Source organism: Citricoccus zhacaiensis (assembly GCF_014645315.1).
Taxonomy (GTDB): Bacteria; Actinomycetota; Actinomycetes; order Actinomycetales; family Micrococcaceae; genus Citricoccus; species Citricoccus zhacaiensis.
This window is the reverse complement of record NZ_BMLQ01000005.1, coordinates 283,652-336,589: the sequence shown is the minus strand read 5'-3', so window position 1 is coordinate 336,589 and position 52,938 is coordinate 283,652. Positions and strand designations below refer to the sequence as shown.

Annotated in this window: 43 protein-coding genes and 1 pseudogene (1 of these 44 running past the window's edge); 14 read left to right on the top strand and 30 right to left on the bottom strand. The window is 64.3% G+C overall.

Annotation, left to right across the window (positions count from 1 at the left end; translation table 11 throughout):
- The first annotated feature begins 54 nt into the window (after positions 1-54).
- Positions 55-753: a right-handed parallel beta-helix repeat-containing protein gene (locus IEX49_RS10665; protein ID WP_188806121.1), complete on the top strand. Its 699-nt coding sequence runs from the start codon at positions 55-57 to the stop codon at positions 751-753.
- 349 nt (positions 754-1,102) lie between these two features.
- Here IEX49_RS10665 and IEX49_RS10660 read toward each other — a convergent pair whose 3' ends face one another.
- From IEX49_RS10660 to glmS, 20 genes and pseudogenes are all read right to left on the bottom strand, one after another.
- A complete protein-coding gene (locus IEX49_RS10660) occupies positions 1,103-2,401 on the bottom strand; it encodes an O-antigen ligase family protein (protein ID WP_188806120.1) in 1,299 nt (432 codons plus the stop codon).
- A gap of 160 nt (positions 2,402-2,561) precedes the next feature.
- Positions 2,562-2,912 carry a holo-ACP synthase gene (locus tag IEX49_RS10655; RefSeq protein ID WP_188806119.1) on the bottom strand — a complete coding sequence of 117 codons (351 nt, stop codon included), beginning with the start codon at positions 2,910-2,912 and terminating at the stop codon, positions 2,562-2,564.
- A gap of 61 nt (positions 2,913-2,973) precedes the next feature.
- Positions 2,974-3,654, bottom strand: coding sequence for an ElyC/SanA/YdcF family protein (locus IEX49_RS10650; protein ID WP_188806118.1), 681 nt, complete (start codon positions 3,652-3,654; stop codon positions 2,974-2,976).
- Positions 3,651-5,780, bottom strand: coding sequence for a glycogen debranching protein GlgX (gene glgX, locus IEX49_RS10645; RefSeq protein WP_188806117.1), 2,130 nt, complete (start codon positions 5,778-5,780; stop codon positions 3,651-3,653). The genes IEX49_RS10650 and glgX overlap by 4 nt, the downstream gene beginning before the upstream one ends.
- A gap of 75 nt (positions 5,781-5,855) precedes the next feature.
- Positions 5,856-7,316 carry a sugar nucleotide-binding protein gene (locus tag IEX49_RS10640; protein ID WP_188806116.1) on the bottom strand — a complete coding sequence of 487 codons (1,461 nt, stop codon included), beginning with the start codon at positions 7,314-7,316 and terminating at the stop codon, positions 5,856-5,858.
- Positions 7,316-8,314: a dTDP-glucose 4,6-dehydratase gene (gene rfbB, locus IEX49_RS10635; RefSeq protein WP_188806115.1), complete on the bottom strand. Its 999-nt coding sequence runs from the start codon at positions 8,312-8,314 to the stop codon at positions 7,316-7,318. The genes IEX49_RS10640 and rfbB overlap by 1 nt, the downstream gene beginning before the upstream one ends.
- A 134-nt stretch (positions 8,315-8,448) precedes the next feature.
- Positions 8,449-9,432, bottom strand: coding sequence for a Gfo/Idh/MocA family protein (locus tag IEX49_RS10630; protein WP_188806114.1), 984 nt, complete (start codon positions 9,430-9,432; stop codon positions 8,449-8,451).
- Positions 9,429-10,553: a DegT/DnrJ/EryC1/StrS family aminotransferase gene (locus tag IEX49_RS10625; RefSeq protein WP_188806113.1), complete on the bottom strand. Its 1,125-nt coding sequence runs from the start codon at positions 10,551-10,553 to the stop codon at positions 9,429-9,431. The genes IEX49_RS10630 and IEX49_RS10625 overlap by 4 nt, the downstream gene beginning before the upstream one ends.
- Positions 10,554-10,656: 103 nt before the next feature.
- Positions 10,657-12,028: pseudogene (locus IEX49_RS10620) on the bottom strand (nucleotide sugar dehydrogenase).
- Positions 12,029-12,116: 88 nt separating this feature from the next.
- A complete protein-coding gene (locus tag IEX49_RS10615; RefSeq protein WP_188806112.1) occupies positions 12,117-13,352 on the bottom strand; it encodes a lipopolysaccharide biosynthesis protein in 1,236 nt (411 codons plus the stop codon).
- Between the two features lie 325 nt (positions 13,353-13,677).
- Entirely contained in the window at positions 13,678-14,115 is a 438-nt protein-coding gene (locus tag IEX49_RS10610; protein WP_188806111.1) for a glycosyltransferase, read from the bottom strand.
- 832 nt (positions 14,116-14,947) lie between these two features.
- A complete protein-coding gene (gene wecB, locus IEX49_RS10605) occupies positions 14,948-16,030 on the bottom strand; it encodes a non-hydrolyzing UDP-N-acetylglucosamine 2-epimerase (protein ID WP_188806110.1) in 1,083 nt (360 codons plus the stop codon).
- A gap of 254 nt (positions 16,031-16,284) precedes the next feature.
- Positions 16,285-17,394 carry a non-hydrolyzing UDP-N-acetylglucosamine 2-epimerase gene (gene wecB, locus IEX49_RS10600; protein WP_229672553.1) on the bottom strand — a complete coding sequence of 370 codons (1,110 nt, stop codon included), beginning with the start codon at positions 17,392-17,394 and terminating at the stop codon, positions 16,285-16,287.
- A gap of 28 nt (positions 17,395-17,422) precedes the next feature.
- Positions 17,423-18,526, bottom strand: coding sequence for a polysaccharide biosynthesis C-terminal domain-containing protein (locus tag IEX49_RS10595; protein ID WP_188806108.1), 1,104 nt, complete (start codon positions 18,524-18,526; stop codon positions 17,423-17,425).
- Complete coding sequence (locus IEX49_RS10590) at positions 18,523-19,569, bottom strand: SDR family NAD(P)-dependent oxidoreductase (RefSeq protein WP_268237713.1); 1,047 nt, start codon at positions 19,567-19,569, stop codon at positions 18,523-18,525. The genes IEX49_RS10595 and IEX49_RS10590 overlap by 4 nt, the downstream gene beginning before the upstream one ends.
- Before the next feature lie 46 nt (positions 19,570-19,615).
- Positions 19,616-20,206 (bottom strand): sugar transferase, encoded by a 591-nt coding sequence (locus IEX49_RS10585; RefSeq protein ID WP_188806107.1) that lies wholly within the window; start codon positions 20,204-20,206, stop codon positions 19,616-19,618.
- Complete coding sequence (locus IEX49_RS10580) at positions 20,203-21,381, bottom strand: DegT/DnrJ/EryC1/StrS family aminotransferase (RefSeq protein WP_188806106.1); 1,179 nt, start codon at positions 21,379-21,381, stop codon at positions 20,203-20,205. Before IEX49_RS10580 ends, IEX49_RS10585 begins: the two co-directional genes overlap by 4 nt.
- Complete coding sequence (locus tag IEX49_RS10575) at positions 21,374-23,263, bottom strand: GNAT family N-acetyltransferase (RefSeq protein ID WP_188806105.1); 1,890 nt, start codon at positions 23,261-23,263, stop codon at positions 21,374-21,376. Before IEX49_RS10575 ends, IEX49_RS10580 begins: the two co-directional genes overlap by 8 nt.
- Before the next feature lie 61 nt (positions 23,264-23,324).
- Positions 23,325-25,115: a polysaccharide biosynthesis protein gene (locus tag IEX49_RS10570; protein ID WP_188806104.1), complete on the bottom strand. Its 1,791-nt coding sequence runs from the start codon at positions 25,113-25,115 to the stop codon at positions 23,325-23,327.
- Between the two features lie 245 nt (positions 25,116-25,360).
- A complete protein-coding gene (gene glmS, locus IEX49_RS10565) occupies positions 25,361-27,232 on the bottom strand; it encodes a glutamine--fructose-6-phosphate transaminase (isomerizing) (protein WP_188806103.1) in 1,872 nt (623 codons plus the stop codon).
- Positions 27,233-27,325: 93 nt separating this feature from the next.
- On the opposite strand from glmS, the gene IEX49_RS10560 reads away from it, so the two are divergent.
- Together IEX49_RS10560 and IEX49_RS10555 are read left to right on the top strand one after the other, a co-directional pair.
- Positions 27,326-28,591 (top strand): zinc-dependent alcohol dehydrogenase, encoded by a 1,266-nt coding sequence (locus tag IEX49_RS10560; protein WP_188806102.1) that lies wholly within the window; start codon positions 27,326-27,328, stop codon positions 28,589-28,591.
- Complete coding sequence (locus tag IEX49_RS10555; RefSeq protein ID WP_188806101.1) at positions 28,591-29,643, top strand: NAD-dependent epimerase/dehydratase family protein; 1,053 nt, start codon at positions 28,591-28,593, stop codon at positions 29,641-29,643. Before IEX49_RS10560 ends, IEX49_RS10555 begins: the two co-directional genes overlap by 1 nt.
- Positions 29,644-29,663: 20 nt before the next feature.
- Here IEX49_RS10555 and IEX49_RS10550 read toward each other — a convergent pair whose 3' ends face one another.
- A complete protein-coding gene (locus IEX49_RS10550; protein ID WP_188806100.1) occupies positions 29,664-30,146 on the bottom strand; it encodes a hypothetical protein in 483 nt (160 codons plus the stop codon).
- Entirely contained in the window at positions 30,143-32,602 is a 2,460-nt protein-coding gene (locus IEX49_RS10545) for a molybdopterin oxidoreductase family protein (RefSeq protein ID WP_188806154.1), read from the bottom strand. The genes IEX49_RS10550 and IEX49_RS10545 overlap by 4 nt, the downstream gene beginning before the upstream one ends.
- Before the next feature lie 287 nt (positions 32,603-32,889).
- Here IEX49_RS10545 and IEX49_RS10540 point away from each other — a divergent pair, with 287 nt between their 5' ends.
- Positions 32,890-33,183 carry a cupin domain-containing protein gene (locus tag IEX49_RS10540; protein WP_188806099.1) on the top strand — a complete coding sequence of 98 codons (294 nt, stop codon included), beginning with the start codon at positions 32,890-32,892 and terminating at the stop codon, positions 33,181-33,183.
- A 174-nt stretch (positions 33,184-33,357) separates the two neighbouring features.
- On the opposite strand, the gene IEX49_RS10535 is transcribed toward IEX49_RS10540, so the two are convergent.
- The 5 genes from IEX49_RS10535 to IEX49_RS10515 all read right to left on the bottom strand — a co-directional run bounded on the left by IEX49_RS10535 (position 33,358) and on the right by IEX49_RS10515 (position 40,917).
- Positions 33,358-33,870 (bottom strand): hypothetical protein, encoded by a 513-nt coding sequence (locus IEX49_RS10535; RefSeq protein WP_188806098.1) that lies wholly within the window; start codon positions 33,868-33,870, stop codon positions 33,358-33,360.
- 79 nt (positions 33,871-33,949) lie between these two features.
- Positions 33,950-35,080, bottom strand: a complete 1,131-nt coding sequence (locus IEX49_RS10530; RefSeq protein WP_188806097.1) for an HTTM domain-containing protein — start codon at positions 35,078-35,080, stop codon at positions 33,950-33,952.
- Positions 35,071-35,826, bottom strand: a complete 756-nt coding sequence (locus IEX49_RS10525; protein WP_188806096.1) for a DUF5819 family protein — start codon at positions 35,824-35,826, stop codon at positions 35,071-35,073. The genes IEX49_RS10530 and IEX49_RS10525 overlap by 10 nt, the downstream gene beginning before the upstream one ends.
- A gap of 87 nt (positions 35,827-35,913) precedes the next feature.
- Entirely contained in the window at positions 35,914-39,711 is a 3,798-nt protein-coding gene (locus IEX49_RS10520; protein ID WP_188806095.1) for a choice-of-anchor G family protein, read from the bottom strand.
- A 324-nt stretch (positions 39,712-40,035) separates the two neighbouring features.
- Complete coding sequence (locus tag IEX49_RS10515) at positions 40,036-40,917, bottom strand: SGNH/GDSL hydrolase family protein (protein WP_188806094.1); 882 nt, start codon at positions 40,915-40,917, stop codon at positions 40,036-40,038.
- 253 nt (positions 40,918-41,170) lie between these two features.
- Between IEX49_RS10515 and coaA the strand changes: the two genes are divergently transcribed.
- The 8 genes from coaA to IEX49_RS10475 all read left to right on the top strand — a co-directional run bounded on the left by coaA (position 41,171) and on the right by IEX49_RS10475 (position 48,431).
- Complete coding sequence (gene coaA, locus IEX49_RS10510) at positions 41,171-42,088, top strand: type I pantothenate kinase (RefSeq protein WP_229672551.1); 918 nt, start codon at positions 41,171-41,173, stop codon at positions 42,086-42,088.
- Positions 42,089-42,090: 2 nt separating this feature from the next.
- The gene (locus IEX49_RS10505) at positions 42,091-42,936 is read left to right on the top strand and encodes a D-alanyl-D-alanine carboxypeptidase family protein (RefSeq protein WP_188806092.1); all 846 of its coding nucleotides are present in this window, start codon (positions 42,091-42,093) and stop codon (positions 42,934-42,936) included.
- A 172-nt stretch (positions 42,937-43,108) separates the two neighbouring features.
- Positions 43,109-43,675: an AMIN-like domain-containing (lipo)protein gene (locus IEX49_RS10500; protein ID WP_188806091.1), complete on the top strand. Its 567-nt coding sequence runs from the start codon at positions 43,109-43,111 to the stop codon at positions 43,673-43,675.
- Positions 43,676-43,776: 101 nt separating this feature from the next.
- Positions 43,777-44,202 (top strand): large conductance mechanosensitive channel protein MscL, encoded by a 426-nt coding sequence (mscL, locus tag IEX49_RS10495; RefSeq protein ID WP_188806090.1) that lies wholly within the window; start codon positions 43,777-43,779, stop codon positions 44,200-44,202.
- A gap of 292 nt (positions 44,203-44,494) precedes the next feature.
- Positions 44,495-45,463: an ABC transporter substrate-binding protein gene (locus tag IEX49_RS10490; protein WP_229672531.1), complete on the top strand. Its 969-nt coding sequence runs from the start codon at positions 44,495-44,497 to the stop codon at positions 45,461-45,463.
- A gap of 7 nt (positions 45,464-45,470) precedes the next feature.
- Complete coding sequence (locus IEX49_RS10485; RefSeq protein WP_188806089.1) at positions 45,471-46,520, top strand: FecCD family ABC transporter permease; 1,050 nt, start codon at positions 45,471-45,473, stop codon at positions 46,518-46,520.
- 34 nt (positions 46,521-46,554) lie between these two features.
- On the top strand, positions 46,555-47,652 hold the full coding sequence (locus IEX49_RS10480) for a FecCD family ABC transporter permease (RefSeq protein ID WP_188806088.1): 1,098 nt from the start codon (positions 46,555-46,557) through the stop codon (positions 47,650-47,652).
- Positions 47,649-48,431, top strand: coding sequence for an ABC transporter ATP-binding protein (locus tag IEX49_RS10475; protein ID WP_188806087.1), 783 nt, complete (start codon positions 47,649-47,651; stop codon positions 48,429-48,431). Before IEX49_RS10480 ends, IEX49_RS10475 begins: the two co-directional genes overlap by 4 nt.
- A 105-nt stretch (positions 48,432-48,536) precedes the next feature.
- Here the strand turns inward: IEX49_RS10475 and IEX49_RS10470 are convergent, their stop codons facing one another.
- Together IEX49_RS10470 and IEX49_RS10465 are read right to left on the bottom strand one after the other, a co-directional pair.
- Complete coding sequence (locus tag IEX49_RS10470; RefSeq protein WP_229672530.1) at positions 48,537-49,262, bottom strand: MerR family transcriptional regulator; 726 nt, start codon at positions 49,260-49,262, stop codon at positions 48,537-48,539.
- Positions 49,263-49,297: 35 nt separating this feature from the next.
- Positions 49,298-50,926, bottom strand: coding sequence for an alpha/beta hydrolase (locus IEX49_RS10465; protein ID WP_229672529.1), 1,629 nt, complete (start codon positions 50,924-50,926; stop codon positions 49,298-49,300).
- Between the two features lie 211 nt (positions 50,927-51,137).
- On the opposite strand from IEX49_RS10465, the gene IEX49_RS10460 reads away from it, so the two are divergent.
- Positions 51,138-51,419, top strand: coding sequence for a helix-turn-helix domain-containing protein (locus IEX49_RS10460; protein ID WP_188806086.1), 282 nt, complete (start codon positions 51,138-51,140; stop codon positions 51,417-51,419).
- Positions 51,416-52,687, top strand: a complete 1,272-nt coding sequence (locus tag IEX49_RS10455) for a HipA domain-containing protein (protein ID WP_188806085.1) — start codon at positions 51,416-51,418, stop codon at positions 52,685-52,687. The genes IEX49_RS10460 and IEX49_RS10455 overlap by 4 nt, the downstream gene beginning before the upstream one ends.
- Before the next feature lie 26 nt (positions 52,688-52,713).
- On the opposite strand, the gene IEX49_RS10450 is transcribed toward IEX49_RS10455, so the two are convergent.
- Positions 52,714-52,938: the 3' portion of a hypothetical protein gene (locus IEX49_RS10450; protein ID WP_188806084.1), read on the bottom strand. The gene runs 48 nt beyond the window's last position; only the last 225 of its 273 coding nucleotides appear in the window; its start codon lies beyond the right edge, outside the window; it ends in the stop codon at positions 52,714-52,716.

Sequence of the window (52,938 nt, the reverse complement as noted above, 5' to 3'; positions counted from 1 at the left end):
CCCTTTACACCCAGCGGAAGGAGCCTAAGCAGGTGGCTCTGAACCAGAATAACGATGGCTCCCAAGGCGCCCAACGCATCCAGCGGTCACTGGCTCTCAAACCCAATACGGATGGCGCTCAGAACGCCGAATATTCACCTAAGAACCGCGAACGCCGGGATTAGGTTCGCGCCAGGCTCCAAGATCAAGACAACCGTGACCATCGGCGACACCCTCACCATCACAGGAGCCGGGGCGTCCGTGGAGGGTGGCACCATCGAATCAGCGGCCGCATGGGATGTTATCAATGCCATCCCCACATTCGCGGTCGTCCACGTGAAGGCCGAGGACGTGCGGATCGCCGGACTCCTTCTGGTCAACGTGCCCAAGGTCGGGATCTGCTTCGCCGACGTGAAGACTGGAACCGTCGAAGGCTGCCGCATCGCCGGCAACTACCCCGCATCCGGGTGGACTGGGAGCGAGACCGGTCACTTCGGCATCGCCTATAACCCGCACGGGGTTGACGCCGGCCGACTCGTCATCACGGACAATCACATCAAGTCCTACCTCCAGGGTATGTTCATGGAAGCCTACGGCGGGCCCGATCCCGCCTACGGCATCGTCATGTCCTCCAACATCTTCGATGGGTGCCACAACCACGGCATCTACTCATCGTTCGACCTGAATGCCGTCGCCGGAAACTCATTCACGCGGTGCTCCATGCACGTCGCACTCACCGGCAGGGGCCACGTGGTCACCGGGAACACCAGGTAAACCTACCGATTCGAATGCAGTGCCGCTTCAGCCACCGTCGTCGGCGGAGTCCGAATCTACAACTCCCGGGGAGACATGGTCCAGGGCAACAGCTTCCTGGTCGCCATGGGTACGGTTCCAACCTCACCGTCCGCGCCGTCTGGGACGGCTACAGGATGCGCGTTCGGCAAGTATGGCCCGAACGCTCATGACACTCTCAACGCCGCCGCAGCTAAGCCGATCAACACCACATCTGGGACGGCGTGTTTCGTGGACGAGAGTGGTAGCGGTGACCCCAACGGAGCGTTCTTCGCTACTGCCGGGTCGCGGTGGGCGCGCACAGACGGTGGGGCGGGAACCAGCCTATACGTCAAGGAGACTGGTCCGACCAGCGCTGCCGGGTGGGTCGCAAAGTAGTTGTCAGGTGTCCGGTCGGGGTGCGGTCGCCACGAGTACGGCGTAGTTCCAGTCCTAACCCGACGGCGACCATCACCCACAGCAATCGGTTGCCGACCAGATCAGACGAGGACAGGGCGTTGATGAATGCAAACGTCCACACTGTGAGAAGCAGTGCCCCTGTCTGCGTATTGGACTCCTGGAGGAGGTAGCGGAATGAGATGGCGAGCACCACAAGGATCCCGGCGAGAGCAATCCATCCTCCTTCCACGGCCGTTTCGAGCAGAATGTTGTGGCTGTATTGGGTGTAACCCGTGACCGCTGCCCCCGGGGTGAGCGTGACGTGGCCGTAAAGGCCACCGAACCCGACGCCCCCGGGGGTAGTGAGGGCGATGTCAAGCGACTCTGACCAGAGGCTGTCCCGCCCAGAGCTGTCTTGGCTGAAAATCCGGTTCGAAGAATCGAGGCCCTCGCCCCGGAATAGCAGGTAGACGCCCGCAATGAGGCCGCTGACACCCACGACGCGGGTCGCCGGTGATGCTATTCTTCGGCTCACTAGGAGCGCGAACACAATCGCAACCCCGGCGGAAATGAGAGGGCCTCGACTACCCGTAGTGGTCGCCGCGAACGCCGAAACTGCTGCCATAACGAGCAGCAGGCCCCTCCACCAACCGCGCCCCCAATACGCCATGAGGGCGCACAATAGTGCTCCAAGCGAGGCCATCCGTCCAAGATCAATCGGGTTCAGGCCCAACACGGACGCGCGACCGTCGAACGTGGAAGTCTCACCGATGGTCAGGAGCTCGACGGCTACGACGAAACCGAACACCGCCAAGGCTGTGAGGAACGCCGGATTCAGGGACCACCTACCGACGATCTGAGTCGTCACGAGCACGATCAGCAAGGTTAAAGCTAGGCCGATTGTCTTGGACTGCCCGTAATGATGTGGGGCGGCGGCTAAGAGGCCGGGTAAGAACGTGAGGGCCACAAGGAAGATGAGTAGGTGTGGCCCGCCAATGTACCCCTTATCGCTGATCCAGGCATGACCAGCGATGATCGTAGCGACGCCGAGTGACAGGGCTGTGGGCTCGGTGAAGATCGAGCCGGTGAAGTTCGGAATAAACAGGTTCGAGGTAGCGAGCACGGCAAGGACGAGGGCGGCAAACCCGCCCTGACGTTTCCGAATGCTCCCCACAGAACTTGACGATACCGGAAGCCCGATCGCCGGCCGGACCGACGACCCGTCCACATCACCGGATATGCCCAATCCCATCACTGCCGAACACCACAAGGCGCCATCTGCGCTGAGCGAACCACACTCGTAACCAGAGAGGGCCTTCGACCTGACTGATGTAAACCGTGGGTCACACTTAACCCATCCATCCTGCTCGGCATTGTTCTGCTCAAGAATCTAAGGCAGGCTCTTCGCGACCTCAGCACTCGGCCACGACCATCGCCGTGGCCACGTCCCCGTCATGGCTGAGGGACAGGTGCCACTTCTTGACACCCTTGGCATCGGCCACGTCGGCCACGGTGCCGATCGCCACGACGTGCGGGGCGCCGGCGGCGTCGATGTCGATCTGGCAGTGCTGCCAGTTCATGCCGGCCGGAGCACCGAGGGCTTTGGCCACGGCTTCCTTGGCGGCGAAGCGGGCGGCAAGGGATCGGGTGTTGAGTTCGCGCTCGGCTGGCGTGAAGAGGCGGTCCCGCAGGGCCGGAGCTTTGGTCAGTTGCTGCTTGAAACGGGTTACCAAGACGACGTCCACGCCAATACCGATGATCATTCGGCCATCCTATCGACCTGGCGAGAGGTCGCGGGGACAGGTCTGGAACCAACCTCGCATCTCAGCGACCCAGCTTGAGATGATCGATTGGGGTCTGCAGCCACTCCGGCGGCTCAGCCGCGCACCCCGGAGTCATGAACGTTTTCGCATACGCCGCCATGGCGTAGACGAAGTCATACACATACCCGCGCCGGTCGCGAACCGGTTCGAACTCATACATATGCAGTTCACCGTCCCAGCACCGGTCGACCAGCATGCGGGAACGCTCGATGTGATGGTCGAACGTCAGCACCCCCAAGTTCCCCACCCCGTACTGGCGAGCCAGCTCCGTTCCGACGATCGCCTCCCCCTGTGTAGTGAATGGATCCGGAACAAAGCACTCGACGGTGGCCCCGCCCGGTGACTCCTGGCAGAGGCTCACCGGAGCATTCTCCGGAGTCGATACCAACAGCCGGTCGGTCACTCCCTCCTCGGCCAATCGCCGGGCCTCGTCATGGGCACCGTCTTGGGTGGCAAGCACCAGCAACGCGTCCACCTGCGGCGCCGGGTTCACCCGCGGGTTCACGGTCATCCATGCCAGAACGACGCCGACCCCCAGGAACGCGACGACCACCAGTCCCAGTCCCCGTAAGATCCAGCGGCGCAATCGACCGCGCCTGGTCGATTTCCGCAGGCGCCACACTCGCGCATCGCGGCCCCTGCCGCCACCGTCCCGGCCGTCCATCAGTTGGTCCAGCGTCACCGCTGGGCAGACTGCAGGATCACGATGCCCCGGCCGGGCACGGAGATCCTGTCCCCGGCGGAGAACTCGGTGGTGTCCGGGGTGGCGTCGGCGGTGTCCACCACCAGATCCCAGGAATCCGGGAACGGCTCACCGGGCAGGGTGTACTCCACCGGCTCCCAGTACGCGTTGAGCAGCACGTAGAAGTCGTGGTCACCCCCGTTGCCGTGGTCTTCACCGCCTCGCTCGGTCTCCGTCAGGTCGTGACCATTGAGGAAGAAGGCGATCGACTTGGCGTAGTAGGTCTCCCAGTCTGACTCGTCCTTGGCCGTGGCATCCGGCTCGAGCCACACGATGTCCGGCAGCGCCATCGAGTCCGACCGCGCGGCAGGCCGGCCGTCGAAGTACCGCCGGCGCCGGAACACGGGGTGATCCTGCCGAAGTGCCACCACCCGCGAGGTGAACTCGATGAGGTCCTCGTCAGCGTCATCCCAGTGGATCCAGGACAGCTCGTTGTCTTGGGCATAGACGTTGTTGTTGCCCTGCTGCGTCCGCCCCAGTTCGTCGCCGTGGCTGATCATCGGCACGCCCTGGCTGATCATCAGCGTCGCCAGGTAGTTCCGCTGCTGCTGGGCACGGAGCTTGAGGACCTCGGCGTCCTCGGTGTCCCCCTCCACGCCACAGTTCCACGAGCTGTTGTGGGATTCGCCGTCGTTGTTGTCCTCGCCGTTGGCCTCATTGTGCTTCTCGTTGTAGGAGACCAGGTCCCGCAACGTGAAGCCGTCGTGGGCGGTGACGAAGTTCACCGAGGCCCGCGGGGTGCGCCCGTCGTCCTCGTAGAGGTCGGCGGAACCGGTGATGCGGGTGGCGAACTCGGCAAGAGTTCCTGGCTCGCCGCGCCAGAAGTCCCGCACGGAGTCCCGGTACTTCCCGTTCCACTCGCTCCACAGCCCCGGGAAGTTGCCCACCTGGTAGCCGGCCCAGCCCACGTCCCAGGGCTCGGCGATGAGCTTGACGGTGCGCAGGACGGGGTCCTGGCGGACTACGTCGAAGAATCCACCCAGCATGTCCGGCCCCTGCTCGCCCTCCGAACGGGTCAGGGTGGTGGCCAGGTCGAAACGGAATCCGTCTACGTGCATCTCCTGCACCCAGTAACGCAGCGAGTCCATGACCAGCTGCAACACCATGGGGTGTGAGAGGTTCAGCGAGTTCCCCGTCCCGGTGTAGTCCATGTAGTGGCGCTCGTCGCCCTCCACCAGGTGGTAGTAGTTCACGTTGTCGATGCCGCGGAAGGACAGAGTGGGCCCCATGTGGTTGCCCTCGGCGGTGTGGTTGTAGACCACGTCCAGGATGACCTCGAGCCCGGCGGCATGCAGGTTCTTGACCATCTGTTTGAACTCGCGCACCTGCCCGCCGGTGTCCCCAGCCGAGGAGTACGTGTTCTGCGGGGCGAAGTAACCCAGGGTGTTGTACCCCCAGTAGTTGGAGAGCCCCTTGTCCTGCAGGGAGGAGTCGTTGGTGAACTGGTGCACCGGCATCAGCTCCACGGCCGTCACGCCCAGCTTCGTGAGATGCTCCAGCACCGCGGGGTGGGCCAATCCGGCGTAGGTTCCCCGTGCTTCCTCGGGGACCTCCGGGTGCAACTTGGTCATGCCCTTGACATGGGTCTCGTAGATAACGGTCTCGTTGAAGGGGATGTCCGGCTGCACGTCCTCGCCCCAGTCGAAGGAATCGTCCACCACCACGCCCAGCATGGTGTGACCCAGCGAGTCCGAGGTGTCGATCGCGTCGTGGTCCTCGAAGTCGTAGGAGAACTGGTACTGGCCCCAGTTGAAGTCACCCGTGATCGCCTTGGCGTACGGGTCCAGCAGGATCTTCGCAGCGTTGTACCGCAGACCGGACGCCGGATCCCAGGGCCCGTGCACGCGGTACGCGTACTTCTGTCCATCCCCCACGCCGGCCACGTGCGCATGCCAGGTGTTCCCAGAGCGCTCGATCAGCTCCACGCAGGTTTCGGCGCCGTCAGCGTCCACGAGGCACAACTCCACCTTCTCGGCGGCTTCGCCGACGGAGAGCGCGAAGTTCGTCCCGTCCTCGTCCGGTGTGGCGCCCAGGGGGTAGGGCACGCCGGCAGTGGTCTCGACCATGTGTCTCCTCGGATGGAAGCGGATTCCGAAGAACAGTCTATGGTGATGGAGGCTTGATGCCGGTGTGATCCAGGTCTACGCCTGTGAGGCCGCGAGGTACTCCTCGAGGGCCGCCCACTGGTCCCGCGGCGTGAATCCGGAGGCCTCGAGCTTGGCCAGGTCCAGCACGGAGTTCAGCGGTCGCCGAGCCACGGACTTCCCTGCGAAGTACTGTTCTGTGGTCACCTCGGTGACGTCCTGCGGTAGCCGATCTGCGTGCGTGTAGACGCGCCGGGCGACCTCCGCCCAACTCCCCGGCTCCCCGCCGTTCGTCACGTTGTATGTCCCGTAGGGGGCGTTGCCGTTGCGGAGGTGAATGATGGCCTCGGCCAGGTCCCGGGTGAAGGTCAGCCGGCCGACCTGGTCGGACACCACGGACGGGGCGATCCCGCGCTCGGCCAGTGATTGCATGGTGCGCACGAAGTTCTTCCCGTCCCCGATCACCCACGAGGTCCGCAGCAGGTAATGCCGCGGCACCACGCCTACGGCCAGGTCCCCCGCCGCCTTCGAGGTCCCGTAGGCGTTGACTGGTCGCAGCGGGTCGGACTCTGTGTAGGCGCCATCCTTGGTGCCGTCGAACACGTAATCCGTGGAGATGTGGATGAGGGTCACCTGGTGCTGCACGCAGGCCTGGGCCAGCCGCGCCACGCCCTCGGCGTTGGCCGCCCATGCGGCCTGGCCGCCGTCCTCGGCCTCGGCCTCGTCCACCGCGGTGTAGGCGGCGGCATTCACCACGGTGCCCACGCGGCGCCAGTCGATGCGCCCGACGGCGGCCGGGTCGGCCAGGTCGAACCGGTCCCGTCCCAGGAACTCCACGCCGGGACGGTCGGCTAGCTGGCGGACCAGTTCCCGGCCGAGTTGGCCGGTGGCCCCGAGCAGCAGCGTGGTCGACGGGGCCATGGGCTCCACCTCGGCCAGTTGCGGATGGGCGCGGTCCTTGTCCGAGAGTTCGGCCTCGTCCAAGGGGATCGGCCAGTCGATGGCCGCCGTGGGGTCGGCGAGGTTGAGGAAGGTGTACTGCGCCTGGGCCTCTGCGGACCAGTGGTCGTTGACCAGGTAGGTGTAGGCGGTGTTGTCCTCGAGGGACTGGAAGGCGTTGCCGACACCCCGGGGCACGAAGATCGCCGTGGACGGGTCGATCACGGCAGTGAACACCCGGCCGAAGGTACTGCCCTGGCGCAGGTCCACCCAGGCCCCGAACACGGAGCCGGTGGCCACGGAGATGTACTTGTCCCAGGGCTCGGCGTGGATGCCCCGTGTGGTGCCGCGGCTGGCATTGAAGGAAATGTTGTTCTGCACCGGCCCGAAATCGGGAAGGCCGAGCTCGGTCATCTTCTGCCGTTGCCAGTTCTCCTTGAACCAGCCGCGGTTGTCGCCGTGCACGGGCAGGTCGAAGATGGTGAGCCCGGGGATACTGGTGGGCTGGGCCGCGAGGGGCTTCGAGAACTGCACGGCCGTCGTTGCCCGTGCCGAACCCGCCGTCTGACCTGCGTCCATTACTGTCCCGTCAACTGGTACTTTGCCTCCGCAGCGGCCTTCTGGGGCCGCCACCACGGTTCATTATCCCGGTACCACTGCACGGTGGCCTCCAGACCCGCGTGGAAGTCGGAGTATTGCGGGAACCAGCCCAGCTCGGTACGCAGCGTGGTGGAGTCGATCGCGTAGCGCAGGTCATGCCCGGGGCGGTCGACCACGTGGTCGTAGGCGCCGGCGGACTCGCCCATGATCTCGAGGATCGACTCGATCACGGCCTTGTTGTTATGCTCCCCGTCCGCGCCGATGAGGTAGGTCTCCCCCAGCCGGCCGCGCTCAAGGATGGTCAGCACGGCCGAGGAATGGTCATTCGCGTGGATCCAGTCCCGCACGTTGAGGCCCTCCCCGTAGAGACGAGGACGCACGCCGTCCAGGACGTTGGTGATCTGGCGCGGGATGAATTTCTCCACATGCTGGTAGGGGCCGTAGTTGTTGGAGCAGTTGGAGATGGTGGCCCGCAGGCCGAAGGAGCGCACCCAGGCCCGTACCAGCAGATCCGAGCCGGCTTTGGTGGAGGAGTACGGGCTGGACGGGTTGTACGGAGTGGTCTCGGTGAACCGCTCCGTGTCGTCCAGCTCCAGGTCCCCGTAGACCTCGTCCGTGGAGATGTGGTGGAAGCGGACGTCATGCCGGCGGGCGGCCTCAATGAGCGCGTAGGTCCCCAGGATGTTGGTGTCCACGAAGGGCCGCGGGTCGTTGAGCGAGTTGTCATTGTGGGACTCGGCCGCGTAGTGCACCACAGCATCCACCTGGGGCATGAGCTCGTCCAGAAGATCGGCGTCCGCGATGTCCCCGTGCATGAACGTCATCCGGTTCACAGGGAGGCCCTTCAGGGAGGCGCGATTGCCGGCATAGGTTAGCTTGTCCAGCACGATGACGCGGTGGTCCGTGGACTCCAGGACGTAGTGGACGAAGTTGGACCCGATGAAGCCGGCGCCGCCGGTGACGAGGAAGGTGCTCACGGTCTCAAACTAAGGGCGAGTCGTCCAGGAGTCCCCGGTGATGGCTACTCGACCTTCACTTGTCACGGGCTCCAGCAATGTGGAGTCAGGCGGACCGTTGCAGCAGGTTAATTACCTCGGCCCGCCCGGATCCCTCATCGGCTATTGAAACTCCCTGAGACTGACGGGCCATTGATGACGGCCTCGGCTGCCCGCAGCGTGTGGAGACCGTCCTCCAGGGTCACGATGCCGCTGGTCCCGTGCAGGATCGCGTCGCGGAAGGCTTCGTGTTCGGTCTTCAGCGGTTCCGGTTTGGGAAAGGCAAATCGGGTGACGTTGCCTTCCTTGACACCGCGGAAACTGGCCAGGGCATCCCACTCCGCTTCGACGCTGCCGTTCTCGTAGAAGGTCAAGTCAGCGGTGAGGGTGTCGGCCACGAAGGCCCCCGCCTCACCGGTGACGGTGGTGACGCGTTCCTTCATGGGTGAGAGCCAATTGACCAGGTGATTCGTGATGACGCCGTTCTTCAACCGACCAGTGACGGCAATGAGGTCTTCTCGTCCGTCACGGACCAAGGTGGCGGATTGAGAACTGATCTCTGAAAAGCGCTCTCCGCCCAACCACATGGTGAGGTCCAGGTCGTGCGTCCCAAGGTCGCGCGCTACCCCAACGTCGGTAATGCGACCTGGGAACGGCCCCTGCCGGCGCGTGGCAATCTGGTGTACTTTACCGAGTTCTCCGGCTTCAAGGCGCCGTTTGAGGTCTTGGAGGGCAGGATTGAACCGCTCAATGTGACCGACTGCCCCGACGAGTCCCCGCGTAGCGAACACGTCGACGAGCCGCTGGCCGGACTCCGCATCGGCGGCAATGGGCTTCTCAATGAACGCGTGAACGCCTGCCTCAGCAAGCTTCATGCCGACTGGCTCATGGAATGCCGTTGGAACTGCCACGATGGCGGCGTCCAGCCCGTGGGCAATAAGGTCGTCGACATTCTCGTATAGCGGTATGCCGGTCGCGGCACCATGGACGTCTCCACCGGGGTCGGACACGGCCACCAGTTCAACGCCGTCCAGTTGCTGGAGGACACGGGCGTGGTGACGTCCCATCATGCCCAGACCGATGAGCCCGACCCGGATCATGCTGACGCTCCTGCTCGGGCCACGGCCGAGACGGCGGAGATAATGCGTTCGAGGTCTCCCTGTTCCAGGGACGGATGTACCGGGAGTGACAGGACTTCCTGTGCGGCGCTCTTCGTCTCTGGGAGGTGTGCTTCCACGCGGAACGATTCCAGTTCGTTCACGGGGACCGGGTAGTAGACTCCCGCTCCGACGCCATGCTCATTCTTCAAGGTAGAAATGAAGGCGTCGCGTTCATTCGCAGATGCGCCGATCAAGCGAATCGTGTACTGATGATAGACGTGGGTCGCCTTCTCGGCGACGACCGGGGTCTGAAGGCCGTCCAGGCCGGCCAGCCCCTGATCCAAGGCAGCGGCGTTCGACTGTCGCTTGGCCGTCCAGTCCAGGATCTTGGTCAGCTGGACACGGCCAATGGCAGCGTGGATGTCCGTCATGCGGTTGTTCAGCCCCGCGACCTCATTCCGGTACTGCTGCTCCATCCCCTGGTTGCGGAGCAGCCGCACGGAACGGGCGACGGCTTCATTCGGAGTGGTGACCATGCCTCCCTCGCCTGAGGTCATGTTCTTCGTGGGGTAGAGGCTGAATGCCGAGAACGCCCCGAACGATCCCACCGGTCGACCGTCCCAGGACGAGGCATGGGCCTGGGCCGCGTCCTCGAAGATCTGCAGGCCATGTTCATCGGCCAGCTGTTGGAAGGCCGTCATGTCAGCCGACTGCCCGTAGAGATGCACGGGCATGACGGCCTTGGTGTTGGAGGTCACGGCCGCCCTCACGGCGGCCGCATCCAGGCAGAAGGTCTCCGGATCGATGTCCGCAAAGACCGGGATGGCACCGGTGAGCGCCACGGAGTTCGCAGTGGCCGCGAAGGTGAAGGCCGGCACGATGACCTCGTCACCGGGACCGATGCCGGCGGCGAGCAGTCCGAGGTGGAGGGCGGAGGTGCCGGAGTTGACGGCCACGCTCGGGACCCCCGGTACGAGAACCTCGCTGAATTCCCGCTCAAAAGCGGCAACCTCCGGACCTTGGGCGACCATGCCCGAGGCCAATACCCGGTCAACGGCCTCCCGCTCCTCGCTCCCAATGATCGGCTTGGCGACCAGAATGTCCTGACTTTCAAACGCCATTCTGTTTCCCTTCCTCAAGATGTTCGATACTCCACTGCGCCGCTGTACGGCCTGTTGTTCCGAAGGCGGACGCGCCCAGAGCCCTCCCCCAATGGCGCTCGGTTCAGCGCTCGCGCCCGCCGGGCCAATCCCCGGAAGCCGTCTCGTCCAAGGGCCGGCCGATGGTGCGGACAGTCACGTCAGCCCACTGGGTTGCGTCCACGATGCTGCGGCCGTCGATGAGCGTCCGGATCCCAGGGAGGTCGGCCGGCGTCCACTCCTTGTATTCTGTGTGGGCAGCTTGAAGGACGGCGGCATCGACGGGGCCACTCCCGTGTTTGTAGGGCGTGAAGCCGTACGAGGTAAGCTCCTCGTCCGAGAACATCGGATCGTGGACGGATACGTTCGCGCCGCAGGAGCGGAGGGTATCGATGGCGGAAACACCCCAGCGAAGGCCTTCTCCTTGACGCCACCGCGATAGGCGGCACCGAGCACCACCACGTTCTGGCCGGCGAGGTCGCCGTGGGCGCCTTCCAGGAGTCCCACCGTGTAGTCCGGCATGCCGGCGTTGGCTTCGCGGGCCGAACGCACGATGGTGGCTGCCGGGTCATTCCACAGGTATAGGCGCGGGTACACGGGGATGCAGTGGCCGCCCACGGCGATGCCAAGCCGGTGGATGTGCGAGTACAGCTGGGAAATCGAGGCCTCGATGACCTTGTAGATGTCGATGTCCTGCTCGCCTGCGGAGCGGGCGAGCTGATTGGCCAGGCCGATATTGACGTCTCGATACGTCGTCTCGGCCAACTCGGCCAATTCTGATGCCTCCGCCGAACCCAGGTCCCAGGTCCCAGGTCCCAGCTCCCAGGTCCCAGGTCCCAGACTCCATTGGACCGGGCCAAGTCATCACGCTCATCAAAGTCCAAGACCGATTTGTAAAAATCCTGCCCAGCTTTCGTGCCGTCGTCACTGAGGCTACCGATGAGCTTCGGATACTCTCTCAAGTCGGCAAACACACGGCCTGTCAGAACGCGCTTGGGCGAGAAGATCAGGTGGAAGTCCTTGCCCTCTGTCAGGCCCGATCCCTCCTCCAGAACCGGCTTCCACCGGCTGCGAGCAGTTCCTACCGACAGGGTGGTCTCGAAGGAAATCAAGGTCCCCGGCGTAAGGTGCTTGGCCAGTTCCGCGGTGGCTGCGTCCATCCACTTGAAGTCCGGCCGCGCCTGCAAATCGACGAATAGCGGAACGACCAGGACCACGGCATCGGCGCCCGGGATGGCCTCTGCATACTCAATGGTGGCCTTCATAAGGCCAGCTTCGACCGCACTTGACAGCCTTTCTTGGAGATCCGGCTCACCTTGAAATGACTCAAGTCTTTGATTGACCAGATCCACAACGGAGCGGTTGATATCCACACCCACCACCTGGTTCTTCTTAAATGCGAACTGGACCGCAAGCGGTAGCCCAATCTTGCCCAGCGTCACAACAGCAATGTTCACTAACAGATCTCCCCTGCTATTTCCGCTTGGGCGTAGCACACGCGTGCCGGCCGCAGGTAATACTAGGTCCAGCGTCTGACATTTCGAACTACTGGTCCGGAAGTGAAGTTGGCGGGAATCCACCTCTCTTGGCAAACACGATGACCAAGAGAACGAACACGACGTAGCTCGATGCGAAGATCATGGAGAGAATCCATGTCATAGCCACCGAACCGACACCTAGGGATCCGCACACCGAAGCTGCAACGACAATGAGGACAAAACGCCCGGAGTCCCAAAAAAGTTGCGCGGTGGAATGGCCGGTCGCGACTAGGAGTTGACCCAGTGGACCGGCCAAGATTTGGGCGACGATCATCGGTACAAGCGCCGCCAGGTAGCTTCCTGCCCCTCGGAATTCCTCACCCAGAATACGAAGGAGCAAGGCTTCCGGGATGAAGACGAGAACGACACCAGCAACCAACGATATAGGTGTCAACAACAGCAACCACTTCTTTAGCACATGCGCGTACGGCTGGCTGGAACGCACCGCATGTGCCACCCCTCCAGTGACCACAGGTAGCAAACTCGCCGTGACGAGGCCCACCGGAGTCACCAAGAGTCTTTGTACAGCTGAGAACACACCAGCATCCTCCACGCTGCCGAATACGCTTATCGAAATGAGAATGGACCATACGCAGATGGCATTCATGATCCCCGCGATTGCCAACTTATAGGCGGAGCCCATCAAAGCTCGACGCCGGGCGCGCCGGATCCGTTCACGAGGACGCTGCGTACGTGCCCCGAACGCCTGCACACCCCACGTAGCCAAGTATCCGGCGGCGAACCCAAACTCAATTCCCCGGGATGCGGGAAAGAAAACTCCAACAGGTATCTGGACACCCACTTGGCCCACCCCATTGGCGACCTTACCCAGACCGATCCGACGGAACTTCTCTTGCCGGACCAACATCTGAATCGAAACAGCAGCAGCCGCCAACGAACCGCTAGTCACCCAGAATGCCAGTGAATTCCATACATCAAAGGACTCAATACTTACCGAGTACACAACCGACGCGATGAAAGACCCACATAGAACTAGCTTCAGTGCCCTTCGACTGATCCACCTAGCTTCCGCCTCACTCGCCGACGGAATGAGAAACTCCATCCTCAACGTCAGCAACGGGACAAGAATGCTGGCTGTTGCGAGGAAAATCGTTGCCGCGCCTAATGCAGCTGGGCCATAGAGCCGAGCAATAAAAGGCGTGGCAAGATAGATAAGCGCCTGCCCGAGGATCGTTCCAAGTGAAATCCATCCGGCTCCGCCCAAGTCTCTCAAAATGCGCACAAGGAGGCGTCCTCACATTTGGCTAGCATTTGAGAATTCAGGTCGACACCCTCGATTGGCAAAACTCCCCGCATGCCGATCCTCCTCAGTAAATATACGATCTCAAGCGAACGTCGTCCGCATCAGGACTTACCGACATTAGGCGCACGGCTCGCGGGAGCCATCGGCCAGACAAGTGGCCAGGGCAACCGGTGAAGATACAAGCGAGTTGATCAACGAAATGAAATCAAAAATAGATAACTCAATAATTAACCACCGATGTATGGTGGCGAATATCGATGCGTGAATATCCAAAAATATAGTGATTCTCAATTCGTACTAAACATCAATCGCGATTCCTAATGCCCTGACCCATCTGATCAAGTAACTTGCTGAATTCAGCATCCCAACTGAAATCCCGCAGAAATGCTTCACGCGAACGCTTTCCCATCGCCGAAACCAAGTCCGGATTATCCTGAAACCATTCGATGCCATTCGCTATAGACTGGGGATCTTCAAAATCGCAACAAATCCCAATATCATACTTTTCAATTATCTCACGGATGAGAGGCGAATATGTCGGAGCCATAATCGCTAATCCTCGCGACATGTACTCGAACAACCGATTCGGCAAACTCGCCCGCCCTAGCTCTCGTCCATACCCGATCATTCCTACCTGACACGTATCCATGATTGCGGGAATCTCGCTATGAGGAACAGAATCAGACAAAATCAACTGATGTGAAGCATCATATTCTTCAGTCAGATCGTAGAAATTCTCCATGTATGGAGGGTCCTCCGAATTTTTCGAAGAAGGAAACATTAAGACTCGGGCGTCACTCCGGAGCAATCTAAGGCCACTCAAGATTTCGGCAGTCCCATTAATTCCAGTCGCTTTACCATGGAAGAATGTCACTAGCTTATCATCTCCTCCTGCAGCAGACTCTGCTTTAAGCGCGGCAAACCAGTCGGGAGCTGAGTTCAGTACCGTTACTGAAGTCTGCATGTGGCCCTCGTAGACCGTCAGGACCGCTGGACTAACTCCAGTGACAATGTCGCTACGCCTCGTTACAAATCGAATAGAGCTAATCAATAGGTTCGACGCGAGCTTCCCGGAGCTCTTACCTAACCATCGAGATAGCAAGTCAGTGTGGTATTCCTCATGAACATCGAAGATAACTTTGGACCCATGCAATGGCTTCAAAATAACTGCGATAGCCGCGGCGTCAGGATCCGGACAATAAACCCACTCTGCCCCCCGGTGCTTGGCGAGCCGAATAGCAGATTTAGGTATGGCAGCTAATCGACTCATCCTGCCTCGGCCCTGAGGATAAACATCGTAATCAATTGAATTATCTCGGAATGAGTTGCCCGAGAAATACGAAATGGCAGGGCCAATCCAACTTAGGCGATGTCCGTGGTTCATAAATGACCGCGCAAACTTACTATAGACTCGGACATCGTCAAGAGGGTGAGCAGTCGTAAATATGGAAACCTTCATAGACTTCTCCTTTGAGGATAAAATAGACGCGAGACTCTGCTTGATGCCTCCCGAGAATTAATTTTCCTCGAAATCTTGCGCTTAAACTGTATTGATTGCGATTTGGGCCTGTTTTTCAAGAAAAGTCTAAAAGTGCCTGAATCGCTTTTTCTGAAGCGTCGCCTCGTCCGTAAGGCACGCCTTGAGGAGCCGTAGGAAATGGGCGTGAAGCCGCAGAGATGAGGCTGTCAGAATCAGATACGAGAATATTCCAGTCGTCTTGCAGGGTTTCTACCCACTCAGTTTCACTGCGGACGGTCGTACATGGAATCTGCAGAAGAAAGGATTCCTTCTGGAGACCTCCGCTGTCGGTTATCACTCCGACCGACCGCTGAACTGCAGCAATCAACCCAGGATACGGAGCAGGTGGCGACAGTTTCACCATACCGCTTTGAAGTTCTAGCCCAGCTTTTGACGCTCTATCAACAAGTCGAGGATGAGCGAAAAGCGCAACAGGAGTTTTCAGGGCTTGTAGCCCGTCGATGATCCTGCGTAACTTATTGGGATCATCGGTGTTTTCTGCCCTGTGGATTGTGGCAACAAGATACGGGGATTCGGGGTCAATTCCGCCGGGCAATTTGAGGCTAGCCGGGTCATTTCTGGCAGCGTCGGCAACGGTCAGACAAATGTCCGCCATGACGTCACCCGTGACAACTGTGCGACGAGATAGACCTTCATTATCGAGATGACTCGCCGCGACTTCAGTAGGCGCCAAAAGTAGGTCTGCCGCGTGATCGGTTACGATTCGATTAATCTCTTCGGGCATCTTTCGGTTGAAGGACCGAAGACCTGCTTCCAAATGTGCAACTGGAAGGTGTTGTTTCACGGCGGCGAGCGTGCCAGCCAATGTTGAATTCGTATCCCCGTAGACCAAGGTCCAATCTGGACGTTGCTCAAGAATGACTTCTTCTAGCCGTTCTAACATTCGACCCGTCTGTGCACCATGCTGTGCCGATCCAATTGCCAGGTTGAAATCGGCTTCGGGGATCTGTAGGTCGTTGAAGAAGACGTCGCTCATGCCCGCGTCGTAATGTTGTCCAGTGTGAACTATGACGTGTTCGAGATCCTCACCTGCTTCCCTCTTGCGAGCAATGGCACGGGAGATTGCGGCGAGCTTCACGAATTGCGGCCGAGCTCCCACAACCGACAAGATCTTCACACTTAACTCCTATGTCAGTGATTGCTGTACAAAGCTTGTTGCCTCGAACGGTCTTCCACAACTCCACCATATTAGCTGTTAGATATAAGAGGTCTGACCTGCCGCGGTGATTTCGGACAGTGGGCCCTCTTAAGATGAGGGCGTTACTGAAAGAGGGTCGTGGCATGACTACATCACGACAACGGTCCACTCAGGAGTTCAAGGACGAGCTGTGCCGCGAGGTCATCTCAACGACCAGGTTGTTCTACAGTTCCTCATATGCGAATCCCGGCTCGACGGTGGTGGAGTCGAGCATTCGATCGTATAAAATTCACTACCCGGCGCGAGGAATCAGCGATCCCATAGTCGTTCGGGATTGTCGACCGCCCATCTTCTCTGTGTTGTTGGATCGTCATACGTACTGAATCAACAACATCATCAGGCTCAAGCCCAGTAGTAATGATCGATCCGGTATCAATAGCTTCAGGGCGTTCTATGGCATCCCTAAGCGTGACAGCGGGGAACCCCAGCATAGAAGATTCTTCGGAGATCGTCCCTGAGTCCGAGATGACGCAGCGGGCAGCGAGCTGGAGCTTATTGTAGTCGTGGAAACCGAGGGGCTCGTGGAGTCGGAGGTTGGTGTTGGTCTCCAGGCCATACTCCTCAATCCGCTTGCGCGTCCTGGGATGGGTGGAGACGAGGAACGGGACGTCCTGGTCGGAGGCCACAGCCTGCAGTGAGGCAAGGACCTGCTCCAGGCGGTCCTTACGGTCCACGTTCTCCTCACGGTGGACGCTGGCCAGCAAGTACCCGCCCGGTTCGAGACCGAGTCGGTCCAGCACGTCCGAGGCGTCGATCTGATCGCGGTAGGACGTCAGCACCTCCAGCATCGGCGAACCCATCACCATCACATTGCGCGGGTGCAGTCCCTCCGAGAGCAGGTTGCGCCGCGAGTGCTCCGTGTAGACGAGGTTGTAGTCGCTCACGTGGTCCACGAGGTGCCGGTTGATCTCCTCGGGAACGTTCGGGTCGAAAGAACGGTTTCCGGCTTCGAGGTGGAACACCGGCACCTTGAGCCGCTTACCCATAATGGCAGAGACACAGCTGTTGGTGTCCCCCAGGACCACCATGGCGTCCGGGTTCTCCTCCAGAAGCACCCGTTCGGTGCCCCGCAGCACGTCTCCCAGAACCGCCCCAAGGGACGAGGTGTCCACGTTCAGGACATGGTCCGGGCTCCGCAGCCCCAGATCTCGGAAGAACACCTCGTTAAGGTTGTAGTCGTAGTTCTGGCCCGTGTGCACCAGTACGTGGTCCGTAGTGGCCTCCAGCCGGCGGATCACGCACGCCAGCCGGATGATCTCCGGCCGGGTCCCCACAACGGTCATGACTTTCAGCTTCTTGGCCACAGCAGCCTCAGACTTCCTGGTAGAACGTGTCGGTGTCATCGGGGTTGAAGATCTCGTTGGTCCAGAATTGCGTGAGGACGTCATCGTACGTGCCCGTGTTGCAGATGTTGTGCACCCAGCCGATGGGCATATCCACAGCCTGGGGCTGGTCGCCGTTGACGTTGATCGTCATCGTCTCCGTGGAGAACATGCGCCGCAGCCCGAGTGAAGCCTCACCGGCTAGCACCACGAAACGTTCGATCTTCCGTAGGTGGTAATGCTGGCCGCGGACCACGCCCGGTCTCGTGGTGGAGAAGAACGTCTGTCCCTCACCACCATGACTCTTGACCGTCTCCACCAAGTGTCCCCGCTGATCGGCGCGCGGCTCGAGCGTCTGCGCAGGCCGGGCCCCGAAGGCGTAGGACCGATAGGTGTTGAACAGATCCCGGTCGAAGGAGTCCGTCAGATCTGGGATCTCCGACCGAGAGTAGATCTCGTGGAAGTCGGACAGCTTCTGGGCGATCTCCGAGACGGTCACGTCCGATGTCCGGTAGGTGTCAAGGTCCTGAGACGCCTGGGCGTCCAGGAGGGCTTCTGCCGCCACCTGGGCGTGCATGAGCTGGAGTTCCTTGTCGTGTTGCACCTGGACAGGCTCCCCGTTGGCCGTCAGGTGGCAGAACGTCGCCACCACGGAGTTGTAGAACGGCTTCCCGTGCTCGCCGAAAAGGTTCGGGAGAAGCAGGTCCACGAACGTCAGGCCCAGCTCTTTACAAGCGTCCTCGAGGAGGCGCGCTGCATCCTGCTTAGCAGAGCCGTACTCAGATCCGTTGCCCGCCTGGATGGAGTTGGCGTACACCACCGTCTCTGGCGGGCTCGGAGCGATCCTGAGGGCCTCGGCGATTTGACCGGCCATCAGGCGATTCCCCCGGGCGACCTCCTCAGCGGTGCCGCGGTTGACGCCCGCCACGTGGACGAGCCGGTCAGCACCGTCAATGGCCGCGGTCGCATCAGCCAGATCGAAGCCATCACCGAGGTGAATGGAACGGACGTCCTCACCCGTCCTGGAGAAGTTGCGGATCCGTAGATGCCACCCCAGAAATCCACCGGCGCCGGTTGCAGCGATGATGCTCACGCCAGCCCCCAGTTCTTCCGCTCGCGTTGGATCTCCGGGAGACTCAGGAGAAGCTCCTTGGTCTCCTCGACATCCATGTGCCGGGCGGTGTGCGAGTCGTAGTCCTCGTAGGTGTTCACGGTCTTGCTGCCCTCCTCGAAGAAGGGTGTGTAGTCCAACTGCCGCTTGTCTGCAGTCACCCGGAAATAGTCGCCATGATCCACTGCGCGCGCCAATTCCTCACGAGTGGCCAGCTGCTCAGAGAGCTTCTCCCCATGGCGTGTGCCGATGATGTTCATGTCCGGTACTCGGTCAAAGAGCTCACAGACGGCGGCTGCCAACGTCCCGATGGTGCACGAGGGGACCTTGCGGATGAACAGGTCGCCCTGTTCGGCGTTGTTCATGGCATAGTGCACCAGGTCCACGCTCTGATCGAGACTCATCATGAAGCGCGTCATGTCCGGATCCGTGACGGTGATCTTCTTGCCGGCCTTGAGCTGGTTGATGAACAGCGGGACCACACTGCCCCGCGAGTACAGGACGTTGCCATAGCGCACGCAGGAAACCACGGTCTTGGCCTGCGGATTCTCCAAGCCGTGCGATTGGGCGACCTTTTCCATCAATGCCTTGGTCATGCCCATGGCGTTGACCGGGTATACCGCCTTGTCCGTGCTGAGGCACACCACGGATTCGACTCCAACCTCTTCCGCGGCCTTGACGACGTTCTCGCTGCCCGTGACGTTGGTCTTGACGGCCTGCATCGGGAAGAACTCCGCCGACGGCACCTGCTTGAGCGCCGCCGCATGGAAGACATGCGTCACTCCCAGCATGGCCGCACGGATGCTGTCATAGTCTCGGACATCGCCGAGGAAGTAACGGATCCGGTTGTCACCGAGGTCATGGCGCATCTGATCCTGCTTGGCCTCATCGCGGCTCAGGACGTGGACCCGTTCACTGCCCTGGTCGAGTAGGTAACGCACCATACGATGGCCGAAGCTGCCAGTGCCGCCGGTGATCAGCACGGACTCGGGAACCGCCTGCTTCGGTTCGCTCTTGTCACTCACTGTTGTCCTCCATGATTGCTCGTCATTGTCTGTCTGCTGACCGATCTCATCGGAACAGCACCACCTTCGCGGTGTTGCCAAGAATTTTCAGATCCCCCACCAGAGACCTATGCTTCACGTAGTCCACGTATGCAGCGGCCTTTCTCGGAAGGATCGAGTCCACATAATGCGACTCAGGATCCCGGGCCAGCGCCAGTTCGTCGCCCTCGTTCCGAAACTCGATGGACGCGGGATCCGTGATTCCCGGCCTCACTGACAAGATGATCGCTCGCATCTCGGTGGGCCATTGGGCAACATACTCGGGAACCTCCGGACGAGGTCCCACCAGCGACATATCTCCGCGGAGCACATCGTAGAACTGCGGGATCTCGTCCAGCTTGGTCTTGCGGAGGATCGCGCCGATGCGGGTCACCCGTGGATCTCCGGTGCCGGATACGGCCAGTCCACCGTGGTCGGGTCGCATGGTCCGGAACTTGTGAATCTTGAACGTCCGGCCGTACTGCCCGACACGTTCCTGGGTGAAGAGCACCGGGCCCGGAGACGTCGCCTTGATGGTGACGGCCACTACAGCCAGTGCGGGGCTGGTGACCACCAAGGCCGCTGCCGAGACGACCGTGTCGAGGACCCGTTTGATCACCTCGTCAGCACCCGCCCGACTGCGCCGATGACCTTGTCCACGTCTCCATCGGTCATGGAGGAGAAGATCGGGAGGCTCACCGCCCTCTCGAACTCCCGGGTGGCCACGGGGAAGTCAGCATCCTCCGCACCGCAAGCGTCTTTCCAGTACGGGTGCAGGTGGAGAGGGATGAAGTGGACCGAGGTTCCGACACCTTCGTCGCTCATGCGGTTAATAAACTCGTCACGGTGCAGTCCCGCAGTCCCGGCGTCGATGCGAAGCATGAAGAGGTGCCACGCGTGGTTCTGAGGGTCCTCGGGGACCAACGGCAACTCGACGGGCAGATCCCGGAACGCCTCCAGATATCCATAGGCGATCGCTCTTCGTCTGTCTCGCATCTCCACAGCTCGACCGAGCTGGACACGGCCCATGGCCGCAGCAGTGTCCGGCAGGTTGTACTTGAACCCGGGTGCCACGACATCGTAGCGCCAGGCCGGCACCGTCGACTGGTAGCGGTTGAACACGTCTCTACTGATTCCGTGCAGGCGCATGGTGCGCATGCGCTGGGCCAGGTCCTCGGATCGAACCATCACCATGCCGCCCTCACCGGTGGTGATCGTCTTGGTCGCATAGAAGCTGAACACCACCGCGTCCGAGGTTGAGTTTCCGACGAGCTTTCCGTTCGACCTCACGGGGAAAGCGTGGGCCGCGTCTTCGACCACCAGCAGCTGATGCCGGGTCGCGAAGTCCTCCAGCTCTCGGGCATCCACCGGGATCCCGGCCAGATGCACCGGCATTACGGCCTTGGTGCGGTCAGTGATCTTCCGCCCCGCGTCTTGGAAGTCGATGTTGAGAGTCGCTGGGTCAACGTCTACCAATATCGGGTCCGCGCCCACATACCGGACCACCTCTGCCGTGGAAGTGAAGGTCCAAGTTGGGACGAGCACTTCGTCGCCCGGACCGATTCCTAGTGCTTCCACGGCCAGGTGGAGCCCAGCTGTCGCCGAGTTGACGGCCACACACGTGATGTCTTCGCCATCCAGGAACTCCGACATTTCCTTCTCGAAGGCCGCTGCGTTCGGGCCGGTCGTCAGCCAGCCTGAACGAATCGTCTCGGTGACGGCCTCGATCTCAGCCTCGGTGATGTCCGGCCGGGCGAACGGTAGGAAGGGGCCGGTCTCAGTGTTTTCAGGCATCCTCAGAGATCCTTTCGGAGGCAGACGTGTTCACTGCTTTGACGTATCGGTTCATGTGTCGGTTCTCCGGCGTCGAATACTCGTCATGCAGGGTCCACCCGAGGCGGCTGTAGAAGGCATTCACGCTGTCATTCCCCTCCGCGTCGGTGGTCAGCATGGCGGACGAGGCTCCTTGCCGTTGCGCCTGGTTGGTCCAGGCGTCCAACAGCTGACGACCGGCACCCTGTCCCTGCAGGTCCGGATCAACACAAATGGAACTCAAAAGGGCCGCTCCGGGCAGGTTGTCAGAGGCCTCCCCACGGTAGGCCACAGCGCGCAGCAGCCGCGGTGCGTGCACCGGGTTCTTCAACGCGATCGCCGCACTCTTGGTGGCGAAACCCACGAGTCGTCGTTTCAGTAGGCGCTTGAAGAAACCCGCGGGTTCTGTGGTTCCCACCGCCGCGCCCCGCACTCTGCCGGAACCGTCGAGCAGCACGGAGGATACCGCCGTCGGGTCCTCCAGGAAGCCCTGGTAGAACTCCCGCAGGAAACCCGGGCCCAGCTTCGTGAGGAAGAACTCCGGGAAGGCCTGTTGATGAAGTCTCGCGACCGACTCGATATGCACCCTCCGCAGCGGAACGGTGCGTAGGGACGGGGTGACGGTGCCATCCAGAGTGGTGCGTCCGGCCGCCACGGCCAGGGTGTGTTCGGCGAGATCCGTGGTGGCGGCGAGGCTGAACTGGTCTTGGTAGGTCTTCCGCGCGATGGCGCCCATCGTTGCCAATCCGTCTCGTCCCAACGCCGCCAACTTCCGAATCCCGGCAGCGATTCCGGCCGGGTCCGTCTGGTCGACGGCCAGTCCCGCACCCGACGACGACACCACGTCGACCACGTCACCACTGGCAGCCACCAGCGCGGCGGTTCCGGAGGCAAGGATCGCTTGAGTCTTGCTCGGCATCGTCAGGGGAGTGAGTGGATCCTTCACCAGGCTGATGTAGGCGATGTCCGCCGTCGCCATGAGATCAGTCATTTGTTCCTGTGGGACACGGCCGATGAAGCGCACAGAGGGTGCAGACTCGGCGAGGGAGCGAAGATGCTCCTCGGTATTGCCGCCGCCCGCCATGAGACACACGAACCGCTCAGGGTCCAGGGACTGGCACGCCGTCATCAAGGTGTCGAGTCCCTGGGCTTGTCCCATGGCACCCGCGTAGACGAGGACGATCTGGTCCTCCCCGATGCCCAGTTCCACCCTCATGGATTGACCCCCGGGATGGAACACCTGCTCATTGGCCGGCTTCGGGATATAGGTGATCTTTCCAGCTGGAACGCCTCGTTCGGCGAGGATGTCTCCCACACTGGGGGCGATGTGCACGACGGCGTCGGAGGCCCGGTACATCGAGGAGACCCATGCGTTGAGCACAGGTGCGGCGACCTTTCCGACGGCGCTGCCGGCCGGGAACCCGGACACCATGACGGTGTCCGGCCACAGGTCGGCCACTTCGCTGATGATCGGGGTGCCCCTCAGATACCTCTGAACAAGCATCGGGAGGGCCACCGTGATCGGAGAGTAGTTGACCCAGACCACATCCGCCCCGCGGAGGGAGTCGAGCCCCAGCGCGGCGGCGCTCGCCCCGAAGGAGCCGTAGTTGATCAACCTCCTAGCCAGCGAGTCGTCGTGGCTCGGAAAGAGGAAGGTTCGCGTGACATTGACCCCGTCGAGCGTCTCCCGCAGGCGAGGCTGGAGTCGGTATCCGTCGGCCAGCCGGCCTTCGGGATAGTTGGGGAACCCAGTCACCACGTTGACACTGTGCCCCCGCTTGACCAGTTCTCGGGCGAGGACCCCGGGCAGGGAAGCCGGACCGGGTTCCGGGTCGTACCACTGGGTGATCATTCCGATCTTCATGCCGCCGACCACCGTCCTTTAGTCGTAGCCGTGTCCATGAGAGTCGTATCCGTATGGAGATTCACGCGACACCGGGTGATTCATGCTGGGACTCGTGCTTGCCACAGCGCTCCAACCAGACGTGTAGATCCATGTCATTGGGCGACAGGGTATGGACGTGAGCGTGGGAGATTTTGGGGTGGAACGGACGTTCGTCGCCCTCGCCTAGACCCACGAGCTCCTCGTGCATCTTCTCGCCCTCGCGGAGGCCGGTGAAGGTGATCTCGACATCCTTGCCGGACATCTCGATCATCCGCTCCGCGATGTCGAGGATCTTGACCGGCTCGCCCATATCTAGGATCAGTACTTCAGCGGGGGCTCCGATGGCACCGGCCTGGACCACCAACTGGCAGGCCTCGGGGATGGTCATGAAGTACCGCGTTACGTCCGGGTGAGTGACCGTCACCGGTCCACCCCTTTCAATGAGGGACCGGAAAGTCGGCAGCATCGAACCGCGGCTGCCGATGACGTTGCCGAACCGGACGGAAAGGTAGGGACGTTCCGTCTCCTGAGCCATCCACGCGGTCAGCTTTTCTGCGACCCGCTTCGAGTGCCCCAGCACGCTCGTCGGATTCGCAGCCTTGTCCGTGCTGATATTGATGAAAGTCTCCACGTTCGCGTTCCGGGCCGCGTTGAGAACGTTGAGAGTGCCCAGGACGTTCGTCTTCCATGCTTCCTCGGGGTACTGCTCGAGCATCGGCAGGTGCTTCAATGCAGCGGCGTGGTAGACCACCTCAGGCTTACGGTCCTGGAAGATCTTCTCCAGCGCGTCTGCCTCGCGGATGTCAGCGAGCACCACATCGCGGGTATGAAGCAACCCGTGCCCGACGGTCCCGAGTTGCGCCATCTGGAGGCCTGTCTCATCACGGTCCAGCATGATGAGTTCGGTAGGGGCGAACTTCGAGATCTGTCGGCACAACTCTGACCCGATCGATCCCCCGGCACCGGTCACCAGGACTCGCTTGCCGGCGATGTAGTCGGCGATGGATTCGACTTCGGTGTCCACGGGATTCCGGCCGATCAGGTCCTCGATGGAGATGTCTCTCAGGTCTGACAGTTTGGTGTGACCGGCCATGATCTGTTCGAGGAGGGGCAGCACCCGAACATGGAGGCCGACAGCACCAGCGGCATCGGAGATCTCGCGAACGAGGGTCGAATCAGCACGGCCAATGGCCAAGACGAGTTCCTTGGCCCCAGTCTTCTCGACGACGTCCGGCAAATCATCGAAACCACCCATGACCTTGACGCCACGAATTTCCAGATTGGAGAGCTGTGGGTCGTCGTCCAGGAGGGCGACAGGTCGGTACTCGGAATCGGCGTCGGTCTGCATCCGCCGGATGACCGTCTCCCCGAGGTAGCCGGCGCCGTAGACGATCGTGCGCGCAGCCTTGGCCCCGGGTTTGCGACGACGCTCCATCATGAGTCGGTACAAGTAACGCACGCCCAACATACACAAGAGGGCCATGGGGGTGGCGATGATGCCTGTGCTTCGAGGAGAGTCGAACACATTGCCCACCACGAGCATCAATACCGTGGTGATCAGACCCACCAGAACCACGATGTACGTCAGGGTCTTGACCTCATCGAAGGTGCCGTAGACATGCCGACCGCGGTAAATGCCACTGAGCAAGCCCAGCACCGCCTGGAGGACGGCGGCGACCACACCGAAGAGGAGTAAGCGTCCCCACCCCATCTGAGCGAAATCGAATTCATACCTCAGCCAGGCGGCCAACATGATCATGGCGATCCAGCTCACCACATCGACAGCAAAGAATGCCGTTCTGGCCACGCGCGTTCGAGTCCGCCGGTTCATGGTCCTCCAAGGTGTGCGAGTCCTGGCACGCCCTAGGCGTTCCAGCTGTGCCGTCCTCTACCCAGCCCCCTCAGGCGGGTGACAGAGTGACAGATAGATACTACGTCACGGGCTACAACCTGAAACATCAAGTCGGACTATGGCGCTTACTGGAAGTGATTCAATGTCAGGTTCACCGATGTGGAAGTTACACCTTCCTAAACACCGAGTAAAAACTCCTTGTCAGAAACCTTTTATGTTTCGTCTCACTCCACCGTCACAGACTTCGCCAGGTTACGCGGCTGGTCCACGTCATAGCCTTTGGCCGTGGCCAGCTCGCAGGCGAAAATCTGCAGCGGGACAGTGGTCAACAGAGGCATGAGCATGGGTTGAGTCTCCGGGACGTAGAAGACTTGCTCCGCGTAGTCCCTGACAGTCTCGTCGCCCGCCTCGGCCACCACGATGGTCTTCGCGCCTCGGGCGCGTACCTCCTGAATGTTGGAGACCACCTTCGCGTGGAGGGAGTGGCGATCCATCGGCGAGGGCACCACCACGAAGACCGGCTGGCCCTCATCAATGAGTGCAATCGGGCCGTGCTTGAGCTCGCCGGCAGCGAAGCCCTCAGCATGGATGTAAGCCAACTCCTTGAGCTTCAGGGCTCCCTCAAGGGCCACCGGGTAACCGACGTTGCGGCCCAGGAACAGCACCGAGGAAGCCTCAGCCATGGAACGGGCGAGTTCCTTGATGCTGTCAGCGTTGTCTAGGATCTGCTGGACCTTGGCTGGGATGTCGGCGAGGTCGGAGAGGATGTCCTTGATCTCTTCACGGTAGAGCTTCTTGGTCAGCTGCGCCAGGTAGAGACCCAGCAGGTAGGCAGCCGTAATTTGGGCCAGGAAGGCCTTGGTGGAGGCCACCGCGATCTCGGGGCCAGCGTGGGTGTAGAGCACGGCATCGGATTCACGAGGGATCGTGGAGCCGTTGGTGTTGCAGATGGACACTGTGCGGGCGCCCTGCTCCTTTGCGTAACGCACCGCCATCAGGGTGTCCATGGTCTCGCCGGACTGAGAGATGGAGACGATCAGGGTGTTCGCGTCAATGATCGGATCGCGGTACCGGAACTCGTGGGAGAGTTCCACCTCCACGGGAATCCGGCACCACCGTTCGATGGCGTACTTGGCGACCATGCCGGCATACGAGGACGTGCCGCAGGCCAGGACGATGATCTTCCGAATGTTCTTGAGTTCGTCCTCGTCGATGCGGAGTTCGTCGAGGATCAGGTTTCCGTCAACATCGCTGCGGCCCAGCAGGGTGTCTGACACCGCGGCCGGCTGATCGTGGATCTCCTTCTCCATGAAGGAGGCGAAGCCACCCTTCTCGGCAGCCGAGGCGTCCCAATCGACGGTGAATTCCTTGCCCTGGGCCGGGTTACCGAAGAAGTCAGTGATATCGACGGAGTCGGCGGTGATGGTGACCACCTGATCCTGCTCGAGTTCCACCGCACGGCGGGTGAAGTCGATGAAGCCAGAGACGTCTGAACCGAGGAAGTTCTCGCCCTCGCCCAAGCCGACGACCAGCGGGGAATTTTTACGGGAGGCGACAACGCGGTCGGGATGATCGGCATGGACGGCCAACAGGGTAAATGCACCCTCGAGGCGCTGGCTGACCAACTGCATGGACTTGGTCAGGTCCTGTCCGCCCTCGTGGCGGTAGATGTGGCCGAGCAGAGCTGCGGCCACTTCGGTGTCGGTCTCCGAACGGAAGACGACCCCGTTGGCCAGCAGTTCCTTCTTGAGTTCGGCGAAGTTCTCGATGATGCCGTTGTGGATGACGGACAGCTGGTCGCCGTCGGCCAGATGAGGATGGGCGTTCAGGTCGGTCGGTCCGCCGTGGGTGGCCCACCGGGTGTGACCGATACCCACGGACGCCACCGGCACTGGACTGGATTCGAGTTCCGCCGTGAGGTTGGCCAGCTTGCCAGCCTTCTTGCGGTGCTCCACAGCACCGTCAGCCACCACGGCAATGCCAGCGGAATCATATCCACGGTATTCGAGGCGCTTGAGGCCTTCCATGAGCACGTCCAGGGACGAGTGCTGATCCAACAAAGAGGGCTGGCCAATGTAGCCGACGATTCCACACATGGGCACTAGGTTATCCCGCCGGGAGCCCCGCACCGTGCATCGACCACGCCCGAGGGGTTCACACACGCTCCCACCACCCATAGCGTGACGACCATGAAGGCACTCACTTGGCAAGGTAAGCGACACGTCACCATCGAGAACGTCCCGGATCCGGCCATCCAGGCGCCCACGGACGCGATCATCAAGATCACCTCCACCGCGATTTGCGGCTCGGACCTGCACCTCTACGAGGTCCTCGGCCCGTTCATGGACAAGGACGATGTCATCGGCCACGAGCCCATGGGCATCGTCCAGGAGGTGGGTTCGGGAGTGACCAACCTCTCCCCCGGCGACCGCGTGGTCATCCCCTTCACCATCTCCTGCGGACACTGCTGGATGTGCGAGCGCGGGCTGCAGTCCCAGTGCGAGACCAACCAGGTCCGCGATCAGGGCTCCGGCACCACTCTGTTCGGATACTCCCGGCTCTACGGCTCCGTGCCCGGCGGCCAGGCGGAGTACTTGCGCGTCCCGAACGCGGACTACGGCCCGATCAAGGTCCCGCACACCGGTCAGGACGAGCAGTGGCTCTACCTCTCGGACATCCTGCCCACCGCCTGGCAGGCCGTGCAGTACGCGCATGTCCCCGAGGGCGGCACCCTGGCGGTGCTGGGACTGGGACCGGTTGGCCAGTTCACCGCCCGCATCGGCAAGCACCTGGGCTACCGCGTCATCGCTGTAGACCCGGTGACCGAACGCCGGGGCATGGCCGAACGCCACGGCATCGAGGCCATCGACCAGGACGAACATGTGGGCGACCGCCTGCGGCTCGCCACGGACGGGCGCGGCCCGGACGCGGTGGTGGACGCCGTCGGCATGGAGGCCCATGGTTCCCCGGTCGCTGGCTTCGCGCACCAGGCCGTCGGCATGCTGCCGGACGCCATCGGCCGGTTGGCCATGAAGACCGCCGGCGCGGATCGCCTCAACGCCCTCCAGACCGCCATCGATGCCGTGCGGCGCGGCGGCACCATATCCCTGTCCGGCGTCTACGGCGGCATGGCCGACCCCATGCCCATGCTGACCCTGTTCGACAAGCAGATTGCTCTCACCATGGGCCAGTGCAACGTGAAGCACTGGATCGACGACCTCATGCCCCTGGTGGACGATCCCTCGGACCCGCTCGGCGTCCTGGACCTGGCCACTCACCAGGTGCCGCTGGACCGGGCCCCTGAGATGTACGAGACGTTCCAGAAGAAGGAGGACGGCTGCATCAAGGTGGTCCTCAAACCCGAGCTCAGCACCAACGCAACAGGTGGCACAGAGGGCGAGACCACTAGGTTCCCTGCGGACGCCGGATCCCACGAAGCGGACGGAGGACGCTGATGCGCGTCGTCGTCCTCGGTGCCACCGGCAACGTGGGCACCGCCCTGTTGCATAGGCTCCAGGCCGCGAAGGCTGCCGGTGAGGTGGACTCCATCGTCGGGGTTTCCCGGCGCGGCCCAGACCGTGCCGGACCGCCCTTCGAGGGCGTGGAATGGCTCAAGATCGACGTGACGGACCCCGACGCCGGCCCGCGGCTGGAGACGGCGCTGCGCGGCGCGGACGCGGTGGTGGATTTGGTGTGGGTGATCCGCCCCAACCGCGACCGCGACTTCCTGCGGGCCGTCAATGTGGAGGGCAACCGGACAGTGTTCCAGGCGGTGGCCCATGCCGGCGTCCCACACCTCGTGTACGCCTCCTCGATCGGCGCCTACGGCAAGGGCTCCAAGACCGTCCCCGTGGACGAGTCCCACCCCACCACCGGCACCCCCACCTCCCACTACGGCGCACAGAAGGCCGAAGTGGAGTATCTGCTGGATGCCTTCGAGGCCGAGAACCCCGGAGTGCTGGTCACGCGGTTGAGGCCGGGACTGATCTTCGGGGCGGTACCGGCCCCGGAGATCAAGGACTACTTCATCGGCGATCTGGTCCCGGCGCGCCTGCTGACGTGGTTGCTGGCTGTGGGACGGCTGCCAGTGCTGCCGTTCCCGGCCGGTATCCGGTTCCAGGCCGTTGCCGCCTCCGACATCGCGGAGGCGTACTGGCAGGTGGTCCGGCAACGAGCTGGCGGCGCCTTCAACGTGGCCGCCGAGCCCGTGCTGGACGCCCAGACGATGGGCCAGCTGCTCGGCTCCCGCCGATACTTGGAGCTGCCCGTCTCCGTGTTCAAGGCGCTGGCGGCAGCCACCTACTGCGCCCGTCTGCAGCCGACTGACCCGGGCTGGGTGGACATGGCCGAAACCGTCCCGATCATGGACACCACGAAGCTGCGGGAGACGACCGGCTGGCGGGAGACCATCAGTTCACAGCAGGCCCTCCGAGCGCTGCTGGATGGCTTCGACGGTGCCGAGGGTCTCGGTAACGCGGGACACCGCTCGCATTCGCCGCTGGAGTAGCCACCGGACTAGCCACCCGGTCAACTCACCAAGATCTGCGTGGAATTCTCCTTGATGGCCGCGTTGGCCCACTTCATCTGCCGCAGGGTGTCCGGGTGGCAGCGCTGGACCACGGCCAGCAGATCCAGGTGCTGGATGCCTTGGGCCGCCTGTGCGAGCATCTCCCAGTCAGCGGAGACGCCGCAGGCCTTGGTGTAGATCTCCCGCAGGTCGTGCAGCAGTGCCAGTTCGGGGAAGCCCTTGCGCCCCAGCATCTCGCTGCCACGCTCCCGCAGCCGCCGGGCAGTCGCCAGCTCGGACTTCGGCTCATGGTCCAGCTTCTGGCCGTAGTCGCCGGCGATCTCGGCGATCTCCCGGACGTGCTGCCGGGACCATTCGGCCAGGTCCTGGCCCAGGTGGTAGATCGAGTGGTCCACCTTGTGGCGTTCGGAGGCATGCAGCAGCTCCTGGGCCAGGTCGTTCTCAGAATGGTGCAGTTCGTGCAGGACAAGTCCGAGCTTCATCGCGGTCCCCCGTCAGTAGCGGTTCCGCCGCCCACGGACACCTCTTCGTCGGCCAGTGCGGTGTGGTCCCCCGCCGTGCGGAAGCCGACGTCGCCCACCGGCGCGGACGCCGTCGTCGTGGGTGCGGGAGCCGGGCCCTGGCCGGCCGAGACTCGGCGGATCTGTGCGGCCGCCGTCTTGAAGATGGGTTGCTTGGACGCCGGATCCCAGTCGGTGATGGTCAGCTCGTTGGCGGCCCGGCCGCCGTCGCCCGGGCCATAGCCGCCACCCGTGTCCCAATAGCCGTAGTGGAAGGGCAGGAAGAGGACGCCGGGCCGGATGCCGGTGATCCTCGCCTGCGCCTTCACGCTGCCCCGGGGCGTGGTGACCTCGGTGAGGTCGCCCTCGCCGATCCCCCACGCCGCGGCGTCCCGCGCGCAGAGTTCCACCCAGACCTCCGGGGCGGCCCGCTGCAGCTGCGGGGCGCGGGCCGTCTTGGTGCGGGTGTGGAAATGGTAGAGCGTCCTGCCGGTGATGAGTTGGAAGGGAAAGTCCTCACTGGTGACCTCATGCGGGGGCAGGTACGCCGCGGCCTTGATGACGGCCTTGGCCTCCGGATTCAGGGCCTTGTACTCGCTCGGCTCCAGCGGGGCGCCGGTGACCAGGTCCTTGCCGTAGCTCTCGCAGTACGACGCGTCACTCCAGAAGGAACCGCCCTCGTAGAGCCGTTCCGTGCCTTCGGGATGGTCCTCGTTGCAGGGCCACTGGATGCCCGACGCCCCGCAGAGCTTGTCATAGCTCAGGCCCGTGTAGTCGCAGGGCCGCCCCCGCGTGCACTCCTTCCAGGCCTCGAACGCGGACTCCGGATCGTGCCACGTCACCAGGGGCTCGCCGTCCTTGTCCCGCAGGTCCAGGCGGCGTGCGTAGTCCAGGAAGATGTCCAGGTCCGCCTTCGCCTCACCCGGCGGGTCCACGGCCTTCTCGGACAGGTGCACCGTGCGGTCCACATTTGTGAACGTCCCGGTCTTCTCACCCCACGTGGCGGCCGGCAGCACGACGTCGGCCAGCTGGGCCGTCTCGGTCAGGTACAGGTCCTGCACCACCAGGAAGAGCCGGTCCTGCTCGAAGATCGCGCGGATGCGCGCGAGCTCCGGCAGGGACACGGCCGGGTTGGTGCCGCTCACCCACATCAGGCGGATGGAACCGTCCTCCGCGTAGCGCATCATCTGCATCACGTGGGTGGGCGGCCCGTAGTGCGGGATGCGGGACGGCTCCACGTTCCAGACCCGGGCCAGGTCCGCCACGTGTTCGTCATTGGACCAGTTGCGGAAGCCCGGCAGGTCCCCGTCCCCGCCGCACTCGCGGGTGTTCTGGGCCGTCGGCTGCCCGTTCATCTGCAGGATCCCGCAGCCGGGGCGGCCCAGCATGCCGCGGATGAGGTGCACGTTGTTGACCTGCACGGACGCCGCCGTGGCCTGATGGGACTGGTAGAAGCCCTGCAGCACGGTGGAGAGCAGGCGCTCGGCACCGCCGATGATGCGGGCCGCCTCCCGGATCTGCTCGGCCGGGACGTCGCAGATCTGGGCCACGTGTTCCGGGGTGTACTCCTGCGCGCGCTGCTCGAGCTCGGCGTAGCCGACCGTGTGGGCGCTGATGTAGTCCCGGTCGATGTGGCCGTGCGCGATGAGCTCGTGCAGCAGCCCGTTCATCAGGGCCACGTTGGTGCCCGGCCGCGGGGCCAGGTGCACGGCGGCGTGGCGGGCGACCTCCGTGGGCCGTGGATCCACGCAGATCAGCTGCGGCGGGTTCGGGCCGGCCAGGCGGTCCAGGATCCGCATCCAGAGCACGGACTGTGTCTCGGCCATGTTGTGCCCGTAGAGGGCGATGACGTCCGCGTGGTCGATGTCCGTGTAGCTGCCCGGCTGGCCATCACAGGCGAAGGACTCCTTGAGGGCGGCGGCCGCCGTGGCCGTACACAGCCGGGTGTTCCCGTCCACGTGGTTGGTGCCCAGCCCGCCGTGGGCGATCAGCCCGAGGGTGTAGTACTCCTCGGCGAACAGCTGGCCGGTGGTGTAGAAACCGAGGGCGCTGGCCCCCTGTTCGTCCAGCAGCTCTCTGGTGCGGGTCACGATCCGTTCCATGGCCGTGTCCCAGTCCGTCTCCACCAATTCGCCATCCACGCGCACCAGCGGCCGGGTCAGCCGGTCCGGGGAGGCGTTGGCCTGCCAGCCGTAAAGGTCCTTCACGCCCAGCCGGCCGTGGTTGACCCGGTCCTCGGCCCGGCCGCGGACCCCGGCGATCCGCCCGTCCTTCACCGCGATGTCCAGGGCGTCCCCGTTGGAGTGCAGGATCGAGGCGGTCTGGACCCACCGGTCCACGGCGTCCGCGTCCAGCCCCTCCTCCAGGTGGGTGTCCACCCGGACCGGCCAGGACTCCCCAGCGGCGTAGGGGGTGCGGGTGCCCCAGGGCTCGGCGATGCGGTCTGTAGTAGTCGCCCACCCATTGCTACGCCCGTCTCACGGCAGGCACAAGGTTGCCTCTCCCCCACCCCCTCCCATCACGGCCGCGATAACTGTTGATCCGTCCGGCGAGTCCCGACGTCAGTTGGTGCCGTGATATTCACGGGGCGGACGGCGCTGGTCGCAGCCGGCCGTACTGGGCCCGGCCCCCAGCCGTCCGAGCGATGACCGCTGCGGAGTCATTGCCTGCATGTGGTGCCGGGCGTACGGTTCTGCCACCACGTCAGAACCCCCCGGGGAGAGCCATGAGCCAGAATCCCACCGAGACCGACGGTGACCTCTACACGATCATCTTCGAGAACGAGAGAGTGCGGGTCCTCGAGTACCGGGACACCCCGGGAACCCGGACCCACGAACACCACCACGGGGACAGCCTGATGGTCACGTTGAGCGACTTCCAGCGGGAAATCACCGTGGCCGGAACCACCCGTCCGGTGGAGCTCAAGGCGCACCAGGTGCAGTGGCTGCCAGCCCAGAACCACGTGGGCCACAATGTGGGGACCACGGACACACACGTGCTGTTCGTCGAGCTGAAGTAGCCGCTCCCCGCGGGGTACCTGACGTCACGCACCAGGGCCGGTGCCGCCGTCGTGCGCGCCAGTCAGTCCACCCATCACGGCCGCGACAACTGTTGATCCGCCCGGCGAGTCCCGACATCAGTTGGTGCCGTGATGCCCAACGTGATTCCCCGCGTCAGTCGGCGACCCGCTGACTCAGGAGGCCACGAACCGGGTGCCCAGCGTCTCCTCGCTGATGCGCCGCACCTCGGCCTCCTGCTGCTGGGCCGACTCATAGAGTCCGGTCATCTGGTTCGGTTCCATCCCCAGCTCGGGGAACTGCTCGGCCAGCCGGGCCAGGACGTGCCACATGCCCGACTTGGCCTGCAGGGCGCCCTGGAGCAGGTCCATCTCCACCTGCGTCATGCCCTGGGTCTTGGACCGGGTGAGGTTGACCGGGTTGAGGCGGCCGGCCACCTCGGCGGCCTTGCCGACCGCCTTTTTCACCGCCGGGATCTTCATTCCGAGGCGCTCGATCAAGGCCTCGAGGGTTTTCTGGTCCTGTTGGACCTGCTCGGCCAGATCGAGGAACTGATGCTCGTACTCGGTGCCGTTCCAGGTGTCCGCCGCGGTCTGAAACATCCGCACGCCGCTCCGAGAGCCCAGCAGATGGTGGTTGAGGTAGTCCTCGAGATGGTCGCGGTCAATGGGTCCGTGTGCAGTCTCCATGCCCCTTGCCTACGCGTCCGGCCACCCCTCTGGCAAGGGATGGCCGGACGCGTGACTCTCTCGGAATGGGGCTGCCGGGCTACACCGAGACCGACTCGCTGTCCGCTGGGTGGTGCTGCCCGTGCGTCGTGCTCCGTTTCCCGGGTGCCTTGGCACCCAGGCGGGCCCGCAGTCCGCTGAACCTGGCGCGGCCCCACGCGGCGATGGTGACCCAGGTGGCCCCGCTGACCAGGACGGCATCCGCCGAGGCCATGATGCCGGAGAAGAACGGCAGGCCCATCACGACCGCGATGCCCAGGTGCATGGCCAGGATCGAGACGAGGGCGATGCGCCGGGTGACGCGGTGGAACAGCAGGAACGGGAACGCGATCTGGACGATCACCGTGAAGTACGTGACCAGCACGACTGCCCAGGAAGAGAACGTCAGCAGGTCCGCGAGCCACGGGAAGACGCCGTAGGCCTCGGACTGGACCGGGTAGTAGATCGCCGTGCCGTCCTGCCACAGGGAGCCCTGGACCTTGTACAGCCCGGCCTCGAGGTAGACGAGGCACAGCTGGCCGACCACGAGGACCAGCGCCAGGTTGTGCAGGACCGTTCCGGTCTGGGTTTCCCCCAGTCCCTTCTTCCGGCGCCGCCGGGAGTCCAGCGACCAGCGGCGGGAGATGTCCGCAAAGATCAGGTAGATCAGCATGATGCGGATGAAGTAGTTGCCGCCGTCCGAGATGGGGGTGTTCTGCGCGTTGATCGCCGTGTAGAAGATGAACAGCAACGGCGTCACCGCCCGGGTCCGCCAGCCCAGCACGAAGGCCACGGCCAGCGCGATCGCGATGAGGTACCAGGCCCAGAACAGGCCCGGCCCGGCGTCCCGGAGGATGTCCAGTGGCCACTGGTAGCCGAGGATCTCCCGGTACTCATCCCAGTACGCGGAGCCCGGGCCCCAGATCCGTGACGCGATGGGCAGGTTGAACACGAGCCAGCCGACGAGCAGGGTGCCGGAGGCAATGCGCATGACGGCCAGGCCGTAGTCCGCATGCCGGTTCAGGAGGAACCAGTCCAGGATCCAGTTGAACAGGTTCGCGGGGGCGTTGCGGTGACGGCGGAACCACGCGGACACGCTGGGGGCGGGCTGCGCCTCGGGGGTGTCCGTGGATGCTGCGGAGGCCGGCTGGTGTGACGATGTCTGGTCCTGCTTTGTAGTGGTCAACGCCATGCCGCCAACACCTCCTCATCGAATTGCTGGACCGGACGCCATCCGACCTTCACCCACTGGGAACTCGGTTCGCTTTCTTCGTCGAAGCGCGAGGCGAACGGCGTGATGGGGTCGCGGCGCAACCGGACCTCGACCATGGAGAAGTCCTCGCCCCACAGCTCCTGGCCACGCAGGGTCGCCAGGCCCACCGCGGCGTTCTCGAGCCGCTGGTAGGTGCGCATCTGGTTCAGTTCGCCGGCGGGAAAGGCCTCCGTGGCCTCGTCCGAGTACAGGTCCACGCCGAAGACGGGGGTCCCGTCCACGTGGTTGCCGCTGGCCCGCTCCTGGTTCTCCTCGTTCATTGCGGTGTTGGCGCTCCAGAGGCGGCCATGCACCGCCTTGGACTGGCGGGTCTCCCGGTTGGCGAAGATGTTGTAGAGGATCGCTTCCTGCTCCTCGGCCGTCATGTTGTGCCAGTCGCTGAACTCGGCGCCGGCGGACTCGCCTCCGGCACACACCTCAGCGGAGCTCAGGCAGGCCCGGATTAGGAACTGCTCGTCCTGTGAGTACGGCCCGGGGGCGAACAGGCTCCAGCCCTGGTCCAGCGGCCCCAGAAAGTACTTGTTGAGTGCCGGCTGCAAGGACGACTTCAGTGGCGTCTGCGGGCCGGTGAACGCTGCGGTGGCGAGCAGGTGGCCGCACACGATCAATGCGCCCACGATGAGGACTATCCCGGGGAACAACCCCAGTCTTCTCTTCTTCTTCAATGGTTCCCTTTCATCCCCCAAAGCTGAACAGCACAACGGGAGCGGCGGGCCCAGGACCCACCGCTCCCGTTGTGCTTCTACCTATTGTCAGCTACGACGCAAGCGCTGCGTCAGCAACAGGCCGCCGCCGATGAGCAGCAGCAGAGCGCCGCCGCCAATCAGCCAGCCCTGGTCTGCACCAGTCTTCGCCAGCTGCTGCGAGGAAGCCCCGAGCATCGGCGTGCCGCCGTTCGAGTTGCCGTTCGAGTTGCCGGACGTGTTGCCGCCAGCGTTGGCACCGTTGTTGTCAGCGGTGTTCGCGCCAGTGTTGGCCTCGGTGTTCACGTCGGTGTTCTCAGCGGTGTTCACGTCGGTGTTCTCTGCAGTGTTCACGTCAGTGTTCTCTGCAGTGTTGACCTCGGTGTTCTCAGCCGTGTTCACCTCGGTGTTCGCTGCAGTGTTCGCTGCAGTGTTCTCTGCAGTGTTCACTTCGGTGTTCACTTCGGTGTTCACGTCAGCGTTGGCCTCGGTGTTCTCAGCCGTGTTCACCTCGGTGTTCTCGGCCGTGTTCACCTCCGTGTTCGCCGCAGTGTTGTCAGCGGTGTTGTCGGCGGTATCAGCGTCAGGCGCGATGACGGTAAACGTCGACCAGTTGCCGCGCTCGGTCTCGTTGTCGACCAGCGTGACGCGGTAGTCGGCCAGGTCGAGCTCCGCCGTCTCCAGACGAATAGTCGCTTCACCGTTGCTGTCAGTAGCGATCTCGTCGCTCAGCAGGGTGCCAAGGTCGTTCGGGAGGGCCCTAAACAGGGTAACCGGAGCGCCCAGCTGCTTCACGTAGACCGAAACAGTCGAATCCGGAGTGTAGCCAAGGGCGGTAACCAGGGTGGTGTCACCCTGCTCAACCGTCTTCGGCGTCACGTCGATGACCGGGCCAGCAGTGTTGTCGGCCGTGTTGTCGGACGTGTTGTCACCGGTGTTGACCTCGGTGTTCGCCTCAGTGTTCACGTCGGTGTTCTCGGCCGTGTTCACCTCGGTGTTCTCACCAGTGTTCTCAGCCGTGTTCACCTCGGTGTTCTCACCAGTGTTCTCAGCCGTGTTCACCTCGGTGTTCTCACCAGTGTTCTCAGCCGTGTTCACCTCAGTGTTCACATCGGTGTTCACATCGGTGTTCACATCGGTGTTCTCGGCCGTGTTGACCTCGGTGTTCTCACCGGTGTTCTCGGCCGTGTTGACCTCAGTGTTCACATCGGTGTTGTCAGCAACGTTCGCCTCGGTGTTCACGTCCGTGTTCTCAGCCGTGTTGACCTCCGTGTTCACGTCCGTGTTTTCGGCCGTGTTGACCTCGGTGTTCTCACCGGTGTTGACCTCAGTGTTGTCGGCAGCGTTCACCTCAGTGTTGTCCGCCGTGTTGACCTCAGTGTTCTCACCGGTGTTCTCAGCCGTGTTCACCTCGGTGTTCACGTCGGTGTTGTCAGCAACGTTCACCTCAGTGTTCACGTCCGTGTTCTCGGCCGTGTTGACCTCGGTGTTCACGTCGGTGTTGTCAGCAACGTTCACCTCAGTGTTCACGTCCGTGTTCTCGGCCGTGTTGACCTCGGTGTTCACGTCGGTGTTGTCAGCAACGTTGACCTCAGTGTTGTCGGCAGCGTTCACCTCAGTGTTGTCCGCCGTGTTCACCTCAGTGTTCACGTCGGTGTTCTCAGCCGTGTTCACCTCGGTGTTCACGGCGGTGTTCTCACCCGTGTTGACCTCAGTGTTGTCGGCAGCGTTCACCTCAGTGTTGTCCGCCGTGTTCACCTCAGTGTTCACGTCGGTGTTCTCAGCCGTGTTCACCTCGGTGTTCACGGCGGTGTTCTCACCCGTGTTGACCTCAGTGTTGTCGGCAGCGTTCACCTCAGTGTTGTCAGCCGTGTTCACCTCAGTGTTGTCAGCCGTGTTCACCTCGGTGTTGTCGGCAGCGTTCACCTCAGTGTTCACGTCCGTGTTCTCGGCCGTGTTCACCTCAGTGTTCACGTCCGTGTTCTCACCGGTGTTCTCAGCCGTGTTCACCTCGGTGTTGACCTCGGTGTTCTCGGCCGTGTTGTCCGCGGTGTTGTCATCCGTGCTGGCGTCCTGCACCTGAAGCGGGGCCGTATCCGAGACATCACCGGACACACCCTCTGCCTCATAGGCGCCAGGAACAGCATCGGCCGGAATGATGATCGGCGTTGTGAAAGCACCGTTCTCGTCCGTGATCACCGTGGAGGCAGTTCCCGGAACCGGGTTACCTTCGGGGTCCAGGAGCTGGACGTCTACCTCAGCGTTCGGCGGGTAGCCGGTTCCGCCGACAGTGACCTCATCACCGGGAAGCGCGGTCCCCGGAGTCACCGTGAGCTCCGGAGAAACCTGAGCAACACGCACCGTCGAGGACGCCAGGTTGACGTCCACGGCCTGAGTGCTGGGCAACAGTTCCAGGCTCACAGCGTTGACGGTCAGGGAGTCATCCCCGAGAGCACCCGGCTGGGTCTGCTCGTTGATGGTGATCTCCACGATCTCATCGAGGACACCGGTGAGGACCGGGTCCAGGGTGCCGACCAGGGGGTCAACCACGCCGGTCACAGTGCCGGCGATCTCATCGACGCCCGCAGTCAGGATCGGACCCAGACCGTTCGCCAGCGGCGTCAGCAAAGCACCCTGCAAGAAGTTCACCACAGGATTCAGGACGGTTCCCAGGGAAAGCCCGAGCAGATCGAGGTCAAGAGTGATCTCCGGTTCACCGGGGGCCGTTCCGGCCAGCTGGCCGAGGGTGCCGTTGACCAGAACCTGGCCGTCAGCGGCCGGGATAAGACCGCCCAGCAGGGACAGTTCGATCGGGAGGGAAATATTGAGCTCCACCGCGTTCAAAACTTCGGTGAGGGTCTCCGTGACCTTGCCGGCCACGCTGCCCAGGGCACCCGCAACCGCATCAGTGATCAGGCCGACGGTCTCAGTGGTCAAGACCGAGGTGTTCGGGGCCAGGCCGTTGAGGCCACCATCGGTGCCGGACACCAGCTGGGACAGGTTGACCTCAATGGTCCCGTCAGCGAGGGAGATGGAAACCAGGCCGTTGGAATCCACTAGCGGCTCGGCCAGCAGCGTCGTGGCTGCCTGGTCCAGTGCAGCATCCAGGCCATTGACCCCAACTGTGCCACCGCTCAGATCCAGGTTAGCCACCAGCGGAATGTTGATCTCCGTGGCGAGAGCAGAGACTGTGCTGCCGATGAGACCCTCGGTCCCCACCAGACCATCCACCAGGCTGCCGGCACCGGTGATGGTGGTTCGGAGGTCGGTAGCCAGTGCACCCACCAGCGGGCTGTCGATGACCAGATTGCCATCGGCCACCACATAGTTGGTTTCCGGAGCGGAAGGAGCGGTCTGCGAGGCCGTGGAGGCCACCGCGCCGAGCTCAAGGCTGATCTCCTGCACAATCTCGTCGGTCAGACCATCCACACCGAGCTGGTCCAGCAGGTCGGTCAGGTTGATGGTGGTGTTGGCAGCCGGACCGGCGGCTTCAGCCACGTCCAGGCTGACGGCACCGTTCTCTCCGACCACGCCGGCACTCGCCGTGGACGAGTAGGCCGAGGGAGAGGAAGCATAGGAGCTGAGTGCCCCCAGCTCACCGATCTGCAGCAGCCCCGGGGTCCCCTCGGAACCCACGACCGGCAGCTGAAGTGCTCCGAGATCAATCTCGAGAGCCTCCAACAGGGCGGCATCGATAGTCCCGGTAGCGGCCCCGGCGTCGCTCGGATTGCCGCTCGCGGCCTGGCCGGCAGCGGCCAGTTCAGAGTCGAACAGCGAGGCGTCGATGATCCGAGCCCGTGCCTCGGAATCGTCCTCCGGCGCGGCCTGGGCCGCCCCAACCGGTGCTGCGATGACGGCTACGGTCACGGCTCCCGCCGCGAGGGCTCTTAATCTGCGTTTCGGTGTTTGGGCAAACTCTTGCGCCATTCCATCCCCACTCTCAAAGGTGCAATAGATGAGTGCCCCCGCACAGGGAGGAATGAGGTCAACATGCAGCGAGAAGTCAGCACAGGATGCAGACACACGTCATGACCGTCCCCCCGGACGGAGACATAACAAGGATCCTATCCACGTTTGTGAGGTTACTCGCAGGTAATGCTGGGAATTCTCAAAAAAGTCATTGGGCGTTACAGCTGAAGGCCTAAAAACCGCTCAGGAAAGGTGACTGATGCGTGAACGCGGAGTGACGGTTCAGCCGGCGAAGTACCCGCTGACCGCTTCCGCCCACACCTGGTGGCCATCCTCGTTCGGGTTGACCTCGTCTGCCAGCAGGGACTCCCAGTCGCCGTAATCCTCAAAGGCGCCCTCGATGTTGATCACCGGCAGTTCACGCTCCTCGGCAGCGGCGCGCATGGCATCCCGGTTCGTGTCCGCGTAACCCACCCACGTGGGCTGGGCCGGGTTCTGGGCGGTGAGGACCACGGGAGCTGCGCCTTCGGCACCGGCGTCCAGGGTGTTGAGCAAGTCTTCCAGCGAGGAGGCCACGAACTCCGGATCACCCCAATGCCCATAGTTCAGGATCGTCAGGTCGGCCTCGGGTTCGATCATCCCGTCCAGCTCCAGCGGGAAGCCGGGGGTGCCCTCGGCAGCGGAGCCGTTCCAGATGGTGATGTCCCGGTCGCCCCCGCCGTAGGTGCGGGGCTCCAGGTACCAGGTGCCGGCGTCGGGGTTCCAGGTATGGACCGTCACGGCGGCGTCCCCGCCGAGTTCCTCGGCCCAGCGGTACACCCATTCGCTGCTGGTGTTGGACGTGGAGTCTCCAAGCACGTTGATGACGGAGTCATCATCTCGGTTGACCACGGCCTGGGCGGCTGTGGTGACGGCGTCTACCGGATCCTCTGGGGCCTCCTCGGACGCCTCCGTGGCTGACGGGCTGGACGAGGCGGTGGACTCGGCGGAGGGTGAGGTCTCTTGCACCGGAGCGGGCGCATTGCCCCCGCGGGCGGCCTCGGCATCGGTCCGGTAGTCCTGCTGCTGGGTGAACAGAACCACCAGCAAGGCCACGATGACCATCACCAGGAGTATCAGTGCCGCCCATTGAAGCTTCGACGTTCCGACCAATTTATCTCTCACGAGGGGTGATACTACCGGCAGACAAAAAGCATCCGATGAGCCGGCTTTGACGAGTCCGCCGCGGAAGCTCAAGCCATTGAAGAGTCCGCCGTCACAGTGACACCCCCGATGGATGGATAATGGACGGGTGAATCCACCCGACGCCGCCGGCTCCGGACTCCCGCAGGCCACGCCTGTCACCTCCACCGGCCACGCCAGTTGGGCAGGCTCCCCACCGGAGCCCGCCGACTCCGAGAACCACTACTCCCCCTTCATCGAGCTGGAGCGGGACACCTGGGCACGGCTGGCCAATGAGATGGAACAGCCCTTCGACCAGTCGGACATCGACCGGCTGCGGGGCATCGGCGAGCACCTCTCCCTGCGCGAGGTCGCCGAGGTCTACCTGCCGCTCTCCCGGCTGCTGAGCATCCAGGTGGATGCGGCCGCCCACCTGCGGCGGGCCTCCAACGAGTTCCTCGGTGAATCCACCCGGCGCACGCCCTTCGTGATCGGCGTGGCCGGTTCGGTCGCCGTCGGGAAATCCACCACGGCCCGCGTGCTCCAGGAGATGCTGCGCCGCTGGCCCAACACCCCCCGCGTGGAGCTGCTCACCACGGACGGCTTCCTCTACCCCAACGCCGAGCTGGAACGCCGCGGCCTGATGCAGCGCAAGGGATTCCCGGAGTCCTATGACCGACGCCGGCTGATGCGCTTCGTGGCGGACATCAAGTCGGGTGCCCCGGAGGTCCGGGCCCCCATGTACTCCCACCTCACCTATGACATCCTTCCGCACGAGGAAGTGGTGGTGCACCGCCCGGACGTGCTCATCATCGAGGGACTCAACGTGCTCGCCCCGCCCCGCGTGCGCTCGGACGGCACCGCGGGCCTGAGCGTCTCCGACTTCTTCGACTACTCCGTCTACGTGGACGCCAAGACCACCGCCATCCGGCAGTGGTACACCGAACGGTTCATGCGCCTGCGCTCCGGGGCGTTCGCGGACCCCAAGAGCTACTTCCACCGCTATGCCACCCTGTCCGACGCCGAGGCGATCGCGACCTCCTCGGACATCTGGGACCGCATCAACGGACCCAACCTCACCCAGAACGTGCTGCCCACCCGCGGCCGCGCCAAGCTCGTGATGACCAAGGACGTGGGCCACGCCGTGACCCGCGTGCTGCTCCGGAAGGTGTGAGCATGCGCAGCGCCCGCCCTCTCGTGACCGCCGGCGTACTGGCCCTGCTGCTGGCCGGTTGCTCGCTTCCGCAAGACCCCGTGGAGACTCCGAGTGACCCACCGACGCCTTCTTCGGTTGAGCCGCAAGGCCCCCTCCCGCCCGTGGCCTCCCTCTCCATCTCAGCGGGTGGCACGCACTCGCCCTCCGTGGCACCTGCTCCGCAGAGTGAGCTGACGGTGACGGCCAGCGGTCCGGCGGCGAGCCCCTCTGCCCCGCTCGCCGACCATGACTCCCCTGACTCCGTGCACGTCCTGGTCAACAAGCTCAACCCCCTGGACCCGGCCGACTACGCACCGCAGGACCTGCGCGGGCCGGACGTGCCGGCGTCGAAGGCCTCGATGGAACTCCGGGACGAGGCGGCAGGCGCGGCAGAGGACCTATTCGCCGCGGCATCCGCCGACGAGGTGGACCTGACCTTGGTCAGCGCCTACCGCTCCTACGGCTACCAGCAGGGCACCTACGGCGGCTGGGTGGAGCGGTACGGGCAGGCCGAGGCGGACCGGATCTCCGCGCGCCCCGGCTTCTCGGAACACCAGACGGGCCTGGCCATAGACGTCGGTGCCGCGGACGGCGCGTGCACGCTCGAGCAGTGCTTCGGGGACACCCCGGAAGGCGCCTGGGTGGCTGAGCACGCGGCCGAGCACGGGTGGATCATCCGCTACCCGGACGGCGCCGAGGACGTGACCGGGTACTCCCCCGAGCCGTGGCACCTGCGGTACGTGGGCACCGAGGCCGCGGCCGGCGTCGTGCGTTCTGGTGGGGTGCTGGAGACCGCTTGGGGCTTCGGTCCCGCCCCGGGCTACTGACCCGATTCCGCCCCCTTGACCGAACCGTAGCCATGGGCCGGCCGGCCGGCGGATATGGGCGCCGAATCGCAACGCTCTGGGCGCCCGGCCGGGCTGTCCCTCCACCGCCGCCCGGCGCACAATTCTTCCACTTGGCACCGTAACTGCGGTGCCCCGGGAAGAAGGCACGGCCATGAAGAAACCACTTGCAACCCTCGGGACCTTCGTCCTCGCCGTGGGACTCGCCACGGGCATGAGTGCGGCCGCCCCACCGCCGGCCGCTGCCTCGGGGCCCTACAACGAGCCCTACTGCGGCATCACGTGGGGCTCCACCGCCAAGTCCGTCTCCACCATGTCCAGCGCCCAGGTCACCCGGGTCCGCACCGGTCGGCACGACTGCTACGACCGGATGGTCGTGGACCTGAACTACAAGGTCAAAGGCTATGAGGCGCACTACGGCTCCATCCAGGAGGTCGGCACCGGCACCCACATCCCGATGATCGGAAAGGACCTGAGCATTACCGTCTACGCCAACGCCTACAACTCCGCCGGCCGGCCCACCTACAACCCGTCCAACTGGGACAGCGTCGCCAACGTGGCCGGGTACTCCACCTTCCGGCAGGTGGCCTACGGGGGAAGCTTCGAGGGCCACACCGTCTTCGGCATCGGCAACCGCGCCCGGTTGCCGTACCGGGTGTTCATCCTCGACGGTCCGGGCACCGGCTCACGACTCGTCGTTGACGTGGCGCACCGGTGGTGATGCCCCTGACCAGCACGTCTCTGTGATGGGAGGACCAGTGTCCCCGGCGTGTCACCCCGGATGTGGTGGCCGCCGGGGCGCAGTCGGTCTACGTTGAGGCCATGCTCCAGGGATTCAAAGACTTCATCATGAAGGGCAACGTCATCGACTTGGCGGTTGCCGTCGTCATCGGTTCCGCCTTCGGCGCCGTCATCACCGCCATGGTCGATTCCGTGCTGATGCCGTTCATCTCCGGCCTCACCCAGTCGCCGAACTTCGACTCGTTCGCCGTGGTGACCTTCAACGGCAATGACATCCGGTTCGGGGTGCTGCTGACCGCCGTCGTCAACTTCCTGCTCATCGCCGCCGCCGTCTACTTCGTCATCGTGATGCCCATGAACAAGATGATCGAGATGCGCAACCGCAAGCTCGGCATCGACCCGGACGCCGTGGAGCCCTCCGACGACGTCGTCCTCCTCACCGAGATCCGCGACCTGCTGGCAGCGAACCGCAGCGGCGGCTCCGTGCCGCCGCGGACGGAGAACTGACCCACCGGCGTCACCGCCGCCACCCGGACTGATCCATCCGCCCACACGGGCGGCGAAGGGCGCGACTCCCACCACGGGAGTCGCGCCCTTCGGCATACCCAGCCCAGCCCCGCGCCGCCACCGGATCACGGCCGCAGTTGAGGTAGGGAAACGCCGATGGAGTCGACAGTTCGTGGTGCCGTGATCATGGGGCGAGGGCGGCAGTTAGTTAGGGTAGCCTTCACTAAGTAAGTCTCACCTAACCAACGCCGTTCGCCCCACCGGGGGCTGCCCGGCCACCGAAAGGCTCCACGTGAAGCGCCTCCCCCTCGCCCTCCCCCTCACCTTGGCCGCAGGTGCCCTCCTGCTCTGCGCCGGCACGACCGAGGGAGCTGACAGCACCGCGAGCGCGGACCCGGCCAAGGGCGGCGCCGTCACCCTGACCCACCCGACGCTGGAGGGCGTGGAGATCTCCTTCGAGCAGCAGCCCGAGACCCTCGTGATGGACTGCTACGCGTACAGCACCCTGCACGAGTACGGGATCGAGCCCGACGCGCTCTTCGGCTTCGACTGCGAGAACCCCTTCGTCATGGGTGACATCGACATCAGCGGCATCGAGCGGATCGGCGTGGACGGCGAGATCGACGTGGAGAAGCTCGCCGAGCTGCGCCCGGACGCGGTCATCGGCCAGGGCGACGCCGACGGCTGGGCCTGGTTCGACGAGGACGTCAACACCCAGCTGACCCGGGTGGCCGACTTCATCCCGCTGCCCTCCGCGGAGACGGTGGACGAGGGAATCACCGCCAACCGGGAGATCGCCGCCTTCCTCGGGGCAGACCCTGAGGCCGAGAACATCACACAGGCGGACGAGGACTACGCGGACGCCAAGGAGGCCTTCAGCGTGGCTGCGGGCGAGAACGATCTCGACGTCATGTTCACGAGCCCGACCAAGGAGATGCTCTACACCGGGGTCGGCTTCCCCCAGGCCAACCTGCTGGAGGAGCTCGGCGCCACCGTGGTGGGCCCGCCCGCCCCCGAGACCGGCAACCGTTGGGGCCAGGTCGCCTGGGAGGAGGCCTCCACCTTCCCCGCGGACATCATCCTGGTGGAGGGCTACTCGGATGAGTACGACTTCAGCGCCGAACTCTGGGACAGCCTGCCGGCCGTGGCGGCGGACCAGCTCGGCAACTGGGGCTCCAAGGGAGCGATGACCTCCCGCACCTATGCTGACTGGCTGGACGCCCTCGCTGAGCAGATGAGCACCTCCGAGAAGGTCTCCTGACCTCTCGATGACGGCCATCACCGCGCCCGCACGGGCCGATCCACCCGCCACCGGGGTCCCCCGGGTCCCCGGCCGCCTGATTGGGATGCTGCCCCTCGTGGCCTTCTGCCTCGTGGCCCTCACCCTGAGCATGATGGTCGGCTCCCGGGCGGTGGCTCCCGGCGAGCTCCTGCAGTTCCTGCTCCACCCGGACCCGGACGAGCCCGTCTCCCAGGTGGTCTGGCAGTCGCGCGTACCCCGCACCGTCCTCATCCTGCTGGCAGGGGCCGCATTGGGCGTGGCCGGCGGGCTGATGCAGGCCGTCACCCGCAACCCCCTGGCGGACCCGGGGATCCTGGGCGTCACCGCCGGGGCCTCCCTGGCCGTGGTGGTGGGACTCGCCTTCTTCGGGGTCACGGACATCTCCTCGTACATGTGGTGGTCCTTCGCCGGAGCGCTGATCACCTCGGTGCTCGTGTTCGCCATCGGCAATAGCGGGGCGGTCCGGTCCAGCCCGGTACGGATGACGTTGTCCGGGGTGGCGCTGGGGGCAGTGCTCTCCGGCTTCTCCTCGGCCGTGCTGCTCTCCAACTCGGACATCCTGGCCAGGATGCGCGGCTGGTCGGCCGGCACCACCGCCTCCCAGCCGCTCGAGGCCACCCTGGCGATCGCCCCCTTCATCGCCGCCGGACTGCTCATCGCCCTGTGCAGCACCCGGTCCCTGGACGTGCTCTCCCTCGGCGAGGCCTCCGCCGTGGCCATGGGTGCACACCCCCAGCGCCTCCGCCTCGTGGCGCTGCTGGCCATCGCCCTGCTCGCCGGGGGCGCCACCGCCACCGCCGGCCCCATCGGGTTCATCGGCCTGATGGCGCCCCACCTGGCTCGCATGATCGTGGGACCCCATCAGGGCTGGATCATGACCTACTCGATCCTACTGGCACCCACCGTGCTGGGCCTGGCGGACGTACTGGGCCGGGTCATCGTGGCCGGCGAGGTCCCGGTCGGGGTGGTCACCGCCTTCATCGGCGCCCCCGTGCTGATCTACATGGTCCGCCGCTCCCGGGTCACGGAGGCCTGATCCCGTGACCGCAGAACCAAGGACCAGAGACGCCATGACCGCAGAACGGACGTCCACCGGACCGGCGAGCCCCCGGCCGCAGCCCACCGTGGACTTCGGCCGACGGATGTACCGGATCGGCCCCCGGGACCGCCCGATGCTGCTGCTCGACGCCCGATCGGTACGGGTCTGCGCCGTGCTCTGGGCGGCCACCATCCTGTTGGCGTTCTACGCGATCACCTCCGGCTCCGCCCAGATCACCGTCAGCGAGGCGCTCACCGCACTGTTCGGCCGAGGCGACGACTACACCACCATGGTGGTGGCGGAATGGCGGGCCCCCCGCGTGCTCATGGCCATCCTGCTGGGCACCTGCCTGGCGGCCAGCGGCTCCATCTTCCAGAACCTCACCGGCAATCCCCTGGGATCCCCGGACATCATCGGGTTCCAGACCGGCTCCTTCACGGGCGCGCTCATCGTCATGCTCGTGCTCGGCGGCGGCTCCGCGGCCACCATGGCCGGGGCCCTGACCGGCGGCCTCGTGACGGCGCTCCTGGTGTTCGTGCTGTCCATCCGGCGCGGGGCCGTGCGCGGAGTGCGGCTGATCATCGTGGGGATCGGGGTCAGCGCCATGCTGGGCTCGGCCAACGTCTGGATCCAGCTGACCGCCACCGTGGAGGACGCCATCATGGCCGGGCTGTGGGGCGCCGGAAACCTCTCCGGGGTCACCTGGCCCACGTTCCTGCTGGTCCTGACGGTCTCCGCGGCCTTCCTGGCCGCCGCGACGCTGCTGGCCCGGCCCATGAAACTGACCCGGATCGGCGTCCCGTTCGCCACCGCGCTGGGACAGAAGGTACGCGCGGTGCAGGTGGCCGCCGTCGTGATCGGCGTGGGCCTGACCGCCCTGGCCACCGCCACCGTGGGGCCCATCTCCTTCATCGCGCTGGCCGCACCGCAGATCGCCCGGCGGCTGGTGCATACCGACGGCCTCGCACTCGGGCCCACGGCCGCCGTCGGGTCCCTGCTGTTGCTGTTGGCCGACGTGACCGCCCAGCGGATCCACCCGGACTCGCCGCTGCCGGTCGGGATCGTGACCGTGTGCATCGGCGGACTGTATTTCCTGTGGCTGCTCATGAGAGAAGGTAGGACCAGATGACCCGACTGCTCGTGGAGGAGGCCGCGCTCGGCTACCAGGACCAGGTGGTCTGCCCCGAGGTCTCCGTGGCCATCCCGGACGGCCGCTTCACCGTGATCGTGGGACCCAACGCCTGCGGCAAGTCCACCCTGCTCAAGAGCCTGACGCGGTTGCTCGCGCCGAGCCGCGGCAACGTGCTGCTGGACGGGCAGGCGCTGCACTCGATGCCCACCAAGCAGGTGGCGCGCCAGATCGGGCTGCTCCCCCAGGGCCCCGTGGCCCCGGACGGTATCCGCGTGGTGGACCTCGTCACGCGCGGACGGTACCCGCACCAGTCCCTCTTCACGCCCTGGTCCCCGGAGGACGAACGGGCCGTGGCAGAGGCGATGGACGCCACCGGGGTCCGCCAGCTCTCCGGCCGGCTGGTGGACGAGCTCTCGGGAGGCCAGCGCCAGCGCGTCTGGATGGCCGTGGCCCTGGCCCAGCAGACACCCATCCTGCTCCTGGACGAGCCCACCACCTACCTGGACCTCAGCCACCAGATCGAGCTGCTGGAGCTGTGCCTGGGCCTCAACCGCAGCACCGGCCACACCCTGGTGGCCGTACTGCACGATCTCAACCAGGCCGCGCGCTACGCCGACCACATCATCGCCATGCACGGGGGCACCGTGGTGCAGACCGGCACCCCTGCCGAGGTGATCACCGAGGCACTGGTGGCGGACGTCTTCGGCCTGGACGCCCGCGTGATCCCCGATCCCGAGTCCGGCAGCCCGCTCGTGGTGCCACGCTGGCGGCACTGACGGGCCCTGCCACCTCCGGACCGCGCGCGAGCTGCCGCCGGATCGTGCGCGCGCCGCAGGATCACGGCCGCAGTTGAGGTAGGGAAACGCCGGGCGGATCGACAGTCAGCGCGGCCGTGATTCCCGCTCGGTGCGGACGATGAGCAGGACGCGGCGGAGGACATCCCGCTGCGCAGCAGTGTAGAGCTCGGCCATCGCCTCGGCCATGGTGCGGTCCGTGACGGACTGCGCCCGGGACAGGTGGGGCCCGGGGTCGGACAGCCACGGATAGTCGATCAGATGCGTGGCCAGCACGGGGGCCAGGCGTTCGGCCAGGTCCTGACGGCGGGCCTCACCTGCGTCTTCGGGCAGCTCGGCGAACTCCCGGTCCAGTGCGCGGGACGCCCCGTCCGTGTCCCGGGCGATCATGCGCCGCACGTCCGCCATGGCCTGCTCGTCGTACAGCTGCCCGTAGATGGACACGATGGACCGGTCCGCCTCGGACATCAGGGGCGCCACCGTCTCGAATCCCGCCGGGACGCCGGGCGGCGCACGGTGTTCCAGGATCGCGGCCACCTCCGCCCGGGCCCCTTGCAGGCGCTGGATGGTCTCCTGCAGCTCGGCGTCCAGCACCCGCAGCGCCTCCAGCGCCTCGTCACCCTCCGCGTCCACGGCCCCGATCCGGGACAGGGGCACCCCCAGGTCCCGCAGGCGGCGGATCCGCAGCAGCCGCACCAGGTGGCGGGCCCGGTACTGCTTGTAGCCGTTGGACTTGCGCTCGGGCTCCTCCAGCAGCCCTGAACGGTGGTAGAAGCGCACGGCGTTGACCGTGGTCCCGGCCAGCTCTGCCACTTCCCGCGTGCTCCACACACCGCTCACCCCCGAGGTCACAGGGTACAGCTCGCCCCCTCCTCCGGGGTCTTCAACTCGATCAGGTAGTCCGCGGCAACCTGGTTCACACAGTCACTGAGGCCTGCGGCGACGATCGTGTGCCCCTGCCCCTCCACGGTCAGCAGGGAGCTGCCGAGCGAGGCGGCCATGGCCTCCGAGCCCTCATACGGAGTGGTCGGATCCTGGGTGAGGGCCACCACCAGGGTCTCCGGCAGGCCCTCGATGTCCTGAGCATGGGGGAAGCCGAGCGTCGGCTCGGCCGGCCAGTGCTCACAGCCCTCGCGGGCGCCGCTGCTGACGTCCACCCCGGGGTCCATGAACGGGGCCCGCTCGTAGGTCTGCTGCCTCAGCTGGGCTCCCTCCTCCGGACTCAGACGTTCCTCGTCCATGCAGTTGATGGCGTGGTTCGCCTCGTTCTGATTGGGCCAGCCGCCCTCCGGGTCACGCAGGCTGAACGCGTAGCTCAACTGCAGCAGGGTGTCCCCACGGCCCTGCTCGACCTCCCGGATCCCGGTGATGATGTCCTCCCAGCTCTGCGGCGAGTACAGACCCGCGATCACCCCGCCGACCGCGCCGTCGAAGTCCAGCTCGACGCCCAGTGCGGGCACCGGATCCTCCCGCAACGGCTGCACGATCTCCTGGAACCTCTCGGTGGCCTGGGCCGGGTCATCACCCAGGGGGCAATCGGGCTCTGACGCGCAGGCCTTCGCCAGTTCGTCGAAGGCGGCCTGAAAGCCGGCATAGGCGTTGACGCGCCGCTCGAGGGTGCCCTGCGTGGGGTCCCCGGCACTGTCCAGGATCAGGGCCCGGACCCGCTCGGGGAACTGTTCGGCATAGACGGCCCCGAGCCGGGTGCCGTAGCTCTGGCCGAGGTAGGTGAGCTTCTCCTGGCCCAGGACCTCTCGCAACACGTCCATGTCCCGCGCGGTGTCCCGGGTGCCCACATGGGCGAGGGCCTCCATGCCCCCGGAGCTTTCGGCGCACCGCTCAGTCAGCGCTCGGGTGTCCTCCTCCGTGAACTGCACCGTGGTGCCCTGGGAACCCAGCGCGACCTCCCCGGAGTCCGCCTCGGCATCCGAGTAGCAGTCGATCGCCGGGATGGTGGCGCCGACGCCGCGCGGATCGAAGCCGACCACGTCGAACTGCTCGGTGACGGGACTCTCCGCCATCCCTGTGGCCGTGTTGACCGCGCCCATCAACCCGGACCCGCCCGGACCGCCCGGGTTGATGACCAGCGGGCCCTGGGACTCGCCCCGGGCCGGGACTCTCAGCACGGCCACGGAGGCCTCCTCACCCTCCGGGTCCTCGTAGTCCAGCGGGACTGCCATCCGCGCACACTCGGTGCCCTCGATCAGCTCATAGACCTTCTGCTCGGTGGAGGTGGTCGCATAGTCCTCGCACGCCTCCCACTCCAGGTCCTGGCCGTAGAACTGCTCGAGTCCAGCGGTCGAGGAGTCCGTGGGAGACGGCTCTCCCGTGGGCTGCGGTTCACCTCCCGGAGCGCAGGCCGCCAACGGGCCGGCGAGGGCCAGGACCGCGAGCATCGCGCCGGCGGCGAGCGGCCGGCGTCGTGATGATGACCGTGCTGAAGGATGACGTGACGGTGGAGGCATCTGGCTGCGCATGGGGCTGTTCCTCAGTCTTGACGATGGGCTATAGCGTCAGGTCACCCTGTGTTCCTAGAACAGGGTCAAGGAACTGCGCACCGCACGTTGCTCGGACGTACCGCGAAACCGGTACATCAATGCATACTCTTCTTTTCGTACCGTATTTACGGTACGTTTAGGCCAATCGAGTATTTCGTACCGTAAACCAAGTGCAAATCATGGAGGCGTCATGGTGCAGCTGGAACGACTCGGTGCCCTGTTCCGGCAGCGCCGTCTGGAGAAGGGGCTCAGCCAAGAGGAGTTCAGTTCCATGTTGGGCCTGTCCCGCACACGTATCAGCGCCATCGAGCGCGGGGTGCCTGGCCAATCGTCCATCCTTGCCGAAGTAGCAGACGCCTTGGGTTTAGACCTGGTTGCTCTGCCTCGTGAATCGGCAGAAGCGGCGGTGGCGCGCAGCAGGGCCGATGCCGTCCGCGCTCGACGCCGGCACCTGAGCCGAGGATCGGAATGAGCCTCACCATCTGGATCGGTGGCGTGCCGGTGGCCACTCTGGAGGATGCCGGTGCTCGTGGTGGCGCCTCCTTGCGGTACACAGACCAATGCCGTGCGGAGCATCCGGACGGCACCATCCTGCTCTCCATCGGGATGCCTGTCCGCGCTGAACCGTACCCGGGGATCAAGGCCCGGCACTTCCTGGACGGGCTTCTCCCCGAAGACCACGTCCGTGACGCGTTGGCACGTCGGAAGAAGCTGGATAGTGCCGACACGTACGGGCTGCTCCAGGAGTACGGGCTGGATTGCGCGGGGGCAGTCCAGATCACCGACATGGGCACCACACCTGACCCGGCCGGCTCCGGCGTGCATCTGCTCACCGAGAGGGAACTGGTGCAGGCCGTGCGGGGTCTGCCCGCCGCCCCGCTGGGCACGGGGGTCGATCATCGCGTCCGGTCCAGCCTGGGAGGCATGCAGGGAAAGCTGACCGTGGTCGAAGCCGGCGGACAGCTGGGCCTACCCCTTGATGGAGCCCCGTCCACGCATATCCTCAAGCCAGCGCGACTTTTGGAGGATGGTTCGCAAGAATGGCCTGGCGTCGCCCAGGGGGAGAACTTCTGCCTCCAGGTCATCCGGCAGGCTCACGATGAAGGTCTGGTGGGCACCGCGGCAGCAAGCCGCGTGCGAACCGTCGGGCACCGGGACGCCATCCTGGTGGAGCGATTCGATCGGGCGACGACTGACGCCGGCCTGCAGCGGATTCACCAGGAGGACCTGGCTCAGGCGCTTGGGATCTCCACCAAGTACCAGAAGTCCGGCATCGAGATGCCCCGGCTGAGGGACGTCGCAGGTCTCCTCGCGAAGCATTCAGACCTGGCCAGCCGTAGGGCCCTGCTGGAACGGGTCCTTCTGGGCTACATCCTGGGCGACTGCGACATGCATTCACGGAACCTGACCGTTGTTCTCAGCGGCGGACGGGTCGATCTGTCCCCTGCCTATGATGTCGTTCCCACGTCAGTCTGGCCCAATCACGACCGTGAACTGTCCCTGTGGATCGGCCACTCTCCAATGATCGACGACGTCGAGTACGACGACTTCCTGACCGAAGCCACGGGCTGGGGTTTGCGCGCGTCCGCCGTCCGGCGAACCATCCGGGAGGTGTGCCAGGCAGCAAGCACGGTGATGCCTCGGGTGATCGAGCAGTCGAAGGCCGAGGAGTGGCACCACCCGATACTTGACGATGTGATGGACCAGGCGACCGGCAGGATCGCGAAGATCGCACCCTGATCCGACTCCAGCCCCCCGTCCGTAGTTCAGGGCCCGATACAGGGGGCCCAAGAGTTCGGCGGATGCTCACAGGCCGGCAGGCTGATGGCAAAACAGACCAGTGCCACCAGCACCACGGTGACCGCCGCGCACAGGAGGAAGACCGTCCACTTGCCGATCGGGGTCACTTCCTCGGCGGGGTCCGTCTCCGCCGGATCGATCCCGGCCAGGTCCGGCTCGGCCGACCCTGGCTCGGCCCGGACCGGCTCAGC

What these genes read in the sequence shown, in the direction of transcription:
- IEX49_RS10535 (WP_188806098.1), bottom strand. Translation starts at nt 33,870, where the DNA reads ATGGAGACTGCACACGGACCCATTGACCGCGACCATCTCGAGGACTAC.
- IEX49_RS10630 (WP_188806114.1), bottom strand. Translation starts at nt 9,432, where the DNA reads ATGATCCGGGTCGGGCTCATCGGTCTGGGCATGATGGGACGTCACCAC.
- IEX49_RS10665 (WP_188806121.1), top strand. Translation starts at nt 55, where the DNA reads ATGGCTCCCAAGGCGCCCAACGCATCCAGCGGTCACTGGCTCTCAAAC.
- IEX49_RS10640 (WP_188806116.1), bottom strand. Translation starts at nt 7,316, where the DNA reads ATGGACGCAGGTCAGACGGCGGGTTCGGCACGGGCAACGACGGCCGTG.
- IEX49_RS10505 (WP_188806092.1), top strand. Translation starts at nt 42,091, where the DNA reads ATGCGCAGCGCCCGCCCTCTCGTGACCGCCGGCGTACTGGCCCTGCTG.
- IEX49_RS10475 (WP_188806087.1), top strand. Translation starts at nt 47,649, where the DNA reads ATGACCCGACTGCTCGTGGAGGAGGCCGCGCTCGGCTACCAGGACCAG.
- IEX49_RS10480 (WP_188806088.1), top strand. Translation starts at nt 46,555, where the DNA reads ATGACCGCAGAACGGACGTCCACCGGACCGGCGAGCCCCCGGCCGCAG.
- IEX49_RS10555 (WP_188806101.1), top strand. Translation starts at nt 28,591, where the DNA reads ATGCGCGTCGTCGTCCTCGGTGCCACCGGCAACGTGGGCACCGCCCTG.
- IEX49_RS10540 (WP_188806099.1), top strand. Translation starts at nt 32,890, where the DNA reads ATGAGCCAGAATCCCACCGAGACCGACGGTGACCTCTACACGATCATC.
- IEX49_RS10580 (WP_188806106.1), bottom strand. Translation starts at nt 21,381, where the DNA reads ATGCCTGAAAACACTGAGACCGGCCCCTTCCTACCGTTCGCCCGGCCG.
- IEX49_RS10570 (WP_188806104.1), bottom strand. Translation starts at nt 25,115, where the DNA reads ATGAACCGGCGGACTCGAACGCGCGTGGCCAGAACGGCATTCTTTGCT.
- IEX49_RS10560 (WP_188806102.1), top strand. Translation starts at nt 27,326, where the DNA reads ATGAAGGCACTCACTTGGCAAGGTAAGCGACACGTCACCATCGAGAAC.
- mscL (WP_188806090.1), top strand. Translation starts at nt 43,777, where the DNA reads ATGCTCCAGGGATTCAAAGACTTCATCATGAAGGGCAACGTCATCGAC.
- IEX49_RS10660 (WP_188806120.1), bottom strand. Translation starts at nt 2,401, where the DNA reads ATGGGATTGGGCATATCCGGTGATGTGGACGGGTCGTCGGTCCGGCCG.
- IEX49_RS10500 (WP_188806091.1), top strand. Translation starts at nt 43,109, where the DNA reads ATGAAGAAACCACTTGCAACCCTCGGGACCTTCGTCCTCGCCGTGGGA.
- IEX49_RS10460 (WP_188806086.1), top strand. Translation starts at nt 51,138, where the DNA reads ATGGTGCAGCTGGAACGACTCGGTGCCCTGTTCCGGCAGCGCCGTCTG.
- glgX (WP_188806117.1), bottom strand. Translation starts at nt 5,780, where the DNA reads ATGGTCGAGACCACTGCCGGCGTGCCCTACCCCCTGGGCGCCACACCG.
- IEX49_RS10655 (WP_188806119.1), bottom strand. Translation starts at nt 2,912, where the DNA reads ATGATCATCGGTATTGGCGTGGACGTCGTCTTGGTAACCCGTTTCAAG.
- IEX49_RS10465 (WP_229672529.1), bottom strand. Translation starts at nt 50,926, where the DNA reads ATGCGCAGCCAGATGCCTCCACCGTCACGTCATCCTTCAGCACGGTCA.
- wecB (WP_229672553.1), bottom strand. Translation starts at nt 17,394, where the DNA reads ATGACCGTTGTGGGGACCCGGCCGGAGATCATCCGGCTGGCGTGCGTG.
- IEX49_RS10530 (WP_188806097.1), bottom strand. Translation starts at nt 35,080, where the DNA reads ATGGCGTTGACCACTACAAAGCAGGACCAGACATCGTCACACCAGCCG.
- IEX49_RS10610 (WP_188806111.1), bottom strand. Translation starts at nt 14,115, where the DNA reads ATGGAGAATTTCTACGATCTGACTGAAGAATATGATGCTTCACATCAG.
- IEX49_RS10550 (WP_188806100.1), bottom strand. Translation starts at nt 30,146, where the DNA reads ATGAAGCTCGGACTTGTCCTGCACGAACTGCACCATTCTGAGAACGAC.
- IEX49_RS10455 (WP_188806085.1), top strand. Translation starts at nt 51,416, where the DNA reads ATGAGCCTCACCATCTGGATCGGTGGCGTGCCGGTGGCCACTCTGGAG.
- glmS (WP_188806103.1), bottom strand. Translation starts at nt 27,232, where the DNA reads ATGTGTGGAATCGTCGGCTACATTGGCCAGCCCTCTTTGTTGGATCAG.
- IEX49_RS10625 (WP_188806113.1), bottom strand. Translation starts at nt 10,553, where the DNA reads ATGGCGTTTGAAAGTCAGGACATTCTGGTCGCCAAGCCGATCATTGGG.
- IEX49_RS10485 (WP_188806089.1), top strand. Translation starts at nt 45,471, where the DNA reads ATGACGGCCATCACCGCGCCCGCACGGGCCGATCCACCCGCCACCGGG.
- IEX49_RS10575 (WP_188806105.1), bottom strand. Translation starts at nt 23,263, where the DNA reads ATGAAGATCGGAATGATCACCCAGTGGTACGACCCGGAACCCGGTCCG.